The organism is Flavobacterium sp. SLB02 (assembly GCF_009664855.1).
GTDB lineage: Bacteria > Bacteroidota > Bacteroidia > Flavobacteriales > Flavobacteriaceae > Flavobacterium.
The window spans coordinates 5,691,497-5,749,167 of the sequence record NZ_CP045928.1 but is presented as its reverse complement, the minus strand read 5'-3'; the positions used below and the strand labels follow the sequence as shown (position 1 = coordinate 5,749,167).

Annotated in this window: 60 protein-coding genes, 1 tRNA gene and 1 pseudogene (1 of these 62 cut by a window edge); 31 read left to right on the top strand and 31 right to left on the bottom strand. The window is 33.8% G+C overall.

The annotated features are described in order from the left end of the window. The 3 genes from pyrH to GIY83_RS21905 form a co-directional block, all read left to right on the top strand. On the top strand, nucleotides 1-456 hold the 3' portion of the coding sequence (pyrH, locus tag GIY83_RS21915; protein ID WP_194617724.1) for a UMP kinase. Its footprint begins 252 nt before the window's first position; only the last 456 of its 708 coding nucleotides appear in the window; its start codon lies off the left edge, out of view; its stop codon occupies nucleotides 454-456. 153 nt (nucleotides 457-609) lie between these two features. Next, a complete protein-coding gene (frr, locus tag GIY83_RS21910) occupies nucleotides 610-1,173 on the top strand; it encodes a ribosome recycling factor (protein WP_194617723.1) in 564 nt (187 codons plus the stop codon). Nucleotides 1,174-1,290: 117 nt separating this feature from the next. Next, a complete protein-coding gene (locus tag GIY83_RS21905; RefSeq protein ID WP_208683462.1) occupies nucleotides 1,291-3,783 on the top strand; it encodes a DUF5686 family protein in 2,493 nt (830 codons plus the stop codon). A 436-nt stretch (nucleotides 3,784-4,219) separates the two neighbouring features. On the opposite strand, the gene GIY83_RS21900 is transcribed toward GIY83_RS21905, so the two are convergent. The 5 genes from GIY83_RS21900 to GIY83_RS21880 all read right to left on the bottom strand — a co-directional run bounded on the left by GIY83_RS21900 (nucleotide 4,220) and on the right by GIY83_RS21880 (nucleotide 9,011). Continuing rightward, complete coding sequence (locus GIY83_RS21900) at nucleotides 4,220-6,490, bottom strand: cation:proton antiporter (protein WP_194617721.1); 2,271 nt, start codon at nucleotides 6,488-6,490, stop codon at nucleotides 4,220-4,222. Nucleotides 6,491-6,604: 114 nt separating this feature from the next. Next, nucleotides 6,605-7,324, bottom strand: a complete 720-nt coding sequence (locus GIY83_RS21895; RefSeq protein WP_208683460.1) for a LytTR family DNA-binding domain-containing protein — start codon at nucleotides 7,322-7,324, stop codon at nucleotides 6,605-6,607. Continuing rightward, a complete protein-coding gene (locus GIY83_RS21890) occupies nucleotides 7,287-8,048 on the bottom strand; it encodes a sensor histidine kinase (protein ID WP_194617719.1) in 762 nt (253 codons plus the stop codon). The genes GIY83_RS21895 and GIY83_RS21890 overlap by 38 nt, the downstream gene beginning before the upstream one ends. Nucleotides 8,049-8,051: 3 nt before the next feature. Further along, nucleotides 8,052-8,498 (bottom strand): hypothetical protein, encoded by a 447-nt coding sequence (locus GIY83_RS21885; RefSeq protein WP_208683458.1) that lies wholly within the window; start codon nucleotides 8,496-8,498, stop codon nucleotides 8,052-8,054. A 183-nt stretch (nucleotides 8,499-8,681) separates the two neighbouring features. Then, a complete protein-coding gene (locus GIY83_RS21880; protein ID WP_056248709.1) occupies nucleotides 8,682-9,011 on the bottom strand; it encodes a multidrug efflux SMR transporter in 330 nt (109 codons plus the stop codon). 179 nt (nucleotides 9,012-9,190) lie between these two features. On the opposite strand from GIY83_RS21880, the gene GIY83_RS21875 reads away from it, so the two are divergent. The 3 genes from GIY83_RS21875 (at nucleotide 9,191) to rpoN (ending at nucleotide 15,014) form a co-directional block, all read left to right on the top strand. Beyond that, a complete protein-coding gene (locus GIY83_RS21875; protein WP_208683456.1) occupies nucleotides 9,191-11,557 on the top strand; it encodes an RND family transporter in 2,367 nt (788 codons plus the stop codon). 412 nt (nucleotides 11,558-11,969) lie between these two features. Further along, on the top strand, nucleotides 11,970-13,415 hold the full coding sequence (gene asnS / locus GIY83_RS21870) for an asparagine--tRNA ligase (RefSeq protein WP_208683450.1): 1,446 nt from the start codon (nucleotides 11,970-11,972) through the stop codon (nucleotides 13,413-13,415). 138 nt (nucleotides 13,416-13,553) lie between these two features. Further along, a complete protein-coding gene (gene rpoN / locus GIY83_RS21865; RefSeq protein ID WP_194617715.1) occupies nucleotides 13,554-15,014 on the top strand; it encodes an RNA polymerase factor sigma-54 in 1,461 nt (486 codons plus the stop codon). Nucleotides 15,015-15,073: 59 nt separating this feature from the next. On the opposite strand, the gene GIY83_RS21860 is transcribed toward rpoN, so the two are convergent. The 4 genes from GIY83_RS21860 to GIY83_RS21845 all read right to left on the bottom strand — a co-directional run bounded on the left by GIY83_RS21860 (nucleotide 15,074) and on the right by GIY83_RS21845 (nucleotide 16,900). Then, complete coding sequence (locus GIY83_RS21860; protein ID WP_208683448.1) at nucleotides 15,074-15,481, bottom strand: PIN domain-containing protein; 408 nt, start codon at nucleotides 15,479-15,481, stop codon at nucleotides 15,074-15,076. 1 nt (nucleotide 15,482) lies between these two features. Then, complete coding sequence (locus GIY83_RS21855; RefSeq protein WP_208683446.1) at nucleotides 15,483-15,743, bottom strand: DUF6364 family protein; 261 nt, start codon at nucleotides 15,741-15,743, stop codon at nucleotides 15,483-15,485. Between the two features lie 103 nt (nucleotides 15,744-15,846). Next, on the bottom strand, nucleotides 15,847-16,284 hold the full coding sequence (locus GIY83_RS21850; protein ID WP_208683444.1) for a hypothetical protein: 438 nt from the start codon (nucleotides 16,282-16,284) through the stop codon (nucleotides 15,847-15,849). A gap of 25 nt (nucleotides 16,285-16,309) precedes the next feature. Next, on the bottom strand, nucleotides 16,310-16,900 hold the full coding sequence (locus GIY83_RS21845; protein ID WP_029270718.1) for a thymidine kinase: 591 nt from the start codon (nucleotides 16,898-16,900) through the stop codon (nucleotides 16,310-16,312). A gap of 237 nt (nucleotides 16,901-17,137) precedes the next feature. Between GIY83_RS21845 and GIY83_RS21840 the strand changes: the two genes are divergently transcribed. The 10 genes from GIY83_RS21840 (at nucleotide 17,138) to GIY83_RS21795 (ending at nucleotide 26,645) form a co-directional block, all read left to right on the top strand. Beyond that, complete coding sequence (locus GIY83_RS21840; RefSeq protein WP_208683442.1) at nucleotides 17,138-18,247, top strand: hypothetical protein; 1,110 nt, start codon at nucleotides 17,138-17,140, stop codon at nucleotides 18,245-18,247. A 125-nt stretch (nucleotides 18,248-18,372) separates the two neighbouring features. Beyond that, the gene (gene rsmI / locus GIY83_RS21835; protein WP_194617710.1) at nucleotides 18,373-19,104 is read left to right on the top strand and encodes a 16S rRNA (cytidine(1402)-2'-O)-methyltransferase; all 732 of its coding nucleotides are present in this window, start codon (nucleotides 18,373-18,375) and stop codon (nucleotides 19,102-19,104) included. A gap of 105 nt (nucleotides 19,105-19,209) precedes the next feature. Continuing rightward, nucleotides 19,210-19,554: a HopJ type III effector protein gene (locus GIY83_RS21830; RefSeq protein ID WP_194617709.1), complete on the top strand. Its 345-nt coding sequence runs from the start codon at nucleotides 19,210-19,212 to the stop codon at nucleotides 19,552-19,554. 8 nt (nucleotides 19,555-19,562) lie between these two features. Then, complete coding sequence (locus GIY83_RS21825; RefSeq protein ID WP_208683440.1) at nucleotides 19,563-20,057, top strand: hypothetical protein; 495 nt, start codon at nucleotides 19,563-19,565, stop codon at nucleotides 20,055-20,057. A gap of 16 nt (nucleotides 20,058-20,073) precedes the next feature. After that, nucleotides 20,074-21,774 (top strand): single-stranded-DNA-specific exonuclease RecJ, encoded by a 1,701-nt coding sequence (gene recJ / locus GIY83_RS21820; RefSeq protein WP_208683438.1) that lies wholly within the window; start codon nucleotides 20,074-20,076, stop codon nucleotides 21,772-21,774. Beyond that, nucleotides 21,764-23,044 (top strand): MFS transporter, encoded by a 1,281-nt coding sequence (locus tag GIY83_RS21815; RefSeq protein WP_208683436.1) that lies wholly within the window; start codon nucleotides 21,764-21,766, stop codon nucleotides 23,042-23,044. The genes recJ and GIY83_RS21815 overlap by 11 nt, the downstream gene beginning before the upstream one ends. A 3-nt stretch (nucleotides 23,045-23,047) precedes the next feature. Then, nucleotides 23,048-23,971, top strand: coding sequence for an alpha/beta hydrolase (locus tag GIY83_RS21810; RefSeq protein WP_208683434.1), 924 nt, complete (start codon nucleotides 23,048-23,050; stop codon nucleotides 23,969-23,971). 46 nt (nucleotides 23,972-24,017) lie between these two features. Next, on the top strand, nucleotides 24,018-24,881 hold the full coding sequence (locus GIY83_RS21805; protein ID WP_194617704.1) for a carboxypeptidase-like regulatory domain-containing protein: 864 nt from the start codon (nucleotides 24,018-24,020) through the stop codon (nucleotides 24,879-24,881). Between the two features lie 115 nt (nucleotides 24,882-24,996). Continuing rightward, complete coding sequence (locus GIY83_RS21800; protein WP_194617703.1) at nucleotides 24,997-25,353, top strand: hypothetical protein; 357 nt, start codon at nucleotides 24,997-24,999, stop codon at nucleotides 25,351-25,353. A gap of 83 nt (nucleotides 25,354-25,436) precedes the next feature. Beyond that, a complete protein-coding gene (locus GIY83_RS21795) occupies nucleotides 25,437-26,645 on the top strand; it encodes a cytochrome c3 family protein (RefSeq protein WP_208683432.1) in 1,209 nt (402 codons plus the stop codon). On the opposite strand, the gene GIY83_RS21790 is transcribed toward GIY83_RS21795, so the two are convergent. From GIY83_RS21790 to GIY83_RS21780, 3 genes are all read right to left on the bottom strand, one after another. After that, entirely contained in the window at nucleotides 26,646-27,389 is a 744-nt protein-coding gene (locus tag GIY83_RS21790) for a UDP-2,3-diacylglucosamine diphosphatase (protein WP_208683430.1), read from the bottom strand. It lies immediately after the preceding gene. A gap of 79 nt (nucleotides 27,390-27,468) precedes the next feature. Continuing rightward, nucleotides 27,469-27,921 carry a 6-carboxytetrahydropterin synthase gene (locus tag GIY83_RS21785; protein WP_194617700.1) on the bottom strand — a complete coding sequence of 151 codons (453 nt, stop codon included), beginning with the start codon at nucleotides 27,919-27,921 and terminating at the stop codon, nucleotides 27,469-27,471. A 304-nt stretch (nucleotides 27,922-28,225) separates the two neighbouring features. Then, a complete protein-coding gene (locus GIY83_RS21780; protein WP_208683428.1) occupies nucleotides 28,226-28,990 on the bottom strand; it encodes an enoyl-CoA hydratase/isomerase family protein in 765 nt (254 codons plus the stop codon). 106 nt (nucleotides 28,991-29,096) lie between these two features. On the opposite strand from GIY83_RS21780, the gene GIY83_RS21775 reads away from it, so the two are divergent. From GIY83_RS21775 to GIY83_RS21760, 4 genes are all read left to right on the top strand, one after another. Beyond that, nucleotides 29,097-29,170, top strand: a tRNA-Ala gene (locus GIY83_RS21775). A 171-nt stretch (nucleotides 29,171-29,341) separates the two neighbouring features. Beyond that, on the top strand, nucleotides 29,342-29,485 hold the full coding sequence (locus GIY83_RS25025; RefSeq protein WP_229029151.1) for a hypothetical protein: 144 nt from the start codon (nucleotides 29,342-29,344) through the stop codon (nucleotides 29,483-29,485). Between the two features lie 326 nt (nucleotides 29,486-29,811). Further along, nucleotides 29,812-31,182 (top strand): hypothetical protein, encoded by a 1,371-nt coding sequence (locus GIY83_RS21765; protein ID WP_208683426.1) that lies wholly within the window; start codon nucleotides 29,812-29,814, stop codon nucleotides 31,180-31,182. Nucleotides 31,183-31,396: 214 nt separating this feature from the next. Further along, complete coding sequence (locus tag GIY83_RS21760; RefSeq protein WP_194617696.1) at nucleotides 31,397-31,804, top strand: hypothetical protein; 408 nt, start codon at nucleotides 31,397-31,399, stop codon at nucleotides 31,802-31,804. 81 nt (nucleotides 31,805-31,885) lie between these two features. Here the strand turns inward: GIY83_RS21760 and GIY83_RS21755 are convergent, their stop codons facing one another. Further along, the gene (locus tag GIY83_RS21755; RefSeq protein ID WP_208687268.1) at nucleotides 31,886-32,050 is read right to left on the bottom strand and encodes a hypothetical protein; all 165 of its coding nucleotides are present in this window, start codon (nucleotides 32,048-32,050) and stop codon (nucleotides 31,886-31,888) included. A gap of 325 nt (nucleotides 32,051-32,375) precedes the next feature. On the opposite strand from GIY83_RS21755, the gene GIY83_RS21750 reads away from it, so the two are divergent. From GIY83_RS21750 to GIY83_RS21725, 6 genes are all read left to right on the top strand, one after another. Then, a complete protein-coding gene (locus GIY83_RS21750; RefSeq protein WP_229029150.1) occupies nucleotides 32,376-32,804 on the top strand; it encodes a hypothetical protein in 429 nt (142 codons plus the stop codon). Continuing rightward, nucleotides 32,791-33,387 (top strand): hypothetical protein, encoded by a 597-nt coding sequence (locus GIY83_RS21745; protein ID WP_208683422.1) that lies wholly within the window; start codon nucleotides 32,791-32,793, stop codon nucleotides 33,385-33,387. Before GIY83_RS21750 ends, GIY83_RS21745 begins: the two co-directional genes overlap by 14 nt. A gap of 21 nt (nucleotides 33,388-33,408) precedes the next feature. Beyond that, nucleotides 33,409-33,762 carry a hypothetical protein gene (locus GIY83_RS21740; RefSeq protein WP_194617692.1) on the top strand — a complete coding sequence of 118 codons (354 nt, stop codon included), beginning with the start codon at nucleotides 33,409-33,411 and terminating at the stop codon, nucleotides 33,760-33,762. Nucleotides 33,763-33,816: 54 nt separating this feature from the next. Continuing rightward, nucleotides 33,817-34,848, top strand: coding sequence for an oxidoreductase (locus GIY83_RS21735; RefSeq protein ID WP_208683421.1), 1,032 nt, complete (start codon nucleotides 33,817-33,819; stop codon nucleotides 34,846-34,848). Between the two features lie 199 nt (nucleotides 34,849-35,047). Further along, nucleotides 35,048-35,419, top strand: coding sequence for a VOC family protein (locus GIY83_RS21730; RefSeq protein ID WP_208683418.1), 372 nt, complete (start codon nucleotides 35,048-35,050; stop codon nucleotides 35,417-35,419). An 89-nt stretch (nucleotides 35,420-35,508) separates the two neighbouring features. Then, nucleotides 35,509-36,294, top strand: coding sequence for a DUF2185 domain-containing protein (locus GIY83_RS21725; RefSeq protein WP_208683416.1), 786 nt, complete (start codon nucleotides 35,509-35,511; stop codon nucleotides 36,292-36,294). A 53-nt stretch (nucleotides 36,295-36,347) separates the two neighbouring features. On the opposite strand, the gene GIY83_RS21720 is transcribed toward GIY83_RS21725, so the two are convergent. The 4 genes from GIY83_RS21720 to GIY83_RS21705 form a co-directional block, all read right to left on the bottom strand. Then, on the bottom strand, nucleotides 36,348-37,550 hold the full coding sequence (locus GIY83_RS21720; protein WP_208683414.1) for a hypothetical protein: 1,203 nt from the start codon (nucleotides 37,548-37,550) through the stop codon (nucleotides 36,348-36,350). Between the two features lie 103 nt (nucleotides 37,551-37,653). Next, the gene (locus GIY83_RS21715; protein ID WP_208683412.1) at nucleotides 37,654-38,610 is read right to left on the bottom strand and encodes a lipid A deacylase LpxR family protein; all 957 of its coding nucleotides are present in this window, start codon (nucleotides 38,608-38,610) and stop codon (nucleotides 37,654-37,656) included. Further along, nucleotides 38,600-39,382, bottom strand: coding sequence for a monofunctional biosynthetic peptidoglycan transglycosylase (gene mtgA, locus GIY83_RS21710; RefSeq protein WP_208683410.1), 783 nt, complete (start codon nucleotides 39,380-39,382; stop codon nucleotides 38,600-38,602). The genes GIY83_RS21715 and mtgA overlap by 11 nt, the downstream gene beginning before the upstream one ends. Beyond that, nucleotides 39,382-40,494, bottom strand: coding sequence for an FAD-binding oxidoreductase (locus GIY83_RS21705; RefSeq protein WP_208683409.1), 1,113 nt, complete (start codon nucleotides 40,492-40,494; stop codon nucleotides 39,382-39,384). Before GIY83_RS21705 ends, mtgA begins: the two co-directional genes overlap by 1 nt. 303 nt (nucleotides 40,495-40,797) lie before the next feature. On the opposite strand from GIY83_RS21705, the gene GIY83_RS21700 reads away from it, so the two are divergent. Continuing rightward, the gene (locus GIY83_RS21700) at nucleotides 40,798-42,699 is read left to right on the top strand and encodes a S9 family peptidase (protein WP_208683408.1); all 1,902 of its coding nucleotides are present in this window, start codon (nucleotides 40,798-40,800) and stop codon (nucleotides 42,697-42,699) included. 178 nt (nucleotides 42,700-42,877) lie between these two features. Continuing rightward, a complete protein-coding gene (locus GIY83_RS21695) occupies nucleotides 42,878-45,319 on the top strand; it encodes a hybrid sensor histidine kinase/response regulator (protein WP_208683407.1) in 2,442 nt (813 codons plus the stop codon). On the opposite strand, the gene GIY83_RS21690 is transcribed toward GIY83_RS21695, so the two are convergent. From GIY83_RS21690 to pdxA, 12 genes are all read right to left on the bottom strand, one after another. Continuing rightward, nucleotides 45,316-46,665: a sigma-54 dependent transcriptional regulator gene (locus GIY83_RS21690; protein WP_208683406.1), complete on the bottom strand. Its 1,350-nt coding sequence runs from the start codon at nucleotides 46,663-46,665 to the stop codon at nucleotides 45,316-45,318. The two genes, GIY83_RS21695 and GIY83_RS21690, sit on opposite strands and share 4 nt — an antisense overlap. Nucleotides 46,666-46,794: 129 nt before the next feature. Beyond that, nucleotides 46,795-47,091: a hypothetical protein gene (locus GIY83_RS21685; RefSeq protein WP_208683405.1), complete on the bottom strand. Its 297-nt coding sequence runs from the start codon at nucleotides 47,089-47,091 to the stop codon at nucleotides 46,795-46,797. A gap of 14 nt (nucleotides 47,092-47,105) precedes the next feature. Next, a complete protein-coding gene (locus GIY83_RS21680; RefSeq protein ID WP_208683404.1) occupies nucleotides 47,106-47,402 on the bottom strand; it encodes a PepSY-like domain-containing protein in 297 nt (98 codons plus the stop codon). Nucleotides 47,403-47,428: 26 nt separating this feature from the next. Next, on the bottom strand, nucleotides 47,429-47,719 hold the full coding sequence (locus GIY83_RS21675; protein ID WP_208683402.1) for a hypothetical protein: 291 nt from the start codon (nucleotides 47,717-47,719) through the stop codon (nucleotides 47,429-47,431). 27 nt (nucleotides 47,720-47,746) lie between these two features. Further along, nucleotides 47,747-48,043, bottom strand: coding sequence for a hypothetical protein (locus tag GIY83_RS21670; protein WP_065448664.1), 297 nt, complete (start codon nucleotides 48,041-48,043; stop codon nucleotides 47,747-47,749). An 85-nt stretch (nucleotides 48,044-48,128) separates the two neighbouring features. Further along, on the bottom strand, nucleotides 48,129-48,425 hold the full coding sequence (locus GIY83_RS21665) for a hypothetical protein (protein ID WP_065448665.1): 297 nt from the start codon (nucleotides 48,423-48,425) through the stop codon (nucleotides 48,129-48,131). Nucleotides 48,426-48,797: 372 nt separating this feature from the next. Next, complete coding sequence (gene accC / locus GIY83_RS21660) at nucleotides 48,798-50,147, bottom strand: acetyl-CoA carboxylase biotin carboxylase subunit (RefSeq protein ID WP_068842126.1); 1,350 nt, start codon at nucleotides 50,145-50,147, stop codon at nucleotides 48,798-48,800. Nucleotides 50,148-50,257: 110 nt separating this feature from the next. Continuing rightward, nucleotides 50,258-50,743: an acetyl-CoA carboxylase biotin carboxyl carrier protein gene (accB, locus tag GIY83_RS21655; RefSeq protein WP_194617678.1), complete on the bottom strand. Its 486-nt coding sequence runs from the start codon at nucleotides 50,741-50,743 to the stop codon at nucleotides 50,258-50,260. A gap of 23 nt (nucleotides 50,744-50,766) precedes the next feature. Further along, nucleotides 50,767-51,765 carry a beta-ketoacyl-ACP synthase III gene (locus tag GIY83_RS21650; protein WP_194617677.1) on the bottom strand — a complete coding sequence of 333 codons (999 nt, stop codon included), beginning with the start codon at nucleotides 51,763-51,765 and terminating at the stop codon, nucleotides 50,767-50,769. A gap of 173 nt (nucleotides 51,766-51,938) precedes the next feature. Then, nucleotides 51,939-52,133 carry a 50S ribosomal protein L32 gene (rpmF, locus tag GIY83_RS21645; RefSeq protein ID WP_007137315.1) on the bottom strand — a complete coding sequence of 65 codons (195 nt, stop codon included), beginning with the start codon at nucleotides 52,131-52,133 and terminating at the stop codon, nucleotides 51,939-51,941. 9 nt (nucleotides 52,134-52,142) lie between these two features. Beyond that, nucleotides 52,143-52,694 carry a DUF177 domain-containing protein gene (locus GIY83_RS21640; RefSeq protein ID WP_173971000.1) on the bottom strand — a complete coding sequence of 184 codons (552 nt, stop codon included), beginning with the start codon at nucleotides 52,692-52,694 and terminating at the stop codon, nucleotides 52,143-52,145. Nucleotides 52,695-52,800: 106 nt separating this feature from the next. After that, a complete protein-coding gene (pdxA, locus tag GIY83_RS21635) occupies nucleotides 52,801-53,850 on the bottom strand; it encodes a 4-hydroxythreonine-4-phosphate dehydrogenase PdxA (RefSeq protein WP_208683400.1) in 1,050 nt (349 codons plus the stop codon). A 57-nt stretch (nucleotides 53,851-53,907) separates the two neighbouring features. Between pdxA and GIY83_RS21630 the strand changes: the two genes are divergently transcribed. Then, entirely contained in the window at nucleotides 53,908-54,498 is a 591-nt protein-coding gene (locus GIY83_RS21630; RefSeq protein ID WP_194617675.1) for a riboflavin synthase, read from the top strand. Between the two features lie 248 nt (nucleotides 54,499-54,746). On the opposite strand, the pseudogene GIY83_RS21625 reads toward GIY83_RS21630, so the two are convergent. Together GIY83_RS21625 and GIY83_RS21620 are read right to left on the bottom strand one after the other, a co-directional pair. Next, nucleotides 54,747-56,174, bottom strand: a pseudogene (locus tag GIY83_RS21625) (IS1182 family transposase). 137 nt (nucleotides 56,175-56,311) lie between these two features. Further along, nucleotides 56,312-56,548, bottom strand: coding sequence for a hypothetical protein (locus GIY83_RS21620; protein ID WP_194617674.1), 237 nt, complete (start codon nucleotides 56,546-56,548; stop codon nucleotides 56,312-56,314). A 281-nt stretch (nucleotides 56,549-56,829) separates the two neighbouring features. Here GIY83_RS21620 and GIY83_RS21615 point away from each other — a divergent pair, with 281 nt between their 5' ends. Together GIY83_RS21615 and GIY83_RS25020 are read left to right on the top strand one after the other, a co-directional pair. Beyond that, the gene (locus GIY83_RS21615) at nucleotides 56,830-57,177 is read left to right on the top strand and encodes a transposase (protein WP_194620491.1); all 348 of its coding nucleotides are present in this window, start codon (nucleotides 56,830-56,832) and stop codon (nucleotides 57,175-57,177) included. A 22-nt stretch (nucleotides 57,178-57,199) separates the two neighbouring features. Beyond that, the coding region (locus GIY83_RS25020; protein ID WP_229029334.1) for a transposase at nucleotides 57,200-57,671 on the top strand (472 nt) is incomplete at its 3' end.

Here is a 57,671-nt window from a genome sequence, read left to right as displayed (position 1 = left end):
TTACAAGGCGCTCTTGAAGACAAAGGAATGAAAACGCGTTTACAAACTGCTTTAAAAATGGAATCTATTGCAGAACCATATATTAAAAGAAGAGCAGATCGTCACCTTGAAAAAGGAAGAATTGTAATTTTTGGTGCCGGAACCGGAAATCCTTATTTTACAACTGATACCGCAGCGGTTTTAAGAGGTATCGAAATCAATGCTGATGTGATCTTAAAAGGAACCCGTGTTGATGGTGTTTACGATTCTGATCCTGAAAAAAATGCATCAGCTGTGAAATTTGATATGATTTCGTTTGATGATGTCCTTAAAAAAGGATTAAACGTGATGGATACAACAGCTTTTACATTAAGTCAGGAAAACAAATTACCAATCGTTGTTTTTGATATGAACAAAATTGGAAATTTATTAAAAATCTGTGAAGGCGAAAACATAGGAACTGTAGTTAACGTTTAGACTACTTAGATTATTAGATCATTAGATTTCTCTAAATTTCAATAATCGAATAATATTAAAAAAAACAAAAAACTATATTAGTTAGTAAATTAGATTCTGGCATTTTTAAAAATCTAAAAATCCAATCGTCTAAAAATCTAAAAATCTAAAAAAATGACTGAAGAAATAGAATTTATATTAGATAGTACTGAAGAATCAATGAATGGTTCGATTGCGCATTTAGAGAAAGAATTTCTTAACATTCGTGCAGGAAAAGCATCTCCAGCAATGCTAGGAAGTGTTTTTGTAGATTATTACGGATCAGCAACACCACTTTCGCAAGTAGCAAAAATTAGCGTTCCCGATGCGAGAACAATTACTTTGCAACCTTTCGAAAAAAACATGTTGCAAACGATCGAGAAAGCGATCATGGTTGCTAATATTGGTTTTAACCCAATGAACAATGGTGATGTTATCATTATCAGCGTTCCGCCATTGACAGAAGAGCGTCGTAGAGATTTAGCCAAACAAGCAAAATCTGAAGCTGAAGATGCCAAAATTGGTGTGCGTAATGTGCGTAAAGATGCAAATACAGATATTAAAAAATTAGAAAAAGAAGGAACTTCTGAAGACGTTTGTAAATCTGCCGAAGAGCAAGTTCAGAATCTGACCAACACTTATATCAAAAAAATCGATGAATTATTGGCTGCAAAAGAAGCCGAAATCATGAAGGTATAATTGTAATATCATAAAATAAAAATCCGTTTAGTTAAATTCTACTAAACGGATTTTTTTTATTGTTATTTTTGCATACCAAAATCCAATTTTGTCCGTTTTGAAACTATAATATTCTCTATGAAGCTATTTTGTTTATTGACTTTGTTTTTCACGCTTACTATTCAGGCGCAATTTCAACTAAACGGAATTGTAACGGACTCTAACAACAAACCGCTTCCTTTTGCAACCATAACAACTCCGGACAACATCAATACGATTACCGATGTTGATGGAAAGTTTATTTTTACACCTTCTGAAAAAGCAACTAGTTTTTCGGTTTCTTACATTGGTTTTCAAACCAAAATTGTTGCCATTACAGAAAAAAGATATTATTCTGTTTGGCTTTCTCAAAAAACCGATGATTTAAAAGAAGTGATAATTTCGAATGAAAATCCGGCGTTAAGCATAATAAGAAAAGTAATTGCGAATAAGAACAAAAACAATCCACAAAAAAAGCTGAACAGTTTCGAATACAAAAGCTACAATAAACTTATCGTAACGGCCAATCCAGATTCTATCGATGGCAGGATCGATTCTACTGCAGCTTATAAGGATTTCGATAAAAAACGCATCAATGTCGATTCATCAGATTATAAATTCAAAGAAATAATCAGCAAGCAGCATTTGTTTCAAACCGAAAAAGTTTCTCAATATCAGTTTGGAAATAACAAGCTAAAAGAAACCATTCTGGGAACCAAAATGGCGGGATTCAAAAACCCGATCTATGAAGTTATTGCTTTCAATTTGCAATCCATATCGATTTACGATAATAAATACGAGTTATTCGAAACCAAATACGAAAACCCAATTTCGAATACTGCAACTTCAAGTTACAACTACAAATTACTCGATACGGTAAATATAAAAGGTCGCGAGACTTACATGATTTACTTTAAAAACAAACAAAACAGAAAATCATCAGGATTAGAAGGTGTGTTGTATATCGATCAGGAAAATTTTGCCGTTGCCAAAGCTGTAATGCGTATAAAAGGCGTTCTCGATATTAGCGGCATTCACGAATTCGACTATGTACCAAGTGAAAAAGTATGGTTTCAGAGCAATACGACTTTTAAAATCGTAAAAGGAAAAAATGATGACGATATTAAAATTCTTGGCGGAACCATTCAGTTTGACGGAGATGTAGAAGACAATTTCGAACCAAGAAAAAAATCTGCTTCAGACTTTACTTATTTACTTTCTGAAAGTAATAATTTCGATATTCATTACAATACAAAAACACCAATAAAAGATCCTTCACTTTATATCGAAATTAAAGACGATGCTAACAAAAAACCCGAAGCATTCTGGAATGAATACAGAAAAGAAAGTTTAGATCTCAAAGGGCAAAAAACATATCAATTGATAGATAGCCTTTCGATTAAGAAAAGAATCGAAAATCGCTTAGGTTTTGGCCGAAAAATCATAAATGGCTACATCCCTATCGGACCAATTGATCTTGATCTGAAAAAGATCATTAGTTACAACAATTACGAAGGTTTCCGACTTGGTCTTGGCGGCATCACAAATGATCGTTTTTCTAAAAATTTCCGAATCGAAGGATATTCTGCTTATGGAACCAAAGATGGCGAAGTTAAGTACAGTTTAGGAGCCGGAGTTTTACTAGACAAAAGCACGAACACCTGGGTAAACGGATATTATACAGATGATGTTCGCGAAATTGCAAGTACTGTTTTTGCTGTTGATAAGCGTGTTTTTAAAATTTATGATCCTCGCCCCATCAACATTAGTACTTTCTATCAATATACCGCCTGGAAAGCCAACGTTCAGTCTAAAATCATCCCAAAAACCGAAGCTGTTTTCGAATTAGCACGAACTTATGTCGCGCCTCAATTTGATTATATGTTTAATTATGACGGGAAATTATATTCGAGTTACGTTATGACCACAGCTATGGTTTCGATCGTTTGGGCGCCATTTAGCAACTTTATGCAAACACCAACCGGGCGAAATGAATCAGAGAAAAGATTCCCTAGATTTACTTTTCAGTACACACAAACATTACCCGACGTTTTAGGAAACGATTTTACTTTTGGTAAAATAGATTTCAAAACCGAGTATGAAAAAAATTACCTAAACGGCCAAAAAACAAGCTTGCTTTTACAAGGAGGTTACGCAATAGGCGATGTGCCTCTTACACATTTGTACAACACAATGCCAAATAATTTAACCAAAGAAACCGTTATCCAGCGTATTACCTTTGCAGGCCGGAACAGTTTTGAAACTATGTATTTTAATGAGTTTTTCTCGAGCCAATACATCTTTTTCCAAATCAAACATGGTTTTGACCGAATCAGAATCCTTAAAAAAGTACGTCCATCTTTAGTTTTAGTTACCAGAATGGCTTGGGGAAATATGGAAAATCCTCAACAACACGTTGGTCCAACCTACAAAACATTAGACAAAGGTTTCTTCGAATCCGGAATCGAACTAAACAAAATTTACAAAGGTTTTGGTTTAGGCGGTTTTTATCGCTACGGACCAAATCAGTTATTAAAATTTGAGGACAATATTGCCGTTAAGATTTCTTATGTTTTAGACTTAGGGTTGTAAAAAAATTTAAAAATTCCAACCTCTAAGCTTCGAAATAAATTCCAAATTCCAATTCAGAATATCACTTTTCGTTTGTCACTCTGGGCGAAATCGAAGAATCACGAACTACTTCCTGCTATCCGTTTCAATCTTTGGTGCCGAACACCGGCACAAAAGGATTTCCACTTCTATCAGGGCTGGTGCACTTGTTTTCATAAGAAAAAATAATACAACAAAAAAATCCGTAAAAATCTGCGTTTTCGTGCTAGCGAATCCGTGTCATCCGCGTGCCATCCCGCAATGCAAATGACAATGCTTTACCACCAAACAACTTTGACAAAGTTTCCACAAACTAATCGTCACGCCAGCAAAGAAAACCACAACATAAAAAAAATCCCAAACCTCAATCGTAAAAATTGGAATTTGGAATTTTCAAAATTATTGGAATTTAAAACCCTTATGGTTTCAAAATCAAAACCGAAGGCGTATTATTCAACCATGTACTTTGAGATTCTATTAGTTTTTTCCAACTGTCTAAACTAATAATCATAAGGTTCTGATTTTCTAAAAACTCTTTTTTGATCGTTCTGTCGTGCATAATCATGATATGATTTGGTGCAATTTGTTCGATTGACCGAATCGTTTCCTGAATATCCCTGGTATTTTTTACTTCACCGCTGGCATCCAGAACCGTGATTTGAGATCCGTTATTATTGATTAGTTTCTTCGCATATTCAATAAGGAAAGAATCTTCTTTACTAAAAATTGGCATAAAGATCTGATTTACTTCTTCTAGTTCTTTATCGATAAAAATACCAACGGGCATTTTACTTTTTGCAATAATATGACGTGTTCTTTCATCAAAAGGAGAATTTTCGAACAAACCTTCTTTTCCTGTAAACTTATCAATCAAGCGATCCGGATTTACGATTCTGGTGGTAAAACCAAGAATCTTTCCAAGCAAAGTTCCGTCAAAAATAGATTGTCCTAAACCAACTAATAATAAATCATATTCGCCTTGATTAGCCGTATCTATAATATCAGTATCAATATCATTTGTTACTTTAAAAACGCTCACCATATTCTGATTCAAACGTACTGATTCTTCGATTACAGGAACTAACATTTTACGTTCGTGATCTTTTACATCAAACGAATGTATTTCTGTGCTTAATGATAAATGCATCGCCGTTACAATCGAATTATCGCCTTGTTTTTTTACTAAACTATTAGCAAGCTTCAATAGCTTTTTACCTCTTTCAGGAGTTGCAAACGAAAGTAGAATCTTGTACTTGCTTTTATTTCCAATTTCCTGAGGAACGGCGGTGACTTTATCTTTAAAAATAAATCCTATAAAATCCAGTGCCGGACCAGTCATAAAAGTCGTTACCAAAGCCATAATAACCATCATGGTAAAAATCTCTGTAGATAAAACGCCAAGATCATAACCAATATTTAAAACTACAAGCTCCATTAAACCACGAGTATTCATTAATGCTCCAATGGCCAAACTGTCTTTCCAGCTTTGTCCTACGAATTTTGCAGCAAAAGCACTTCCTAAGAATTTACCCGCCACAGCAACTGCAATAATTACAGCTGTAACTTTCCACAAATACGGATCGTTTAATAATCCTATTTGCGTACGTAAACCCGTGAACACAAAGAACAATGGCAATAAAACAATAATGGCAACATCTTCGACTTTTTCGATAAAAATATTTCTGAATTTATTATTTTCAGGCATAATTGCTCCAGCTAAGAAAGCTCCAAATAAAGCGTGAATTCCGATTAATTCAGCAGCATAAGCCGAGAATAAAAGAGTTAAGAAGAAAATAGCAACAACAGGTTTATTCAAACTTTCGCGGGTTGAATTTAAATCTCCAACACGTTTCAAAAACGGACGTACTATCTTGAGCATGATAATTACATACAAAATAGCCAAACCAATTACATATAAAGAGCTTGTAAAAGAACCTGCTTTTACAATTGCAATTACAACAGCCAAGATACACCAGGCCGTAATATCATCTGCCGCAGCACAAGTGATGGCAATAGTGCCGAGTTTTGTTTTTTGCATGCCTCGCTCCTGCACGATTCTGGCCAATACCGGAAACGCTGTGATACTCATGGCAATCCCCATAAACAAACCAAACGATGCAAACTCAACGCCAACCGGAGCAAAAGTATGGTAGATAAAATAAGCTAATGACAAGCCCAGGGCAAACGGGATAACAATACTTGCGTGACTTATTACCACCGCATCATGTGCTTTGTTTTTTAATACTTTCAGATCCAATTCCATCCCGATAACGAACATGAAAAGGATCAAACCAATCTGACTTAAAAATTGTAAATTCCCTAAAGATTCTTTTGGAAACAATGCTGCAGAGAATTCAGGAAAATACATCCCTACTAAAGATGGTCCTAAAACAATACCTGCAATCATTTCGCCAATTACAGATGGCTGCCCTATTTTTCTAAAAACCCATCCAAACAAACGAGCTACTAAGATAATCGTAACGATCTGTGCCAATAAAATAGCCAACGGATGTTTTAAATTATCTATCATTGAATAGAGAAAATCATTCCAATGATTGCTTTCGATTTGTTTGTGTACGATTCCGCGACCTACTTCGAGTGCAGCACCTTTTGAAATTACCCAATATATCAAGGCAGTGAATCCGCCAATTACAGTAACGTAAAACAAGGAGTTTTTTATGTTATTCATAACTCGTTTTTTTGATTTTAATGGTGCAAATATCAGAACTGAGAATTAAGTGATAAAGCAATTTTAAACCTAATTTTCAATGTATGTAACAAGTCGGAAAAACTTTGTAATAAGTTAGATTTTCACCTTTTTTAAGAAGTCAGATTTATAGGTTTCGCTTAAAATCATCGTGCTGTTTTTATCATTTTTTTCTAAATGATGCAGCACAATTTCGTTATGATTAAAAAATTTAATAGCTTTTACCGCCACAATTTCTTTTTTATTTACGCGACAAAAATCAGCATCAGGCAATTCGCGCAGCAGTGTATCAAATTTTACATTTTTTAGATTCAGGAAACTTCCATCAACAAGTAAAACTGTTTTATCGCGGCTATCACTGACGGCCGTTTTTATGTACACAATCTGATTAAAATACAATAACGTTTTTCCTTTGTCTGTATTGAGTTGAATAAACTTTTTAGTCGCGTCCGGTTTATGAAAACGTTCAAAAGCTTTTGAGATCGCTTTTTGCAAACGTTCCAGTTTTACAGGTTTTGTGATATAATCTACTGCATCAATATTAAAAGCATCTGCAGCATAATCTTTATAAGCCGTGCAAAAAATAACTAATTTATTATCAAGCATTTCTGCCAGATGCAAACCGTCGATTCCGGGCATTTCGATATCTGATATTAAAAGATCAAAATCGAGATTCGGAATATCGGCAAGAAGTTTCTCCGGATTATTATACGTTTTTACAATTTCGACTTCGTGAATTTGTTCGCAAAGCATTTTTAAGTACGTTAATCCCGGTAACTCATCGTCCAGCAGCAAGCATTTCAGTTTTGTATTCAAGTAAATCTATTTTAAGATGGGCAATATAAATATCGTTTTCTACAAACTTATCGAGTTTGAAGTTGTTTTTGTAAATAATACGCAATCGGTGTTCTAAAGTTGCATGACCAAAACCACTTCGTTCTTTTTTTAATACTTTTTTATCGGAGATTTTATTCGAAACTGTCATAAAAAAGGCATTATCTCTAAACTCAAAAACTACCGAAATAAAAGCATCGGCACTTTGCAGGTCAGCGTGTTTAAAGGCATTTTCGATTAAATCGATAGAAATTAGTGGCGCCAATAATGGCTGATCGTATAATTTATCTTCTTTATTGATGTTGGTTTTGATCTTCAACTCAAAAAGCGGACTGATCTTGATTTTATTGATTTCGATTAAATTCAATGCAAAATCAATTTCTTCTTTTGCGGTGACAAATTTCTTTTTGCTTTCGTATAGAATATAATCTAAAACATTGGCAAGTTTATCTAAGGCAAAATAGGTTTGGTACGCATGCGACTGAATCGAATTCAAAATATTCTTAAACAAATGCGGATTCAGTTTTGATTCTAAAGTTTCTAACTGCAAATCGTTTACTTTCATTTCGAGTGCATAGAAACTTTTCTCAGCATCATCTTTTGCTTTTTTAAACTGCATCAATTGATACATCAAAAAACAAATGATAACGATAAGCAATAAAAGTATCGCCAGAAATATAAAAGTAATAGTGTTGTTTTCTTGCATATGTTACGCCTGTAAAGTTGTTTTTAGTGACACTTTATAATGAATCAAAATCCCGATTGTCAATATCAGGATACTCGCTAACCAAAGATAATACCCCAATTCAAGAGAAACAATCTTAGCCATCGTACCGCTTTCCGCATCCAATATTTCATTCCAAAATGAAAATGAAATAGCCAAACCAGATGCTATCAAACTCCACAGAACTGCTTTTTCATTATTTTTAATCAAAAGTATTATGGCAAGCAAACTTAACGGATTTGCCAGCCAAATAATCTCTTCTAATAATCCTCCGCCCATAAAAGCTATTGATCCTATAAAAAGATATTCTAATGATGATGCTGTTTTTATTTCATTATTATAATTTACAACCAAAGCATTTTCAGTAAGCGAAATAGCAAAAACTAATAAGCTCAATCCAATAGTTGTAAATTTAATTTCCTTCGATTCCATAATTTATATAAATGTTATTTTTTTTTGCCACAGATTAAAATGATTAAAAAGATTTTTTTCTACTAATTGACAAAAATTTAATCTGTGAAAATCTGTGCAATCTGTCGCATACTTTTTAAACACACCGCTAAAAAAAATCCGCGTAAACCTGTTCAATCCGTAAAACCCGCGGGCCAATATTTCTTAATGACTGGAAACAAACTTCAACCCTATAATCGAAGCAATTAAAGTGGACAGAAAAAATATTCTCCAGAAAGTCGCCGGTTCTTTAAAAACCAAAATCCCAACTAAAACAGTTCCAACGGCGCCAATTCCTGTCCAAACGGCATAGGCGGTTCCTATTGGTAAAACTTGCGTGGCTTTATACAACAATAACATACTGATCGAAAGACAGATAAAAAAGCCAACCATCCAATAAGTAGAGATCATTCCGGTGGTTTCTTTGGCTTTGCCTAAACAAGAAGCAAATCCTACTTCAAAAAGTCCTGCTATAATTAATAAAATCCAATTCATTTTTGTCTCGTTTTTAAATTACGTACAAATATGAGAAAAGCTGATCATTAAAACACAAAAAGAGAGAAATATATCACAAACAACAACTGTTCAATTTGTGTTAACATTAAGTAAAATACAATCGATTATTTATGATTTAGAGCACTTTTCACTACATTTGCATCCATTTTAAAGAATTTATGAAAAACGCTGTACAAGTTGGATTCTGGGAAAAACTAGCCCGAATCATACTTAAGAACCGAATTATAATACTAGTAATCCTATCTGCTTTAACGATTTTCCTTGGTTATCAATGGAAAAACCTTTCTATGACGTATACCGAAGCGAACTTGCTTCCCAAAGATCATATCGTAAATAAACAATACCAACAGTTTCTTGATAAATTTGGTGAAGAAGGAAATTTAGTAGTAATTGGGTTTCAGGATCCGAAATTTTTTACGCCTAAAAATTATGCAGCCTGGAATGAATTAATGACAGGTTTAAAAAATTCTAAAGAAGTAGATTTGGTTGTTTCTTTGAATGATTTAAAGAAACTGGAAAAAGATACAGTAAACGAAAAATTTGTTCTGACTCCGTTTATCGACCAAAAGAAAGCGCTTGATCCTGAATACTTAAAGAAGATTCAATATGATTTGTTTCACAATTTGCCTTTTTACGAAGGATTATTGTTTAACAAACAAAGCGGCAGTATTCGTTCAGCGATTTACATCAATAAAGCACTTGTAAATACACCGGAAAGAAAGACATTTATTCTTGAAAACCTAGTTCCGAAAATCGATAAATTCGAAAAAACAACAGGAGTTGATTTAAAAGTTTCCGGAATGCCGTACATCAGAACGATCAATGCTGATAATATGAAAGGTGAAATTGGGCTTTTTATTGGCGCGGCTTTATTTACGGTTTCGTTGATTTTCTTTTTCTTTTTCCGTTCGTTCAGAGCTACTTTTATTTCTATTTGTATTTTAATCATTGGTGTAATCTGGTCTTTTGGAACACTTGGATTATTTCATTATAAAATCACGATTCTAACGGCTATTATTCCGCCATTAATTATCGTTATCGGAATCACGAATTGTATTTTCCTGATCAATAAATATCAGCAGGAAATAAAACTGCATAACAATCAGGCAAAAGCTTTGCAGCGTATTATATCTAAAATTGGAGTTTCGACTTTAATGACTAATTTAACGACGGCAATAGGTTTTGCAACGTTCATGATTACGGGTAATGATTTGCTTTTTGAATTTGGATTGGTGACTTCAATAAATGTGATTTCGGTTTATTTACTCACGCTTTTAATTGTACCAATTGTATACAGTTTTATGTCGATTCCGGGAGAAAGACACTTATACCATTTGAACAAAACTTACATTTCGACTTTATTGAATTTTGTTGAAAATGTGGTAAAAAACAAGCGAAAAGTGATTTATACGATTTACGGTTTACTTTTGGTTTTTAGTGTAATTGGGGTTTCGCAAATGAAAGTTTCAGGAAGTTTGATTGGTGAAATGCCAAAAAGCGCTTCATTTTATAAAGACATTTTATTTTACGAAAAAGAATTCAACGGCGTTATGCCTCTTGAAATAATGATTAACACCAAACACAAAAAAGGTGTTATGAAATTATCGACGATGAAAAAAATGGATGAATTGCAAAACACGATTGCTGAACTTCCTGAATTATCGAAACCGGTTTCTGTAGTAAATTTGGTTAAATATTCGAAACAGGCTTTCTATAACGGAAACCCGGAATATTATCAATTGCCCACTTCGCAGGAACAGACTTTTATTTTGTCGTATGCAAAGAATGCAACAAAAAACAGTAAAGACAATTTAATGAAATCGTACGTAGATTCGACTGGACAATATGCCCGAATCACGACTTTCATGAAAGATATCGGAACGCAGGAAATGGCAAGAGTAGAGAAAAAATTACGCTCTAAAATTGCTGAAATTTTCCCTGCTGATCGTTACGAAGTGACTTTGACAGGAAAAGCATTGGTGTTCCAGAAAGGAACTTCTTATCTTGTAGACAACTTAATCGAGTCATTGATTTTTGCGATTTTGGTAATTGCAGGATTAATGTTGTACTTGTTCAGATCTTTCAAAATGGTAATGGCATCTGTAATTACAAATATTTTACCGCTTTGCATTACTTCCGGATTAATGGGTTATTTTGGGATTCCGTTAAAACCTTCAACTATTTTGGTATTTAGTATTGCATTTGGTATTTCAGTAGATAATGCGATTCAGTTTATGGCGAAATACAAACATGATTTAATTCAGAGCAACGGAAAGGTTAAAAAATCTGTTTTCAGTGCTTTAAGAGAAACGGGAATCAGTACTTTTTATACTTCGGTAGTTTTGATTTTAGGTTTTGCTACTTTCACGCTTTCAAGCTTTAGCGGAACAATTGCGCTTGGTGGATTAATCTCTTGTACATTGGCGTTTGCGATGTTCGCGAATTTATTGGTTTTACCGGCTTTGGTTTTGACTTTTGAGAAAAAGAAAGCTAAGAAAGAGGATTTGGAGAATTTGGAGGGGTAAATTTTTTTTTTCGCCACGAATTTCACAAATTAGCACGAATTAACAATTTAAAGCTTTGTCAAAGTTTTGAACTTTGACAAAGCTTTATTACACACAAACTTAGTCTTTGCGAGGAACGAAGCAATCTCATTTGATAAATCAAACTTTGCGCCTTATTTTAGTGAGATTGCTTCGTTCCTCGCAATGACAAAAATGCCTTATAAAAACTAAAACCCTAGCCCTGATAGCAGCGGTATCTTTTTTAGGCAAACGCAAATATTTTGTTTACCTTAAACAATCTACCTAAAAAGATATAGCGGATAGCCGGAAACAGCTTCAAAAATTAATTATTATCGTTTATATTTGCAATTCGATATAAAAAACACTGATTTTATTTTAATCTAAAATCAGCAATCTAAAATCTAAAATTAAAATGAAACACACAAAAGTTAAAGACTTATTAAACAGTACGACGACGCTTCAGGAGGTTAATGCAAAAGGATGGGTGAGAACTTTTAGAAATAATCAGTTCATCGCTCTTAATGACGGCTCTACCATTAATAATATACAATGTGTTGTTGATTTTGAAAATACACCGGAAGAAACTTTGAAAAGAGTAACTACAGGAGCTGCGGTTTCTGTAACAGGAACTTTGGTAGAGAGTAAAGGTGCTGGTCAGAAATACGAGATTCAGGTAAACAAATTAGAGATTTTAGGAGATTCTGACGCGGAGAAATTCCCAATGCAGCCTAAAAAACACTCTCTTGAATTTTTGCGTGAAAATGCACATTTACGTGTTCGCACAAATGCTTTTGGAGCAATTATGCGTGTGCGTTCGGTCTTATCGTTTGCGGTTCACAGCTATTTTCAACAAAAAGGTTTTGTGTATGTAAATACGCCAATTATCACCGGAGCCGATGCTGAAGGTGCTGGGGAAATGTTTCAGGTAACTTCGTTGCCATTGGATAATTTACCAAAAACGGAAGAAGGAGAAATTGATTTCAAAAAAGATTTCTTCGGAAAACATACGAACTTAACGGTTTCAGGACAATTAGAAGGGGAGACTTTTGCAATGGCTTTGGGGCAGATTTATACTTTTGGACCAACTTTTAGAGCAGAGAATTCAAACACTTCCCGTCACCTTGCAGAATTCTGGATGATTGAGCCGGAAGTTGCTTTCAACAATCTTGATGACAACATGGATTTGGCTGAAGATTTTATTCAGTATGTAATCAAATATGCTTTAGACAATTGTAAAGATGATTTGAAATTTCTGGAAGGAAGACTTTTGGAAGAAGAAAAATCAAAACCGCAGGCTGAAAGAAGCGAAATGGCTTTGTTAGAGAAATTAAACTTCGTTTTGGAGAACAACTTCAAACGTGTTTCTTATACAGAAGCAATTGACATTTTGAGAGATTCAACTCCAAATAAAAAGAAAAAATTTCAATATATCATCAACGAATGGGGTGCTGATTTACAATCAGAACATGAGCGTTATTTGGTAGAGAAACACTTTAAATGTCCGGTAATCTTGTTTGATTACCCGGCAAATATTAAAGCGTTTTACATGCGTTTGAATGACAACACTGAACCTGGAAGAGAAACGGTTCGTGCAATGGATATCCTTTTCCCTGGAATTGGAGAAATCGTTGGTGGTTCTGAAAGAGAAGAGCGTTACGATGTTCTAATCGAAAAAATGAAAGCTCTGGAAATCGACGAAGAAGAATTATACTGGTATTTAGACACCAGAAGATTTGGATCAGCAACTCACGCAGGTTTCGGTTTAGGATTTGAGCGTTTAGTATTGTTTGTAACCGGAATGACAAACATTAGAGACGTAATTCCTTTCCCTAGAACTCCTGGAAGTGCGGAATTTTAGTAGAAAGTTATAAGTTATTTGTTATGAGTTAACCGTTAAACCTTAACTCATAATCATTTTAAAAATAAAAACGTTATGAATTATAAGTTATAGGTCACGCAACTTATAACTCTTAACTCATAACTCTTAACCCAAAATATGCTAAAGCAATTTTTAAATTTAAAATTATCCCAAAAATTATCTCCACAGCAAATTCAGCTGATGAAGTTAATTCAATTGCCTACGCAAGCTTTTGAGCAACGTTTATTAGAAGAAATGAACGAAAATCCAGCCCTTGAAGCAGGAAAAGAAGATGAATACGAAGCGGATGAATTCGCAAATGAAGAATACGACGATTATGATGATGCAGAATCTGACAGAATCGAAGCAGATGACATCAATATCGACGAATATTTAAGCGACGACGATACTCCGGATTATAAAACTCAGGTGAATAATTATAGTGAAGATGAAGAAAGAGAAACTCCTTTTGCTTCACCAATTAGTTTTCATCAGGATTTGATCAATCAGTTGAATACTTTTATCTTGAATGATGAAGAACGCGAAATAGCGGAATTCCTTGTTGGAAGTATTGACGATATGGGTTATATCCGCAGAAGCGTTCCGGATATAGTTGACGATATGGCTTTTACTCAGGGTATTTATACAGATGAGAAAATGGTCGAGAAAATGCTTCAGGTGATTCACGAACTGGAACCTTCAGGGGTTGGAGCGCGTGATTTGCAGGAATGTTTGTTATTACAATTGAAGCATAAAACCCCGACTGAATATGTTGATTTAGCAATTGATATTATCGAAAATCAGTTTGATGCTTTTACCAAAAAACATTATGACAAACTGCTTCAAAAATATGGTGTTTCGAATGAACAGCTAAAAAAAGCGATTCACGAGATCGAAAGATTAAACCCGAAACCAGGAGGATCTTACACCGGAAACAATAAAGTAACGGAAAATGTAGTCCCTGATTTCGCGATTAGAATTGTTGACGGCGAACTGGAACTGACTTTAAACGGAAGAAATGCTCCTTCCCTGCACGTTTCTAAGGATTATCAGGAAATGATGCAGACATATAAAGATTCTCGTGATAAATCATCAGCTCAAAAAGATGCGGTTCAGTTTATCAAACAAAAACTGGATTCGGCTAAATGGTTTATCGATGCGATCAGGCAACGTCAGGAAACGCTATTTGTGACCATGAATGCGATTATGCATTATCAGGAAGAATATTTCTTAGATGGCGACGAAACCAAGCTAAAACCAATGATCTTAAAAGACATTGCAGATATGGTTGGTTTGGATATTTCGACGATTTCGCGGGTAGCCAACAGTAAATATGTTGAAACGCCATACGGAACAAAATTAATCAAGGAGTTTTTCTCTGAAGCGATGAAAAACGATCAGGGTGAAGATGTTTCGACTTTAGAAATCAAAAAGATTCTTAAAAATACGATTGAAGAAGAAGACAAAAAGAAACCTTTACCAGACGATCAACTGGCAGAAATTCTAAAAGAAAAAGGTTATCCGATTGCCAGAAGAACTATCGCAAAATACCGTGAACAGCTGGATATTCCGGTAGCAAGAATGAGAAAGAAGATTTAAAATCAAAGCTCCATAAAACAACAGACCCGACAGATTTCAAATTTGTCGGGTCTGTTGTTTTATAAAGAAGCAAGAAATTCAGAAGGAGTCATTATTGGAATTTCCGAGTTTTTAAAATCTTTTTTATTCCGGGTTAGTATAATCTCAGATTTATGATGTAAAGCACTAAAATATTGAACTGCACCTTCGAAATCATTAAAGTTTGAAATTAAACTTTTGTCAATTACAATTTCGTCAATGTTAGAAACTTCACATATAATTCTAAACTTTTTTAAAGCGTCTAAAACCAATTTCTCTTCAACATTCCTGGAAACCACATAAACTGCATTCACAAAAGACAAAGAAGAAGCTGATAATTTAAATTCTTTATTCTCAGCCCTTGAAGCAATTATAGCAATATCATTATAAAAAGGTTCTCTTCTATCAATCAAATCGATTAAAACATTTGTATCTAAAAATAAATTCATATTACTTATATTTTTGAGACAAATAATCCTGACGCTCTTTTTTATAGTCAAAATCCACTGGAATCTGCACTTTACCTAATGTTAGACTTTTTACAAAAGAACTTATTTCAATCTCTTTTGCATTTTCTTTTTTTTCAGTTTCAGTAATTGCTTTTAGATAATTTTCAACTAAAAGTGATAAACTATGATTATGTTCAGCCACGTAAATTTTAGCCTTTTCAATTACACTTTTATCTAATTTCAATGTTAATTTCGCATCCATGACTTCATAATTTAATACGTACAAATATAATAATTTTGTCCGTACAAAACAAAACCCAACAAATTCAAAATCTGTTGGGTTTTCTTTATATTCAAACATCAGGTTATTTATACTGATCAGGTAATATTCTTATTTTAAACAAAGCTACTTTCTTTTTGTCGTAGTAATTATAAATCAAAGTATAATCATTGTCTCTAAAAACCTGAAGACCCGGATTTGCTTTAGAGGTACTTATTAAGCTTTTTTCGATCTCTTCCTGTATGATATTGATTTCTGCTTTTTCTTTTTCTACATTCAGCAACGTCAAATTATACTGAACAGTTCTTTCCTCAGGCAAACTCACACTGTCTAAACGAATGCCTTCCTGAATTGTCAGTGGGCAGTTTTTATTATATTTTGCAATAAGTTCTGTCACCTCGATATTAACTTCCTTGACACTTTTAGAAAGATAAAACTGAAAATAAGCAACCAGCACCAATGCGATTCCAATTCCAATTAATAGTAGGATATTTTGCTTCCTTTTACTTTGTTTTTCTTCCATACGTTTACTAAAACTTAATTGAATATTACTTTTCCTGGCTTTTTTTCATTGCATTATAATAAGCGGCGCGGCTTAAAGGCTCATACTCTTCAGTTTCACCAAGCATTACTAACTTATCATTATCTGTTTTTCTGAAACTATAATTCGCCAGATTTCCCGTTCTGGTACAAACGGCATGAACTTTAGTTACATATTCGGCGGTTGCCATAAGTGCCGGCATTGGACCAAAAGGATTTCCTTTAAAATCCATATCAAGTCCTGCAACTATCACACGAATTCCCTGATTGGCAAGATCATTACAAACTGTAACTATCTCATCATCAAAAAACTGCGCTTCATCAATCCCGATAACGTCACAACCTTGTGCTAAAATAGCAATATTGGCAGCAGCCGGAACCGGAGTAGAACGAATTTCGTTAGCATCATGAGACACTACCATTTCGTCATGATAGCGGGTATCAATTGCGGGTTTAAAAATTTCGACTCTTTGTTTGGCAAATTGGGCGCGTTTTAATCTGCGGATTAACTCCTCGGTTTTACCCGAAAACATTGATCCACAAATAACTTCAATCCAACCAAATTGTTCTTTGTGATTTACTGTATTTTCGAGAAACATTTTGTATTTTTCTACCTTTAAAAATGAATAGTTTTTATTACTTTGTACTGGTAATAAATCGACGTGAAAAACAGCTGTTTTTTCACTTTTTCAAAAGTAGAAAATTTTTATCAAATCGGAGATTCGCAAACGCTTATTAACAGAAATAAAAAAATATCTTTTAGATTTCTACCGGGAATAAAGACATTCAAATACAAAATATACTAAAATACCCTATTCACTATAATTTCAACAGTTATGAAAAAAAAATTGGAAGCCGATTTAATCAGCATTGCACATCGAATTTTAAAGCTTAAAAACAAATCCGATATCAATCAATTGTATCTTGAAACGCAGAAATTATATGAGAAATTAGCGGTTTTAAAGTTTGTAGACGAAAATTTCGATACTTTGAAGCCAACAATTGGTCACAGCGAAATTACTTCTGAAATTGAATCTATTTTTGATAAAGAAGAAACAATTCCTGCAGAAGTTAAAATCGAGAAACCAATTGCAGTCGAAGAAACTTCAACTGAAACTATAGCTGAATCGGAGGTTACAGAAGAAATCAAAGCAGAAGAAGCTGCCGAAGAAATCGTTACAGAAGAAATTGCTGTAGAAGAAGTTGTTTCAGAAGAAGTTGTTTCAGAAGAAGCTGCCGTAGAAGAAATTGTTGCAGAAGAAATTGTTGCAGAAATCCCTGAAGAAATAATTCCGGAAACTATTGCAGAGCCAATTGCTGAAGTTATCGAAGAACCTGTTGCTGAAAAAATTGAAGAACCGATTGCTGAAACTAAAACTGAAACAGTTGAGGAACTTTCTTTTACAACCGTTAGCGATTTAAAACCAATACCGGATTTTGTACCTCTTTTTGAATTAGAAAAACCAGAGGAAAAAGAACCTGAAAAAGAAGAACCGAAATCAGAGATTTCAAAACCAAGTCCTATTACCATCTCGTTTGAGGATTTTGGCGTTAATTATGCCGATGCCCAGTTTGTAAAAGTAGATAGTTTTGAAAACGTTGCTTCTACTCCTACTCCGGTGATCAATGAATTTAAAGAGAAAAAAGAAATCATCGAAACTGTTGTTATAGAAAAACCAGCAGAACCAAAAGCCGTTACTTTAAACGAAAAGCTGGCAAAAGGTTTCCATATTGATCTAAATGACCGAATTGCTTTCACCAAAAACCTTTTCGGAAACAGTTCTGAAGATTATAGCCGCGTTCTTAATCAGTTATTGACTTTTGATTCTTACGGTGAAGCGCAGGAGTTTATAGAAAACATGGTAAAACCAGATTACAACAACTGGGACGGAAAAGACGATTATGCAGAACGTTTCCTGGGAATTGTAGAGAAGAAATTCTCATAAAAAGTAAAACACAAATTACACGAATTAGCACGAATTTTTTCTTTGCTAAATTTTTAAAGACACCTGAAATTTGTGTCAATTAGTGCAATTCGTGTTCTAATTAAATTATAGAATAGCGAAAAATTATGTCTAAATTATATATCGTTCCAACGCCTATTGGCAATCTTGAAGACATGACTTTTCGTGCTATCAGGATTCTGAAAGAAGTCGATTTGATCCTGGCGGAAGACACCAGAACGAGTGGAAAATTGTTGAAACATTTTGAAATTGGCACGCACATGCACAGCCATCATATGCACAACGAGCATAAAACTACCGAGAATTTGATTGCACGTTTGAAAGCCGGCGAAACTATTGCCTTGATTTCGGATGCAGGAACTCCGGCAATTTCAGATCCGGGTTTTTTATTGACACGCGCTTGTGTCGAAAATAAAATCGAAGTCGAATGTTTGCCTGGTGCAACTGCTTTTGTTCCTGCATTGGTCAACAGCGGACTACCAAATGACAAGTTTATTTTTGAAGGTTTCCTGCCTGATAAAAAAGGACGTCAGACTCGTTTTTTGGCTTTAGCCGAAGAAACAAGAACGATGATTTTATACGTTTCGCCACATAAACTCGTTAAGACTTTGGCTGAGTTTATCCAATATTTTGGCGAAGACAGACAAGTTTGCGTTTCACGAGAATTATCAAAACTACACGAAGAAAACGTACGCGGAACCGCGAGAGAAGTTTTAACTCATTTTGAAAAAACAGCGCCACGCGGTGAAATTGTCGTAGTCGTTGCCGGAAAAACAATAACAAAAGAACCGAAGAAAAGTAAATTTTCTAAGGATGAAGAAGAAACAGAAAAAGAATAATTTTCGCCACGAATTTCACTAATTTCCCGAATTAGAGCTCGAACTTAAATTAAAATTCGTGTTCAATTCGTGAAATTCGTGGAAAAAAAACTAATATCCAACAACATGAGCATACAAGCCTTTTTAGAAAAAGTAAAACAAACTCCAAACGAAATAACATTCCCGGAAACTATTGCAGTAATCGAGGAAAATTACAATTTTACTCCAACCGCTTTCCAAAACGGGACGCAGCATAATGCAGCCGGAGAAAATTCTGGTTCTTGTAAATTGTTTTCTTTTGCGAAATTGCAAAACTTGACAAAAGAAGAAACGTTAGCCTGTTTTGGCGCTTTTTATTTCGAAGAAGTTTTAGGAGACCCAAACGGAACGAATCACCAAAACATTAGAAATTTCATCAATCTAGGCTGGGACGGAATTAAATTTGAAGGAAATGCTTTGGAACTGAAATAAAGTTATAAATGAAGGAAACATTAAAAGAAATCCCAACTATACTATTTCTGCTTATAATTGGCATTCTTTTACCTGTATTATTTCTTCCTATAATTTTAGTTTATTTAGCCTTTGATTTTTTTCAAAGAAAACGGTTCAAAAAAAGATATCATAATTATTTATTATCCATTGAAGGAAAGAAATTCTTTTGCTACACCAATCGAAAAAATAACCATCACTATATTGAAAAAAATATAATACCAAATCTTTCAGGTGATATTGAACCTGTTTTTTTGGAAGGTAAAATTTTAAGATCTAAATACATTCAAGAATACATTTCTCATATGGCAGCTTCCGTTTCTGACCGAAAAGGCTATCCGTATTTAATTAAAATCAGCAACGGAAAAGCAATAGACAAATCGATGAATAATGAGTTTTATAATTTCAAAAGTCAAAATAAAAACCCTGAGGATTTATTAATTTTAATAAATAGCAGTTTCGATAATCTAAAATCAACACTATAAAATCTACAATAAAAAAATGCGTTGGACATTAAAAACAAAACCTTCTGAAGATAAAGTCAAACATTTGGCGCAAGCCCTGAATGTAGAAGATTTTGTAGCAACCCTTTTGATTCAGCGTGGCATTGAAACTTTCGAAGATGCCAAAAATTTCTTTCGCCCTTCGTTAGAACATCTCCATGATCCGTTCTTGATGAAAGACATGGACAAAGCGGTTGCCCGAATAGAATTGGCCATCGAAAATCAGGAAAACATCTTGGTTTTTGGCGATTATGATGTCGACGGAACAACGGCCGTTTCTTTGGTTTCGGCTTATTTAAAATCGCATTATCCTAATATTGCCACTTATATTCCGGATCGTTATGCCGAGGGTTACGGAATTTCTTTTAAAGGAATTGACTTTGCCGATGATAACGGTTTTTCGCTAATCATTGCTTTAGACTGCGGCATAAAATCAATCGATCATATCGCCTACGCGAAAGAAAAAAACATCGATTTTATTATTTGTGATCACCACAGACCCGGAGAATTTCTTCCGGATGCGGTTGCGATTCTGGATCCAAAAAGAGAAGATTGCTTCTATCCTTATGATGAATTGTGCGGTTGCGGAGTCGGTTTTAAATTGATTCAGGCTTTAGGAACAAACAGAAACGAAACAATAGAAGATTTAGTTCCGTATCTGGATTTAGTTGCCACAGCAATTGCGGCCGATATTGTACCGATTACAGGTGAAAACAGAGTTTTGGCTTATTTTGGATTGCAGGTTATCAACTCAGATCCGAGACCGGGAATTAAAGCTCTGGTACATCAGGTCAAAAAGAAAACATTGGATATTACTGATGTTGTTTTTATTGTTTCACCAAGAATAAATGCTGCCGGAAGAATCAAACACGGAAATCATGCGGTTGAATTATTGACGGAATTTAATTTCGAACAAGCACAACAATTCGCATCCGAAATAGAACAATACAACTCTGACCGAAAAGATCTGGACAAACAAATTACCAAAGAAGCTTTTCAGCAAATTATACAAAATCAGGAAGAAGACCGATATTCGACCGTAGTATTTCAGGAAGACTGGCACAAAGGCGTGATCGGGATTGTAGCTTCGAGGCTAATCGAAACCTATTATCGTCCCACTTTGGTTTTCACAAAAAGCGGCGATAAATATGCCGCTTCTGCAAGATCTGTAAAAGGATTTGATGTTTACAATGCCCTTGATGCCTGTTCACAACATTTAGAACAATTTGGAGGCCATATGTACGCTGCAGGAATGACCCTCAAAGCCGAAAACTATAAAACATTTAAAGACGCTTTCGAAAAACAAGTCGAGGAAACCATTTTACCCGAAATGCGAACTCCGGAAATCGAAGTCGATGCCGAAATTAATTTTAGTGACATTACTCCAAAACTTGTTCGGATTTTAAAACAATTTGAACCTTTTGGCCCTTTGAATATGACGCCTGTTTTTATGACCAAAGATGCAAAAGACACGGGTTATGCCAAAACTTTGGGTTCAGAAGACGAACATTTGAGACTTTTTATAAAACAGAACAATTCAGACGGAATTGCCGCCATAGGTTTTGGACTTGGAAAAAAAATAAACATCGTAAAAAATCAAAATCCTTTTCAATTAGCGTATTCATTGGCTGAAAACGAATGGAACGGCAGCGTTTCTACCCAACTTATGCTTAAAGACATTAGAACAAATGACAACTAAAACAAACAAGCGAGATCCTTATCAGGCATTGCGTTACAGAGAATTTAATGTATTTCTAATATTACGTTTTGCCATGGTTTTTGCCTGGGCTATGCAATTTATCGTGATCGAATGGGAAGTTTACAGTTTAACTAAAAATCCTCTTTCATTAGGAATTATTGGTTTAATGGAAGTTATTCCCGCTGTTGGTATGGCATTATTTGCCGGACATATTGTGGATCAAAAGGAAAAGAAAGGATTATTGGTAAAATGTATTCTGGGATTTTCTGTAATTAGTTTTGGATTGTTTTTATTGACCTGGCCAAAAGTTGTTGGCGACTTATCTCCAACAGTTATTTTATATTCGATTTATACATTAGTTTTTTTAGGCGGATTGGTTAGAGCTTTTCTTGGGCCAACTATCTTCTCTCTTCTATCGTTGATTATTCCTAAAAAAGCATATCCAAATGCGGCTACATGGAGTAGTTCGGTTTGGCAAATCGGAGCTGTTATGGGGCCGGCGCTGGCTGGATTTTCAATTAACTGGATTGGAGTTCACTGGTCAATGTGTCTGGTTTTTGGATTCTCAATTCTTTCTTTAACTGCCTTATCACAAATCAGTAAAAAACCCATCACAAATCCAAAGATTGGAGAATCGATAAAAGATAGTCTTGCAGAAGGCTTAAATTTCGTGTTTAAAAACCAAATTGTTTTAGGTGCATTATCGCTTGATATGATTGCAGTACTTTTTGGTGGTGCTGTTGCGTTATTGCCTGTTTTTGCTCAGGATATTTTAAAAGTTGGTGCTGAAGGTTTTGGTATTTTAAGAGCTGCTCCTGCAGTAGGAGCTTTTATTACCATGCTAGTTTCTGCTTATGTGCCTTTATATAAAAATGCAGGAAAGAAACTTTTAATAGCCATATTTGTTTTCGGATTATCGATAATTTTATTTGGTCTTTCTACGTCATTCTGGCTTTCGGTTTTTGCTTTATTTTTAAGTGGACTTGCTGACGGAATTTCTGTAGTAATTCGTCAAACGATTTTACAGCTTAAAACTCCCGATCATATGCGCGGACGAGTTGGTGCTGTAAACTCAATTTTTGTTGGATCTTCTAATGAATTAGGTGCTTTTGAAAGTGGTGCAACGGCTAAATTAATGGGAACTGTAACTTCTGTTGTTTTTGGAGGAAGTGTTACACTTTTGACTGTTATTGTAACGGCATTAAAATCGCCAACCTTTAGAAAATTAGATCTTAATAAGGATATGGAAGATCATCAAAACATGGAATAGCAAATGAAGAAAATATTTTTATTATCGTTGCTTTCCATATCATTCTTCGTTAGCAGCCAAACACTTTACATCAAAACCTACGGAAACAAAAATGACAAACCTATTATTTTTGTTCACGGCGGTCCAAGTGGCAATGCTACACTTTTTGAAGGTAGTAATACTGCTGAACAACTTTCGAAGAAAGGCTTTTTTGTCATTGCTTACGATCGAAGAGGCGAAGGAAGATCTACAGACCCTAATGCTACATTTACTTATGTAGAAGCTTTCGAGGATTTAAATTCTATTTATAAAACGTACCATCTCAAAAAAGCCACACTTCTTTCTCACAGTTTTGGCGGACTGGTTGCGACTTTATATGCTGAGAAATATCCTCAGAATATCAATGCCCTGATTCTTGCGGGAGCTTTATTTTCGCAGCAGGAAACGTATAATCATATTCTGGATTCGGTTAAAAAAATATATACCAAAAAGAATGATTTGGCCAAACTCGACAAAGTGGCTCTTGTAGAAAATCTTAATAAAAATTCGGCTGAATATCGAAAAGGATGTTTTGAATTGGCGGGTGAAAATAATTTCTTTAAAATGCCACATCCAACTGAAGAATCTAAAAAATTATACGCTGATTATGATGCAAGTGATTTTTTTAAAACCAACAATAGAAATAAAAATGCTCCCCTACTTTTCTATCAAAACGAAAAGAAAAACAATATAGACACCAGATCATCTATAAAAAAAATAAAAGCCGAAGGCATTCCTATTTATGCGATTTACGGCAAACAAGATGGTGTGTTTTCAACAGAACAAATTAATTCTATCAGGAATTTAGCCGGTAAAAATCATTTTGCTTTATTGGAGAATTGCTCACATTATCTCTTTGTAGACCAACAAAAAGAGTTTCTTTCAAATGTTAAAAATTGGATAAAGTAAGTTTGGTTTTTAATGGATTTTCATTTCTTTATAAGAAATTTTCTAAATGAAATTCACGAAACTTTTACCTTTATTTCTGATTGCTTTTAACTCATTCTCACAGGAAAAAACCATTTCCGGCGAAATAAAAGATTCCCAAACTAATTCGACTTTAGAATATGTAAATATTGGCATCAACAATAAAAATGCAGGAACGGTTTCAAGTTCAAAGGGAATTTTCAATTTAAAACTTAACGATAAAGTTGGTGCTAATGACACCATTGTATTCTCGCACGTGGGTTATAATTCTAAAAAAATAATTGTAAATCAATTAAAGCAAGAAAATAATCTGATCCTTTTAGAACCTTCAGATAACATGCTGAAGGAAGTTGTTATAAAGTTCAAACAGCCTAAACCCAAACAATTTGGCAGAAGTGCCAAAGGCCTTTCACTAATGCATTCTAATTTTTACTATGCTCTTGATAAAGATGTTGATGACCGGTTAAGCCGCGAAAAAGGAATGAAATTTAAAATCAAAAAAGACTGTAAGTTGAGTGATTTTAATTTTAATATTACTACAAACGAATTCAAATCAGTCAAATTCAGATTGAATTTTTACAAAATAGAAAACGACCTGCCAACCAACCTCATTGTGAATAAGGATATTATTTTTGAAGTAAAAAATGGGTTTCTGGGTTTATACACTTTAGATTTAAAACCTTTTGATATTTATCTTGATAAGGAAATGGGAGATGTTGCCGTAACAATTCAATGGATTGAAAGTGTAAAAACCAATGAAAAAAGCAAATTCTTTGCTATTTCGACAGCCATGTCAGCTACCGAAACCAGTTTTTACAGAGAAAAGAACATGAGCAATTGGTACAAAAGCGCCCAGAGTCTGACTTTCTACCTCAACGCAATGTGCCAATAGCAGCATTTAATTTATACCCTAATTATCGATTAACAAAAAAAAATCTTTTTTATGATTTTTTTATTTAGAATTAATATAAATAATATTTATATTTGTTAAAATAAAGGAATTTATAATGAGAGAAATAGAACAATTATACCACAACAACTTCGGTATCGCCTTTTATTGGAAAAAGGACAACGAAATTATAACTGATAAAATACAATTGGTTTTTAAGGAAACAGGATTCTATTTTACAGTACAGGAATTAAATTATTTTTGTGATTTAATCGAGGACAGCATGATTGAAAATGCTTGTTGTGAAGCTTGTGAATTAAAAAACTCATGTCACAAATTTCTACTTAAAACTCCGTGTGCAGCGATAGATTTAGCAGTTTCTGTAAAAGAATTAAAATCGATTAAAGATTTGGTCGAAGGTTCTTTATTCAGAATTGAGCTTGACGAATATGTTTATGGAGTTGGCTTAAATTAAGAAACATTCTAAATATTTTAACAGCATTTTTTCATTATTGAAATATATTTTGATTTTCTTCAAAAAAAAGTATATTTACAGCAATGAAAAAAACCAGAATACTTTTTATCCTTATAGTTTTGGCAGTTTTCTTTTCGAACTGCAATAATGAATCCGACGAATATATTGATCCGCGAGGTCCTGATTACGCGGGTTCAGAAAGCTGTATTCAATGCCATAAGACACAATACGATATGGCTTTAAAAAGTGCTCACTTTAAAGCAACTGCACCTGCCATTTCAGGAAATGTTCTGGGCGATTTCGACGAAAAAAATCACACTTTTATTTACGACAAAGACACTAAACTGGTCATGGAAAAACGCAATGACAGTTTATATCAGGTTTTATATAAAAACGGAAAGGAAGTTCAGGCACATCGCTTTGAAATAGTTTTTGGCACTAAGAATGCGCAAACATCGGTTTATTGGCGAGACAACAATACCTACGAATTACCACTTTCTTATTATAACGCTATAAATAGCTGGGCAACAAGTCCGGGATTTCCAGCTGATAAACCTTATTTTGACCGAAAGGTTGTAAAAGATTGCTATGCCTGTCATAGTTCGAACATAAGGAGCAGAAGTGTAAATCAGAACCCTGAAGAGGTAAATTTTCTATCTGCAGAAGTTGAAGATGTAATTGATAAAAAAACAATTGTTTACGGAATTGATTGTGAACGTTGCCACGGACCTGCTAAAAAACATGCTGATTTTCATCTGAAAAATCCAAACATAAAAGTAGCCAACAGCATTGTAAGCTATAAAACATTAAACAGACAACAAAAGTTAGATGCTTGTGCGCTTTGTCATTCCGGAAATGACGGAATGAAAATGAAATCCCGTTTTGATTTTAAGCCCGGAGATAATTTATCTGAATTTTACAGAAGTACCAGAAATCCTAACGACACAACATTTGACGTACATGGAAATCAATTTCGCTTAATGTCACAAAGCAAATGTTTCATCAAAAGCGAAAAAATGGATTGCATTACCTGCCATAATCCACATGAAAATGCTTCTAAAAATTTAGCCTCCTATTCTAAAATTTGCGTGAGCTGTCATCAGGATTTAAAACACAATGCAACAACGCTAAAAACAATGTCAGGAAGTTTACTGGCTAATAATTGTGTAGAATGCCATATGCCTAAGAAGATGTCTAATGCTATTAAATTTCAAATTTCGAACAGCAAAGAAATGTCAAATTATATTTTAAGAACACACAAAATCGGGATTTATTCAGGCAATAAAAAATAGTTATTCCCCGAATTTTTTAAGTTCAAAAGTGTCTCCGTCAAAAACTCCATAAGTAAAATAACCAATCCAGTCGCCCAGATTTACATATTTGGCATCTTGTCCTACTTCTATTATCATAGGTAAATGACGGTGTCCGAAAATAAAATAATTATAATGTTGGGTTTCGAGTTTGCGTTTGGCGTATAAAACCAGCCATTCGTTCTCCTCGCCTAAAAATTTTACATCTTCGGCACCAGAAATCAATTTGTTTTTAACTGATAAATATTGGGCTAAACTTACGCCAACATCGGGATGTAACCAACGGAAAAGCCATTTCGAAAACGGATTTGTAAATACCTTTTTCATCCGCTTATATCCTTTATCGCCGGGACCTTTTCCGTCACCGTGACCAATCAGGAATGTTTTTCCGTTAAAAGTAAATTCCTTATTATCATGATACACCGGAATATTCAATTCAGTTTGAAAGTAATCGTTCATCCATAAATCGTGATTTCCCACGAAAAAATAAATCGGGATTCCGCTATCACGAATTTCAGCCAATTTGCCCAGAACGCGTACAAAACCCTTTGGAACAACTGTTTTATATTCGAACCAAAAATCGAATAAATCACCTAATAAAAAAATAGCTTCCGCATCCTGTTTCACCTCATCCAGCCAGGCCACAAATTTTTGTTCACGCGGCAAACTCAACTCAGGCGTTGGAGCACCAAAATGCTGATCAGAAGCGAAATATACTTTCTTCATTGAAGTTATGAGTTAGGAATTACGAGTTATGAGTTAGGTTTCTTAACTTGGAATTTGGAATTTAAAAAAATTGGAATTTCTAAACATTATCACTTGCATACCATTCTGCAAACGATGATTCTGTTTCCTGAAGTTTAAGAGAGAAAAGAGAGATTTCTTTTGGCAAACGCGCAATGATTCTATCTGCAAAATCAACCACCATGTTTTCGCTTGTTGGCTGATAATCTACTAAAATTACGTGATGACCACGATTTTTCAATTCATTAGCCAATTCGATATGCGGCGTAGTTTCGTTAAAAACCGTTGCATGATCAAACTGATCGACGATTTCTTCTTTTACAATTTTCTTTAAGTCCGAAAAATCAATTACCATTCCGAATTTTACATTCGATCGATCCGTGATTGGCGAACCAATAACCGTTACCGATAATTTATAACTGTGCCCGTGAACGTTTTTGCATTTTCCATCGTAACCGTACAAAGCATGCCCGGTTTCGAAACTAAATTGCTTTGTAATTCTGATATTACTCATCGATTTGAATTTTAGGTTGCAAATTTACAAATTAATAACCGTTTTCATCTCTTTTTTTAGCTCTGTTATACATCCAATACGCAATTCCTATTAAAACGACGAAAGGAATAAACGATCCGATGATAACTCCTATCTGATAACTGCCATCAGGAGCGGTTTTTATTTTCTATGCAACATCTACGTGCTGAAATAATGAAATGATATACATATTGATAATTTTAAGCTAAAAAATTCCAATATTTAAATCCCAAATTCCAATAGCGAACTCAATACTATTGGAATTTGGAATTTCCTATTTGGAATTCTATTTTTTAAATTGCGTTAAAGCCTTTCTCGAAAAATCAGATAAAACCAATTTCCCGGTAATCGAGGCACGTTCGATCAATAAAGATTCCCAATGCTCCGTTCCTTCCCAAATAATTCTTTTCATTTCTTGTAAAGCTTCAGGATTGTAAGAACTCAATTTTTGAGCAAAGTCTGCAACAGCAGTATCCAGATTTTCTGCATTATGAATCTCAGAAAATAATTTATTAGTTAATGCCCACTCTGCCGATTTCCATTCATGCGCTGCCAAAGTCATTTCGGCCATTGCAGCTTTTCCTATTTTGCGTGAAACGGCAGGCTCAATCACAAACGGACCAATACCAATCGCTAATTCTGATAATTTTACAGCGCTTTCAGGAGTTGCCAAAACATAATCGCAAGCCGATATAATGCCGACACCACCGCCAACAGCTTTTCCCTGAACACGGCCAATAATGAGTTTAGAACAATTGCGCATGGCATTTAGCAAATGTGCAAAACCAGAGAAAAATTCTGTTCCCTGCTCCTCATTTTCTACTTGTAGAAGCTCATCAAAAGAAGCACCGGAACAAAACACTCTGGATCCCTCGCTTTGTAAAATAATAACAGAAACAGTTTCGTTAAGGCTTAAAGAATTGATTTCGGCTGTTAATCGATCCAACAATTCTCTTGGAAAAGAATTACTCGCCGGATGACCAAATTGTACTGTTGCAACTACATTATTGGAAATAGTTTGTAAAGAACCGTTTTGATTTTCTGAACTCATAAAAATAGATTTGATCGTAAAGTTACGGTTTTGAAAAATAATTTTGCCTGAACGCGATTTGAAATTTGTTTTTTGAAAATTAATTGACTTTATTTGCTATCGCTTTGGGGGATTAGCTCATTTGGCTAGAGCGCTTGCCTGGCAGGCAAGAGGTGATCGGTTCGAATCCGATATTCTCCACAAATATTTCACAAAAAAAAATACCCAAACATATCTTTATGCTTGGGTATTTTCATTTATAGAAACTATGTTTTACGCTTATATCTTATTCTCAGCTACACTTAATAAATATTATATTGGATCTGTCAAAATACTGAACAACGCCTGCAAGATCATTTAAACAGCAGAAGTATGTTTACCAAAATCGCTAAAGACTGGGAATTAAAACATTTTGAAACTTTCCCGACTCGAAGCGAAGCCTGCAAAAGAGAATTACAAATTAAAAAAAATGAAAAGCAGGAAATACATCTAAACCTTAATACAACAAAAGGCTAGAGTATCCCGATGCATCGGGAAGGTGACCGGTTCTCCCGATGAATCGGGACGATATTCTCCACAAAAATTATCAAGTCTATAAATCTTAGTATTTATAGACTTTTTTATTTCTATTAAATCCTCTCCAAAATAAAACTCAGGCCTGTTTTATAAAAGATAAAATTTAACTTCTTACGTTTCATCAAATTATCTTAATTTAACCTCTGTAACAATTCTTTAAACAATTCGTCTATATTTTACAGTAAGCAGCATAAAATTTAGCATAAGAAAACATTTTGCTTCATTTACAAAACACACAACCAAAAACATAAACCAAAACAAACCGAATGAAAAATAAATTTTTACTCTCACTTTTATTTTTAACGACATTAGCATTTGCACAAAAAGCAACTTTTAAAATTAAATATTCTGAACAGTTAGCTGTTTTTGTTTTTCTACAAAATCTTTCTGAAAATTATCCTGAAAATGTTTTCAAAACTGAATTCCAAAAGTCAAAATACAACATAGAGAAATATAAAACGATCATTTCAAACTTTGACAAATTAAATATTTATTACAGTTATCGGTTTGACGAATATCCTTTTGGCTCAAAAAAGACCATGCAAACAGAAGATCTCGTACAAAAAAACCTCATTGAAACCAATAATCTAACAGATTTTAAAGTTCGTTCCATCGGGTTTATTCCTAGTAAAACATTGAGTGAATTTGCCGAAGCCATTTTAGAATTTACGCCAATTTACAACGAACTAATCTACAACCCAAATAAAGAAAAATTCGAAAAGCAAGTCGGGGAAATAATAAAATATTCGAACGATCATACTATCGAAAATTATTTTCAAATGGGCTTATTATTTTATAATTCAGGTTGGGACAATTCAATTCCTTTCGAAATAGCTTTTTATCCGCTGCCAAATTCTCAAGGATTTACAGCACAGGCATTTTGCAACAATTTTATAAGCGCCGTACAAACAGACTTAAAATCGCATAAAGATTTATTTAGTGTCATGCTTCACGAAACCTATCATATCATTTACGACGAACAATCGCTTGAAGTAAAAACAGAAATTGATCGCTATTTTAAAGAAAGCAAATCAAAATGCAGTAATTATGCCTATCAACTCATGAATGAAGCTTTGGCAACAGCATTAGGAAATGGCTATGTTTACGGAAAATTAGATGGACAAATTGATTCTGGGGATTGGTATAATAAAAAATATATTAACCTGATGGCAAAACAAATTTACCCATTGGTTACAGAATATATTGATCAAAAGAAACCAATGGATAAAAATTTCATTGACCACTACATCAATCTTTATGAAACCAACTTCCCAAACTGGATAAATGAACTTGATAATATAATGAGTTATCGTTATGTCCTTACTGAAAATATCGAAGACATAAATGCCATAAGAAAATTGTACCGTTATCGTTCCAGAACCGAAGGAGAATATGAAATTACAGAAAATAGTATTGAAAAAATGAAAAAAACATCGCTCTCAAAAGTGGTTATCATTTCAAAAAATAGTACCGAAAAGATAAAATTGTTAAAACGTGAATTTCCAGAATTAAAAAACTGGAAAGTTAACGCCAACAAGGAATTTGCAAACATGATTTTATTAAATGATAAAAGTCAATTGATTGTCCTCAACCAAAAAACATCGACAATTGAAACGCTTTTTAAATCCATAAAATAAAGATTAATAAGCCCAACCGTTATACAAAATTCTAAAATCAAGAAATCAAGAACCAGCTATCAATTGGTTCTTGAAACATTTTAGAAAATCAATACTTTTTTGTTCCCTTATCTCTTTACTATTTTTGTAAATTGTCGTAAACTATTACAATCAAAACCTTTACATTCTCTTTTATAGATTTCATCTTCATTTATTTGTTTAAAATAAATAAGACATGAAAAAACTAATTTTATTATTTGCTTTAATCTTTATTACTTCTTGTTCTAAAGATGACACAATTCATGAAGAAGACCAGTTCAACGATATTACTTACATATATTTCGATCCTCCAACTTGGTTATTGGGAACATGGACTAACATTCAGGGTGACAAAATAACATTCACATCAAATAATGTAATTTTTAACGAATACGGAAATCCTATTTATTCTGCCAACGAAGAGATCGCTTATTACGAAGAGCATTTTGGAAATCCAAATATTCAGGAAACTGCCTACGCTAATTACTACAGTTTAAAATACAATTACAATATCGATTACCGAATGAAATTTACTATTATTCAAATATCTCAAAGACAAATCGATGTTTCAGGTTTCTTTACGGGAACATTTACAAAACTTTAATTATTTCAATAATTAAAACTTAAAAACCCTTGTAGGGCACATTCTACAAGGTTTTTTAGATTTTATTCAGATCACTATTTGTTACTTTTCATTTGCCGCATCATCAAAATTCGGTTCATCTTCTTCAGGTTTCTTAAAATCATTATTCAACAAGTCTGTTAGTTTCTTTTTCTCTTTCTGGTTCTTTTTTGTAGTAAACACAATTAAAACAATTACAACTGCAACTACAATTCCTATTATACCCAATTGATTTCCATGACTTTATTTTTTTATTAAAGTTAAGATTTTAAACTTATAGAATATTACCAAAAGGTTAAGTCTTAGCGTTATAAAAATCAGGAGCAAAAGTTTTGTTTTCAAAACACCAATTGTCCCGCTGCACACTATATCTTTTTATCCGCAAAAAAGCGAATAAAAAGGATGCCGTTTCCATCGGGGCTCTAGATTAGAAGTTTTGTTTTTTTGTCAGAAATCTTTTTTATATTTAAATTTTATAAAAGGATCTTTGTCCTGAGCCTTTTCAAATTTCCAATCAAAAAATAAAACACCAAACATGCTCCAAATAAACAAAATGCTTAAAAATCTAAAAAAAACTTTATCAATTGGACTAATATTCTTCATAAGTACCTTTTTAGAGATTTACTGGGCTGTTGGCGAATTTTCCGGACGAATGTCAAGTGGCAATCCCGACGCTTCATTTTTTGATGATGCTTATCTGATGTCGCTGTTTACAACGATCTTCCTGACAATTTTATTTCTTTTTCTTTCCCTGATTAAAAACATATATTTTAAAGTCACAATTCAATTCATATTCTTAATTCCAGTTTGGTTTTTCTGGAATTATACCGTTTTTGTCGATCGCGAATCGTCTTGGAGTACTTATCGTTTCAACGAAGAACTTCATTACATCCTTTCGGTTTCAATTTTGCCTGTTTTGGTTTTATCAATTCCCACAATATTTGGTTTAAATTATATCTTAAAAAGTCATGAACCAAAATAAAAAATCTACGATAGTTTTAAGAGTTTATCTCATTCTTACTTTGCTTCTGGCAACAGATTGCCTGTTGTATTATTATAAACTTATTAGCTTACGAGGCTATTACAGCGATGTGGTTCTGTATTGGCTGTGGTTTTTGACCAACTTTGTGGTGATTGTGATATTTTGGAAAAAAATTATGGCAAAATTACTTTTGGGCGGAATTATATTAGCCATCATACTCAGTATTTTACCGCTAATGATGCCTTTTTACGCATGGATCCTTTCGACCACATCATTAGGATTAAGGATAGATAAAAATCTAAATGAAAATTACAGGGCACAAATTGTAAGTTATAGTGCAATGGCGCCACCATGGCTTGAAGTAATAGAAAAACACGGTCTTTTTGAAAAAAGAATATTAAAAAGCACAGATTATCAACTTATGAACGATGATCTAAATATAAAAATCAGAACAGCAAAAGATATCATCTTTAATCACGAAACCGACAGCACACTTACCCTTACCTTATTTTATGGAGGACCAAACAAAACCATTACCTTCAATAAAAATACAGGCGAAGTCTCATCAATAAAAAACAATTGAATTGAACAAAAACAAAACAATATGACACTATTACTCCGTTGGTTATTACTGCCCATACTAGCACTAATTGCATTACTATTCTGGAAAGGCAGTCCACTGCTTATAAAATCGTCATTATTAATTATTCCGTTGGTTCTCATTGTTAGCTGGTTTGCGCATGAAGGAGCCTTTAGCGGAAGCGGCGGATTAGCAAAAATGTATGGTCTATTGACCTTAATAGCCTTTTTATTATGCTATGAAATTGGGTTATTATTACATCGTTTTTATCTTGCAAAAAAAAGCATCGATACCATACAAGACGATGTATTGCTAATTATCGGACTGGTTCTCTTAATACTCTCATTCGTATTTTTTCTAATTGTAATTTCAAAATAGAAGATTTGCACTTTTTCTATCCTATAAAATCAACTTTAAACCCAATCACATTTTATGAATCTTAAAATACCTGCAATTCTAAGTGCTTCATTTCTTTTCCTCTTGTCCTGCAACGATAAGAAAGAAACTAAAAACAACAAGCCACAATCAGACAAAACCGCAGCAGCCCAAAATGATACTGTAGAAACTGAACAAGCACCAAGAAAAGAAAGCATCAATTTATTTACCCTTACTTACAGAGACAGCACCGATGTAGCTTTTGTTTCCCTTTCAGATATTTATCCTCTCGACGATACCGCTTCAGACACTCTTGCCTTGCCCAATATTGAAAAAATGGAAAAAAAGGCCGCAAAGTATTTCACCCTAGATAAAAAATACAGAAATCGTTTTTTATCTAAAACCAATATTTCCGAAACCGATTCTTTGTTTGTCTATGATTATGCCAAAAACAAATTGGCTTCATTTGCCATAAAAAATCTTAAAGCCGCTGCATGGCTAAACGGTTATTCATCCGAAGAGGACTGGCCTTATCCCAAATATTATTATATGATTGGGTTTGAAATCAGTAAACAAAGTTTAAAAGGTTTTAGCGATTATTATTCTGATGTGATCGTTTATGCAGGCAAAGAAAATCCGTTTGCAAACGAACCATTAAAACCAATTGTCTGGAAAAAAATCCCTGGTAAAGAATATCCATCTAAACCTATGAAAAAAGAAGATCGTGAGATCTTAAAAAGCACCGTTGCTGGCAATACGTATTTATATAAGACAGATACTTATCAATATTTTTTACAAGACTACCTCGATAGTGATAAAATAATTTATGCCAGACGCCTTTTAGTAACCTATTCGAAAACCAAAGAAATCATAATCGAAAAGCTCTACAGCCAAAGCGAAGGCACCTCTCCCGCTCCACTCAACGGCGAAAACGGAGACGACTCATATGATCAATATACAGGTAAACTCTTTAAGAACAAAGCGCCAGTTGTATTTGGCTTTCAATATGAATCTTTCGGATGTCCTGCCATTTCGCTTATCGACAAATCAAACGAAGACATTTATATTCAATGCGATAACCGCCATTAAATTGATAATTTAAAAAATCAGGAGCAGAAGATACGTTTTAAAAAAGACCAATTGTCCCGCTCTCGGATATATCTTTTTATCGGCAAAAAAGCGGATAAAAAGGATACTGCCTCCATCGGGGCTCAGATTAGGAGTTTTAGTTTTTATCAGAACTTTTCTTTAGTTTTATTACCCAATAATTTTATTTAAAAACATTTCTATGAAAATTTCTTTCTGGCTTTATTGTTCAAACCCAGAAGTCTCATTTGATTTTTATCAAAAAGTTTTTAATCTCAACAACAAAACCTTTACCAACAAAGCAAAAACTTTCTTTGTACCAATCGATGATCATTCCGAATTAAAAATAAGCACTTTGCAAAAACCTGCCAACGAAGGAAATATCGAAATAAACGAAGCAGATATAAATGACATTTATAATCGCCTTATAAAAAACCAGCTACCGCAAAGCGATGAATCAGACGTCGAAAAATTACCGCGCGGTACATTTTCAGGCCCTTGGGATTATCCTGGCGGAAAAGCGCTCTTTCTAAAAGATCCCGACAATCATTTTATTGTTTTTATGGAGTGGTGATTTAATAATCCCGATAGAGGAGATTTGTAACCCGATCGAGTAAAGCAAATTGAAAATTCTAGTAAATTTATCAATATAAAAAAATCAGAATGAAATTTTTCAAAAAGAAAAAAATAAAAGAAGAAGAAGAAGAAAATAATTTTAATGATTTTCCGCCAATTGGAGGACTTATGGTATCAAAAATGGTTGTCGATGAAAACATTAAACCTGGATTTTTATATCGTGAAAAAAGGACACGACCCGAAGATAGCGGCTGGAGGATTTTAACAGGATTTGAATCCCCGGAATACAATGATGATCCTGAAAACATTGGCATCTACAAACCTTCAACCATTCTAAAAATAGATCCTTCACTTAAGGATATTTTATTAAAAGGAGTTGGTTCTGTTTACGAAAGAGAAAAAGATGATTCTGAATGGTACAAAGTTACTGATTTTGAGCTGGAAGATGATTATATGACCACTCATAGACTTACTGAAGATTGGACAATTGAGATTAATAATCTCTTTGAAAGAACAATTGAAGAAGATGGGACCTTATATTATACTACAGAAGACAAATCTATTAGATTAATCATATGGAATTCAGAGAAAAACAAAGAAGATCTTTATGAAGAACAGAAACAAAATCTTGAAAATCGAGATCAGACAAAATCTAAAACATTAGACAAATTTGAGTTTTCTGATAATAAAGTTTCAAGAATAGGTTATCTAATAGAAGAAAATAATGAACGAAAAATATATTTTGTCCTTTTTGGCTTCTCTATAATTGACAAAGAAGTAATTCAAGCAGCATTCTACTTTGATGATAAAACAGATTTTGACTGGGCATTAAATACTTGGAAAACATTAAGCTGCAAGAATGATACTATGTAATACCGAAAAATCCGATAGCGCTAATTTTCAATCTGTACCCGCAAAGAGAATAACTAACGAGCCAAAACCGTAGGCTTTTTAGACTTAACATAAATTAAATCCGGTTCATTATCCCAGGAAATTACCAGACTGTCTTTTGTTGCTTTTTTAATAATTCCTATATATAATCTATCAGGAGAATAAACAAAAATGGTGTCATTGTTATAACTACAATCAGAAACTTCGCCATTACTATCATTTATAAAATAATCAGAATTGATTTCTATTTTATTAAAATCACCCTTCTGGCGAGATTCCCACTTGCCATAACAATCGGAATTATTTAAAGGTTCTCTTTTCTTTCCAAAAGTCAAAGTAAACACTTCTCCTCTGGAGAATTCGTTTAATTCTTTATTCTCTATTTTACTAAAAAATGCCTTTTTATCGTAGATTTTTAGTGCTTTCGAATTACTATCTAAAATTGAAATTTTAAAATCTTTAGGAAAACCTATTAATGTATCGGCAATATTCAAAGGCAATGTCAAATATCGTTCAGCTCCTTTATTCAACACAATCGAGCGTCTCACACTATGCTTTTGTCTTAACAGCCATTCATCATTTACTTCCTTTACAATACTTATAGAATCAGATGCTTTAAAAACTAATCTATGCTCTTTTTCATCCTGACTAATAAACCTTTTGTTATTATCTATAAGAATTTTAATCTGTTGATTTTTATACGTCGCAATTTCATTTTCAGAAAATTTAAAATTTATTAAAACCGTTATCTTTTGATCAGATCGATTGTTCAAATACAGATGTGAAAAACCATCGTCAAAGGTTTCGGGCTCCTGTGGCTTAGAAGTTGCTACAAAAGAGAAACAAGAAAGAAGAAAAATCAATTTTAGAAAAACGGGCTGAACTTTATATAGGACAGATTCTTGCTTTAATAACCAAAACGAAACCAGAATACTTATCAGGGCAATATTATCTGAAAAATCTACAACGCGATATAAACCAAAAAAGTCAATAAAAGCTTCTGAAAAAGGGCTTTTCCAAAAAACAAAAAATAAAGCAACAGCAATATGAATTTCTTTGATTCTTTTTGGAAAAAGCACACTCCAAAAAAACGGAAAAGCAAGAAGTCCCGCAAAATCAGATAATTTTCCCGTGAGATAATTATGAAAGACGGTTTTTAATATGAAGTCATTTAAAAGAAGAATCAATAACGAAACAAGAAAACCAGGATGCGCTAATCTATTTATTTTTTTTATCATATTTGATTTGACATTATTGATTAACTCCAAGTAACTTATATCCCTTATTCGAAAAGATTTAAGTTCAAAAAACCTTTGCGTCTTAGTACCTTGGTGGCAAATACTAATTCAACAAATACCCAAATCGTATCGATCCATAAAAATAACCTGAATTGGTATTTGTTTCCGGATCTCTTAATTCTCGTCCTCTATAAATAAATGAATACGACATATTGAAGTTATTGTGACGGTATTTTAAACCAAACTCTGCATTAAAACGCAGTGGTTCGAGCTCAAAAGTTAAAGGGCTTGTAGTACTAAACATGCTTCCTTCGATCGTAGCGTCATAAAACTGATAGTTGACACTAGGCATCACGTAAAAGTAAAATTCTCTGATATTGTATTGCGGCTGCAAACTTACCGAAGCATCATGCAAATTCGAATCGTAAATTGGGAGTAGCTTTTTGAAACCAATTCGGGTTAAAAATCCTGTAGAAACTCCTGTAAAAATAGTTCCCAGATTAGCTTCTGACTGAAAATGAAGATCTATAAAATCATTGTGTTTTGATGGAAACATTTTTTTCGAATACATCACATGCACCTGAACAGCAAAAGCATTATTCAACTGATTTTCCCAGCCAAAAACTTCTTTATATCCAATAATATGATGAAAACTTTCCTGAGTTTCTTTCCCTAAAGCATTCGGCCCCATAAAACCCAACTGGAAATCGGTTTTCAAGACTGATTCGCTTTGGTAAAAAAAGCTTCGGCCCGCTTCTGCAAAAAGATATCCTGTAAACGGACGATCATTTATGGTAACCGCTTCGGCGTTGATAAATCTCGGATTATAGATATATTGCCCAATACGAAATTCGGTAATTTTCTTGTTGATTTTAGAGTTTTCATTTTTCGATAAAAAGCGATAAAAAAGCTCTAAACCATTGGTATAATACATATCATTTTTAGACGACGTATATAAATCGTTGTCGGTAATAAAACCAATCTCTGTTGTTTTTGCCTGACCAAAAGCCAAAGCCGATGTCAATACTAAGAGCGCAATAAATGATTTTTTATTGCGCATGATAATTTATTTTTCCAACGGCGCGCATTTCACGAACAATTCTCTCTTTCCTTCTGTTAATATAACTAGAAGATCCTGTTGCCTTAAACTTTCTTGGGTTGGGCAATATGGCAGCAATTCCCGCTGCCTGCATTGGCGTTAAGCTAGATGCATCCCGACGATACCAATGTTCTGTAGCAGCATACGCTCCGTACACTCCATCGCCCATTTCGATACTATTCAGATATACCTCCATAATACGTTCTTTACCCCAAATTACTTCGATTAAAACTGTGAAATAGGCTTCTAATCCTTTACGGAAATAACTTTTACCCTGCCATAAAAAGACATTCTTGGCAGTTTGTTGCGAGATCGTACTTCCACCACGGATTCGGCGTCCGCGTTCGTTGCTTTTATACGCTTTTTGAAGCGCTTTAAAATCGAAACCATTGTGCTTCAAGAAAGTTCCGTCTTCGCTTGCGATCACGGCTTTTTGCAAATTCATCGAGATTTTCTCTATTGGTTCCCAATCGTGATCAAAATAAACTTCTTTACCATCTAATTTATTTTCGACGGCACGAATGAGCATCAAAGGTGTAAATGGTACCGGAATATATTTAAAGAATATGACTGATGCGATCGAGATCCCGAAGAACCATAGACATAGTTTAATAAAAAACCATTTTACTTTTTCACCAAAAGAGCGATTGCCTTTTTTTGATGCTGTTTTAGGTTTTGGTTTCGGTTTGTTTGCGGTTGTTGTTTTTGGTATTGGTTTTTTGGTTACTCCCATTATATTAAATCTGCTAATTCTGTTCCTATTAAACTCCCAATTGCTACTCCCATTCCGCCTAAACGTACTCCACAAAACACGTTTTCAGACAATTGGGTCACAACAGGATTTTTACTGTTTCCCATTCCCATAATCCCACTCCAACGATGGGCAATCTGGAAATCCTGATTTGGTAAAATTACATTTTTAAGTAAATCCTCCAATTTATTTTGCACAATTTTCGTCTGCCCAAATTCGGTTGTATTTTCAGCATCAAAATCTAAGTTCCTACCTCCTCCAAGTAAAATCCTGTCGCCTATATTTCTGAAATAATAATAACCGAGATCTAGGTGAAAAGTGCCTTTTATATCTAAATTCTGAATAGGTTCTGTAATTAAAACCTGCGCTCTTGCCGGCTGAACAGCGCCTTTTGTTATTGCATTTGCAAAACCGTTTGTTGCAAAAAGTATTTTTTGAGATTTAAAACTAAAATCATTCAGAACAATTTCGACCTGATTTCCTAAATCGGCGTATGCCGTTACGGTTTGTTGGTTCAGTATTAAAATATTTTCAGAAACGGCTTGTCTCATCAATTCCTGCATCATATTTCCAGTATCGATCTGAGCTTCAAACGGATTAAAAATTAAATATTCCTGAATATTATCAAACCCAAATCGATCCACTTCTTTCGAAAAAACATCGGCTTTAAAAAGTGGTTTTAAAATTTCGTTGATAAAAGGCAATCTCGAAATGCATTCACTAAATACGTTTTCGTCTTCTTTCAGAAACAATTCATATCCGCCGTGAGGTTTAAAATCAATTGCAGCATCTCCTAACCTTTTTCGAAGCAATTGCAAACCTTTCCAACGTTTCTCTATCAAATTTATTACCTCTTCTTCTGAATGTGTTTTGAGATCTTCCAAAATTTCAGAAAGACTTCCGAAACAGGCAAAACCAGCATTTTTGGTACTCGCGCCTTGAGGCAGCATTCCTTTTTCTAACACCAGAATTTTCGCCGCAGGGAATCTTTCGCGCAAGCGTAATGCAGCATGTAATCCTACAATACCACTGCCTACAATAGTATAATCAACATTTGTGAACCAATTTTTAAGTTCCCAATAACTTAATTCCATTTTGCCTTAAATTAAATTCCAATCTTTTAAATTCCAAATTCCAATTTAAGAAATAAATTTAAAACTTTATTTTCAATCGCCAGGAATTCACGAATTTTCATTTTCAAAGATTATCAAAAAGAAATCATGAATCCGTGGAGGAAAAATTTTTCGATTTTTAATTTTTTTTTGGGATTTGGAATTTAACTATTTGGATTTATCATTGTACTGATTGGAATTTGGAAATTATTTTTTTGGTATTTATTTTAACTAATTGGTATTTAAATGTTGTATTTTTAGCCTCACGAATATTAGAATTTTATTATGAAAAAAGTATTATTTACAACCTTAATAATGATGAGTTTAAACGCTATCGGGCAGAATGTGATGTCTCCGGAATTGTTATGGAAATTAGGAAGAGTAAGTGCTCTTGGACTTTCGAAAGATGCGAAGAATGTTGTTTTTAAGGTTTCGACTCCTTCGATCGAGGAAAACAAATCGTCTTCTAAGTTTTACATTATCCCTGTAAATGGCGGAAATGCAACTGAAATTAAAGACACAAAAGAAATCCTGCCGGACAAAAATGTTTCGCCTGACGGAAAGTTTTTAGTGTACAATGAAGAAGTAAAAATTGACAAGGTTTTAGGTAAAGATTTTTATCCAAAACTGGACAAATCTGATGCTCAAATTTACGATGGTTTAGATTATCGTCACTGGGACACCTGGAATGAGGGTAAATTCAACCACGTTTTTTATAAAGAAAACAAAGACGGCGCAAAAGGAATTGACATTTTGAAAGGAGAAAATTTTGATTCTCCGCAAAAACCTTTTGGTGGCGACGAAGATTATATCTGGTCTCCTGACGGAAAAAGCATTTTGTATGTATGCAAGAAAAAAGCAGGAACACAATATGCGATTTCTACCAATACAGATATTTATGAGTACCATTTAGAAACTCAAAAAACGACAAACAGAACCGAAGAAAACTTAGGTTACGATACGGCACCTCAATTTTCTCCAACAGGAAATTTAACCTGGCTGCAAATGAAACGTGACGGTTATGAAGCGGATAAAAACGATATTATTGTTGATTTTAAAGGAATCAAAACCAACTTAACAGCAAACTGGGACGGAACTGTAGATAATTTTATCTGGAGTAAAGATGGTAAAAACGTATTTTTTGTAGCTGCTGTTGATGGTACAAAACAATTATTTACAGTAAACTTTCCGGGATTAACCAGAATTGCGATTCAGGTTCGCCAATTAACCAAAGGAGATTTTGACGTAAATGATTTGGTAGGTTTTGCCGGCGATGACATTATCGTAACAAGAAATGACATGAATCACGCTCCGGAAATTTATTCTTTTAACTTAAAGAAAAATAGCTGGAAACAATTGACGAATGTAAATACTGAAACTTACAAAACATTAGCATTAAGCAAAACAGAGAAACGTTACGTTACAACTACTGATGGTAAAAAAATGTTGGTTTGGGTAATTTTACCTCCAAATTTTGATGCCACTAAAAAATATCCAACTTTATTATTCTGTCAGGGTGGGCCACAAAGTCCGTTGACACAATCGTATTCTTTCCGTTGGAATTTCCAGTTAATGGCTGCTAAAGGTTATGTAGTGGTAGCACCAAACCGTCGTGGAATGCCAGGACATGGTGTTGAATGGAACGAACAAATTAGTAAAGACTGGGGCGGACAAGTTATGGACGATTACCTTTCCGCAATTGATGATGTATCTAAAGAAAACTACGTAGACAAATCTCGTTTGGGTTGTGTGGGTGCAAGTTATGGTGGATATTCAGTATTTTATTTGGCTGGAATTCATAAAAACCGTTTCAAAACGTTTATCGCTCATGATGGCGTTTTCAATACAGTAAGTATGTTAGGAACCACCGAAGAGGTTTTCTTTAACAACTGGGATTTTGGTGGCCCTTACTGGGAAAAAGACAATGCTGTAGCTCAAAAAGCATATACTACTTTTAACCCTGCAACTTTGGTACAAAACTGGAATAAACCTATTTTAATTTTCCAGGGAGGAAAAGATTATCGTGTACCAATTGGGCAAGGACAAGAAGCTTTTCAGGCTGCTCAGTTAAGAGGAATTAAATCTAGATTTGTGTATTTCCCTGATGAAAATCACTGGGTTTTACATCCTCAAAACGCTCAGGTTTGGCAAGGTGAATTCTTTAAATGGTTAGACGAGACACTTTAGTCAAATAATTTAAACATAAAAATAGCCGTAGATTTTATAAAATCTACGGCTATTTTCTTTTTTAGACCTTTTAATTATGTAAAAGATTAGCATTAATTTGTATTTCTAAAACAGAAATTTTGAATAAATTGCAGCAATTTCCCGTTATAAATCTTCCCAATCCCCACAATAGCAATCTATGGAGAGCAAAAAAAGTTATACAGCACTCAAAGTTTTATTCAGTTATGTTGCATTACTGGCTTTGGTTGTTACTGTTGGATGGTTTTTATATTCTGAAAATGTAGTATATAACAAACTTGAAAGTAAAATTGCTTTCGAAAAAACCAAGATTCTTAGGGTCAGTAAATTGTTTTCGAATGTGTATAAAACAGAAAGTTTAGCCAGGAAAACAATTCAAAATAACTCTGAAGAAGATTTTAAAAATTACATTATTGAAACCGATTCTTTAAAATCCAGAATCGATACTTTAAAACAAATCGTTACTACACAATATCAAAAAACATTATTGGATAGCGTTACTTATTTGTTGTCTGAAAAAACAAAAAATATCCAGCAATTAAAAACGATAAAAAACAAAGCCGAAGATGAAGTGTCGGTTAATACGGCTATTGACGAAATTACCAAAATGGAGTTCAAACTTCGAAAGCTGGAACTTCAGGATTTCAATAAAAACCCAAATCAGTTGGGCAGTTATCAGCGAAATGTACTTCAAAAATATGTTGATTATCTCAATCAGAATATTCCGGATGACAGCACCAATACGCTAAGCAAACAAGCATCGGATTCTATTTTGGCCAATTCGAAAAAATTGTTGAGCAATGTAAAAATCAAGGCCGAAAAGAAAAAAGAATCGCTGAATTTTGAAGAGAATAAATTACTAAAAAACGAAATCGCCATTTCGGACCAGCTTCGTAAAGTACTTCGAATTATCGAAAGAGAAATTATCATCAACTCGATAAAAAATAATTCGCTAAAAGAAAAGTCCCTTAAAAAAGTCAACGAAATTGTCACCGTATCCGCTATTGTTGGTTTGGTCCTAACGTTGTTTTTCTCGATCCTGATTGTCAGTGATTATTCGAAATCGCAGGTTTATAAAAAACAACTCGAAATTGCGAATTTCAAAACCAAAAATTTGCTTAAAAGCCGCGAACAATTAATTTCTACGGTAAGCCATGATCTTAAAACACCTTTGAGTACCATTGTGGGGTATTCTGAACTTTTGGGCAATTCGGATGTCAATACAAAGCAGTCGTATTTCATTAAAAACATCAAAAATTCATCAGAATATATTACGCAATTGGTTCAGGATTTACTGGACTTTTCTAAGATTGAAGCCGGAAAAATTACGATCGAAAAAGTTCCGTTTTTATTACCTGATATTATTGACGAAGTTGCCAAAAGTATTCAGACCGTTTACAAACACAAAAACATTGATCTTATTATTAATGTAGATGAGAAACTGAATACGAGAATTGTTGGAGATCCGTTTCGATTGAAACAAATTCTGAGTAACATTATCGGGAATGCGTATAAATTTACCGAAGAAGGATTTATAAAAATTAGTGGCTATATATCGGAGAATGATAAGTTTTTTACCATTAGAATTGAAGATACCGGAATAGGAATCGAAAAAGGAAATCAAAAATTAGTTTTTGAAGAATTTGCTCAGGCGAATGAAAATATTGAAAAAGAATATGGCGGAACCGGTTTGGGATTGTCTATTTGCCAAAAAATAATTTCGATTTTAGGCGGCGATTTAAAACTGGAAAGTACATTTGGCAAAGGAAGTACTTTTGTAGTTGAACTTCCCTTGCAGTTTGATAATAGTGTGAATTCAGTTCCTGAAGTCAAAAAAACTGTCGTTCGAAATACTAAGAAACAAACTTTTATTGTTCTGGACGACGATATCAATCTTTTGAATTTGACAAGCGGGGTTTTAAGGCAGGAACAACATCAGGTGCTGTCTTTTAATAGCGCTTTGAAAGCTTTAGAAGCGATTCAGAACACCAATTTCGATTTTATAATTACAGACATACAAATGCCGGAAATGGATGGTTTTGCGTTTTTGAAAAAATTAAAAAGCTCAGGATATTCCACTTATAAAAACCAGCCCGTAATTGCACTTACAGGAAGAACTGATCTTGATGCGGCTGTTTATAACGAAGCTGGTTTTACAACTGTAATACAAAAACCTTATTCGCCTAAAATATTACTGGAGACCATAATTCTTATTTTAGAAAATGATACTTTGCCCAATGTTGACATTAATGAGCAAGAAGAAAAAACCAGTACTAAATTGTATTCTCTGGAAACACTTAAAGAGTTTTTAGGCAATGATGCTGCAGCATTAAAAGAAGTTTTAAAATCGTTTATCGAAAGCAGCTCTGAAAACCTGAATTTATTAGAGAATGCAATGATCGACAAAAATACAGCCGAAATTAATTCAATCGCACACAGAATTGCGCCAATGTTCAAGCAAATTCAGGCGCGAGAAATTGGAGAAATTTTAAAAATCTTAGAAAACAGGGATCTTGAAACTTCTGATTTAAACGATATTTTTAAAGTTTTGAAAGCAAAAACAGACATACTTTTTAAAGCTTTACATACAGAAATAGCTTAATCTATATTGTAATGCTTTAATTTATTATAAAGTGTTTTTCTGGTAATCTTAAGCAATTTTGCCGCTTCGGATTTATTATTCTGTGCTTTTGATAAAGCGTGAATAATAGCTTCTTTTTCGTTTTCTGACAAAGAGAAATCACCATTATTCGTTTGTTGTTTTTGAATCTGAAAAAATTCAACCGGCAACACATCGCTTTTTATAAAATCGCCCTGGGTTAAAAGCGTAGCACGTTTGACACAATTTTGAAGTTCACGCAAATTTCCCGGCCAGTTATAATTTTGAAAAATAGTAACTACTTCCGGCGAAAATCCGATGATGTCTTTATTCAATTGTTGATTGGCTTTTTCTAAGAAATAATCAGCGAAAACCATTAAATCTTCGTCTCTGTCTTTTAATGATGGAGACTGAATCGAGAATTCATTGATTCTATGGTATAAATCTTCTCTAAAATCACCATTCTTTACCGCTTCCCGTAAATCTTCGTTCGTAGCCGTAATAATTCTAATATCAACATTAATTTCTTTATTACTCCCAACAGGTTTGATTTTTCGTTCCTGAAGCGCTCTTAACAGCTGTATTTGATTTTCGTATGAAAGGTTCCCTATTTCATCTAAAAAAAGAGTTCCACCATTAGCAGCCTCAAAATAGCCCATTTTGTCGCTAATAGCTCCGGTAAACGATCCTTTTAAATGTCCGAAGAATTCACTTGCAGCTAATTCTTTTGGAATAGCACCGCAATCAACCGCGATGAAATTATTGTTTTTTCTTAAACTTTGCTGATGAATACTTTTAGCAATGATTTCTTTTCCGGTTCCGCTTTCTCCAATTATCAAAACTGACATATCTGTTGGACTAACCAAATGAATGTGATCTAATAATTTTTTGGATGCAACCGAAATTCCTTTTACAAACTCGTTTTCAGTATTTGGAGTTGGCTTTTTAGTCGATTTTTTTTCCTTTACAGGAATTTCTTCTTCTGTTGCTGAAGATTTCAAAGCATTGGTAATAACCAATAAAACCTCATCAGGATTAAAAGGTTTCGAAATGTAATCTGCAGCACCATTTTTTATGGCTTTTACCGCAGTATTTACATCTGAGTATCCTGTCATAAGAATTACAGGTATTTCAGGATGCGCCGTTTTAAACTCAGACATCAGTCCGATACCGTCAGAATCAGGCAAGCGAAGATCTGTCAAAATTAAATCGAATGATTCTTTTTTGATTGCTAATCTTGCTTCCGCTGCAGAGAAAGCAATGGTTACTTCGTATGCTTTTTTTACCAGAAACTTTTCTAATAATTTGCAAAACGAAATATCATCTTCTATGAGTAATATCTTTGGCATTTGTTTTTAGGGACTTTTTTGCTAAAATAAGACTATTAAAATTGTCTTTTCACAAAATTATGCAAAAAAAAAGAGATTGCTTATCGCAATCTCTTTTTCACCAAAAACATAAATCTAAATTCACCTAATTTATATCTTTAACCAGTTGCCATTGACATCTGAAAAAACAGTAGCCTTTTGGTCACCAACCGATATTTCGAGTTTATACTCTTTTTTTTCATTTACAAATGCCTTGTCCAGTTTTGCTCCCGGATAGGCAGTTTGCAGTGCCGTTTTTACAGCAGCAGGTACAGCATCTGCACTTACTTCTGTGTATTCTGCCTGAGCAGAAACAACCGACTTAGTTTGTAGCGGAGTTGTCTCATTACTTGCGTAAATAGACAAACTTCCTAAAACTATTACTGCTGATAAGATTAACTTTTTCATGTTGCTCTCTTTAATTATTTTTTAATGATGTTTCCTAAAGCATCTGTAAATACAGTATACTTTTTGTCACCACTTGAAATTTCCAACTTGTACTCGTTCTTTTCGTTTTTATACGCTTTTTCAAGTTTTGTATTCGGAAAAGATTTTTCTACAGTTGATTTTACAGCTGCCGGAACAGCATCTGCACCAATTTCAGTAAATTCATCCTGAACTGTCACTGACTGAGTCATTGAAGTTTTTACTACAGGATTAGCTGCCTGAATTGACAAACTTCCTAAAATGATTGCTGCTGATAAGATTAACTTTTTCATAATAATAGTTTTTATGGGTTACTTAATTATTTTTTAAGAATTTTACCAGTAGCATCTGTATAAACAGTAGACTTTTCACCCCTTACAGTGATTTCTATTTTATACTCTTTTTTGTCGTTTACATAAGCTTTATCTAGTTTTACACCTGGATATGCTTCGTCTAACGCCGTTTTAATAGCTGCCGGTACGGCATCAACTTCTTTATATTCGTCCTGAATGTTTACTGATTGAACCATTGAACTTGTCACGGCTACATTCCTTGCTTGCATTGACAACCCTCCTAACAGGATAGCTGCCGATAATATTAACTTTTTCATAGTGATAGTTTTATAGTTCGTTTCTAATTATTTTTTAATCCAAGATCCATCTGCATTAGCAAAAAGTGAACCTACTTTGTCACCTACTGTAACGTCTAGTTTATACTCTGATTTAGCATTTTTGTATGCTTTAGAAAGTACTGCATCCGGATACGCTTTTTTAAGAGCATCTGTAATTGCAACTGGCACTTCTTCTAATTTAATTTCAGTGTATTCGTCTTGAATTGAAATTGTTTTTACGATTGTATTTGTTATTGGAGAAGTTGATGCAAATGATGTTAAACCTCCCAAAACGATTGCGGCTGATAAAAATAGATTTTTCATAATAGTTATATTTTAATATTGTTAATTTTATTTTAGTATTGCTAATTTGAATCTGCATGACATGAGCATCTAAAATTTAATTTGATTATTTTTTAATCCAGGTTCCATCTGCATTAGCAAAAAGGTTCCCTACTTTGTCACCAACGGTAACATCTAATTTATATTCTGATTTTTCGTTTTTATATGCTTTAGTAATTACAGCATCAGGATAAGCTTTTTTCAAAGACTCAGCAATTGGAGCTGGTAATTCTTCTAATTTGATTTCTGTATATTCGTCTTCAATAGAAATCGTTTTTACGATAGTATTTGTAATAGGAGTAGTTGAAGCGAATGAAGTTAAACTTCCTAAAACAATTGCGGCTGATAAAAATAGATTTTTCATAATGTGTATATTTTATAATTATTTAATAGTTGTTTACGCTTTAGATAATGAAATTATTATGCCGTAACGCAAACGCCAGCCCAACAACCGCGTAAAACCCTGTAATTTAAGCATTTAATTCTATTGTGCCAAAAAATAGGATTAAAAATAAGTGTGTAATTTTATGAAATACTGTGTAAAAAGTATACACAAATAGTGTTTACTCAAAGAATTTAAGCATTAAAACCGGTAAACTTTAAAATTATCAGATTCAAATGCTGCAAAAATAAAATTCTCTCAATTATTATAATACAAAACCCGATAGCTTAAAGAATCAATCGGGTTTAAAAAGTTATAAAATAAAAAAGGCTGCCAAAATTGACAGCCTTTATATTATTCTTCTATAGGTTTCATTTTAAATGTATCCATAAAAGCAGTTGTATAATCTCCTGCTATATATCTTGGATCATCCATTAATTGTCTATGGAAAGGAATTGTAGTTTTTACACCTTCTATAACGAATTCATCCAAAGCTCTTCGCATTTTGCTAATTGCTTCTTCACGAGATTGCGCAGTCGTAATTAACTTAGCAATCATCGAATCGTAATTTGGTGGAATTGTATAACCAGAATAAACGTGAGTATCTAAACGAACTCCGTGACCTCCCGGCATATGAAGTGTAGTAATTTTTCCTGGTGAAGGACGAAAATCATTATAAGGATCTTCAGCATTAATACGACATTCTATAGCGTGTAATTCCGGTAAGTAGTTTTTTCCTGAAATTGGAATTCCAGCCGCAACCATAATTTGCTCACGAATCAAATCGTAATCAATTACTTGTTCCGTAATTGGATGCTCTACCTGAATACGTGTATTCATTTCCATGAAATAGAAATTTCTGTGTTTGTCCACTAAAAATTCTACAGTTCCCGCTCCTTCGTATTTAATAAATTCAGCTGCTTTTACAGCAGCTTCTCCCATTGCAGTACGTAATTCGTCTGTCATGAAAGGCGAAGGCGTTTCTTCAGTCAACTTTTGGTGACGACGTTGTACAGAACAATCTCTTTCAGAAAGGTGACATGCTTTTCCGTAAGAATCTCCAACAACCTGAATTTCGATATGACGAGGTTCTTCGATAAGTTTCTCCATGTACATTCCGTCATTTCCAAATGCTGCAGCAGCTTCCTGACGTGCACTTTCCCATGCTTTCAATAACTCATCTTCTTTCCAGACAGCACGCATTCCTTTTCCACCACCACCTGCAGTTGCTTTAAGCATTACAGGGTAACCAAATTCTTTAGCTAATTTTTGTGTTTGTTCGAAAGACTCTAACAATCCGTCTGAACCTGGCACACATGGAACTCCTGCAGCTTTCATTGTAGCTTTTGCAGAAGCTTTATCTCCCATTCTATCAATCATTTCAGGAGCAGCACCAATAAATTTGATTCCGTGTTCCTGACAAATTTTTGAGAATTTAGCATTCTCAGAAAGAAATCCATAACCTGGATGAATTGCATCTGCATTAGTAATTTCTGCAGCGGCAATAATATTTGACATTTTCAAATACGATAAGTTACTTGGAGGAGGACCAATACAAACCGCTTCGTCAGCAAACTTAACATGTAGACTTTCTGCATCGGCTGTAGAGTAAACTGCTACAGTTTTGATTCCCATTTCTTTACATGTACGAATTACACGAAGTGCAATTTCTCCTCTATTCGCAATTAATATTTTTTTAAACATCTTACTTTAATTAGATAATTAGACAATTTGATAATTAGATAATTTTAGATGACTAACAAAACTTGTATTGTGAATCCTTCTAAAATCTAAAATCTAAAATCTAAATTTATTTATGATGGATCAACTAAGAATAAAGGTTGGTCAAATTCTACAGGAGACATATCATCTACAAGAATTTTTACAATTTTACCTGAAACTTCTGATTCGATTTCGTTAAATAATTTCATTGCTTCAATTACACAAAGAACATCACCTTTAGAAATAGTACTTCCAACTTCAGTAAATACTGGTTTATCCGGAGATGGTTTTCTATAGAAAGTTCCAATAATTGGAGATTTAATAGTAATGAATTTAGAATCTTCTGCCGGAACAGATGCTTCGCTAGTTACGCTTACAACCGCTGGAGCTTGTTGAGGAGCTACTGCTTGTGGCAATGCAGCCTGAGCAGGCAATTGTTGTACATAAGTAGTTTCTGTTACATTTCCTTCTAAAGTTGTTCTGATCGTGATTTTCACATCATCCATTTCTAACTTTACCTCTGCAACTCCCGAATTTGCTACAAATTTGATTAGGTTTTGAATTTCTTTTAAATCCATAATGATTCTTTTTTAGTTTTAATTTATTTCTTATCGTAAGCCCATTTTAGGTAAATAGATCCCCAAGTGAATCCACCACCAAAAGCGGCAAAAATAATATTATCTCCTTTTTTGAACTGGTGCTCAAAATCGCTTAATACTAATGGCAAAGTAGCTGAAGTTGTATTACCATATCTTTCGATATTCATTAATACTTTTGATTCTTCAAGATTCATTCTGCTTGCAGTAGCATCTATGATACGCTTGTTTGCCTGATGCGGCACTAACCAATTAACATCTTCGTTAGTCAAATTGTTTCTTTTCAAAATCAACTCACTTGCATCAGCCATATTCGTTACAGCATATTTAAAAACAGTTTTTCCGTCCTGAATAATATTGTGTTGTCTATTTTTAACGGTCTCTTCTGTAGTTGGTATTAGAGAACCACCGGCAGGAATTTTAAGAAAATCGCGTCCTACGCCATCGCTTCGTAAGTATTCATCTTGCAAGCCTAACCCTTCATAATTTGGTTCGAACAAAACGGCACCCGCTCCATCTCCAAAAATAATACAAGTTGCTCTGTCTGTATAATCTACAATTGATGACATTTTATCAGCACCAATTAACAGTACTTTTTTGTATCGCCCTGACTGCACATAAGCTGCAGCAGTTGACATTCCGTATAAGAAACTTGAGCAGGCCGCTTGCAAATCGTATGCAAATGCATTTGTAGCTCCAATTTCTGTAGCAACATAAACTCCTGTAGAGGCTACCGGCATATCTGCTGTAGCTGTTGCCATTATAATCATATCAATCTCTAAAGGATCAATATTTGCTTTCGCAAGTAAATCTTGTGCTGCTTTTATGGCAAGAAACGACGTTCCTTTATCAGCATCTTTAAGAATCCTTCTTTCTTTAATTCCAGTACGAGTAGTAATCCATTCGTCATTGGTATCGACCATTGTTTCTAATACTTTGTTCGAAAGAACGAAGTCAGGAACATAAGCTCCAACAGCGGTAATTGCGGCTGTGATTGTATTCATTATATTCTATTATTTCGTTTCAAATACTACGTATCTGAAAAATTTTTAAAAGACTTGAAAATTACAAAAAAAAACGAAATGAATTTGTATGCATTTTCTTAAAAAAAGAAAATTATAACCAACAAAAAAAACTCTCACTATGTGAGAGTTCTAGTATCATTTACAAAAACGTATTAAGCAACCGCTACAGATTTATCGATAACAACTTGCCCTCTGTAATACATTTTACCTTCATGCCAGTAAGCTCTGTGGTATAAATGTGCTTCTCCAGTAATAGGACATGTAGCGATTTGAGCTACAGTAGCTTTATAATGTGTTCTTCTCTTATCTCTTCTTGTTTTCGAGATTTTTCTCTTAGGATGTGCCATTTTACTATATTATTTATCCGTTAATAGTTTCTTTAATTTGTCCCAACGCGGGTCAATATCTTCTTCTTGTTTACTCTCTTCTTTTTCTTCTTTGACTTTGTTTATTGTCAGCTCATTTAGTTTTTTCAAGGCTTCAGTTTGCAAACTTCCGTCTTTTACTCCTGGATGAACTCGTTTTAGCGGCACCGAAAGTGCAATCATTTCATAAATGTATTGTGCCACATCTATTTCATGCTCTCCATGCGGCAAGATCAACAGCTCTTCGTTATCATTGTTAAATTCATCTCCAAAACGAACAATCAATTTCATTTTTCCTTTTAAAGGCAAATCAAAATCTTCGCTTGTTAGATCACAAGGCACGTTTACCGTTCCTTTGTGTTTGAATTCCAACTCTAACATGTTGCTTTTCTTATCTAAAACTAAACCTACTTTGATATCCGAACTTTGAAATTCGTCGTAATCAAAGTTCTCAAAGAACACGTTACTTATTTGATACTCAAAATGGTGTTTTCCTAGCTTTAACCCTATGAAAGGAATTAAAAATTCTTTTGTTTTGCTCATTTCAACATCAATTTCACCAACTCGTATCTAAAAATCAGATACCTGAATTGGGGTGCAAAGATATAAAATTATTATAAAACTAATAATCTTATTCACCTTTTTTTATTTATAACTGTTTTTCTTTTACTTTAAGAGGTTTTTGAGTAATCTCTTCGTACTGATTTCGCGAGTGAAAAATATCTATCGCAAGATAAACTGCCTCTTTAAATGAATTAAAATCTGCCATGTCTTTTCCGGCAATATCGTAAGCCGTACCGTGGTCTGGCGAAATTCTCACCTTATTTAAACCTGCAGTATAATTTACCCCTTTTCCAAAAGATAAGGTCTTAAAAGGAATTAATCCCTGATCGTGATAAGTCGCAACAATCGCATCATATTTTTCATATTGACCACTTCCAAAAAAGCCATCTGCCGAAAATGGACCAAAAACCATCGTTCCGCTATCAAATATTTTCTTTAAAGCTGGTTTCAAAATCAAATCTTCTTCTTTACCAATCACACCACCATCTCCACTATGCGGATTTAATCCTAAAACAGCAATCTTTGGTCTTACAATACTAAAATCCTGAATTAAAGATTTTCTAATGGTTTCAATTTTTCTTGTAATTAATTCTTCTGTCAAATGCGAAGAAACCTCACTTAAAGGCACATGATCCGTTAGCAAACCAACTCTTAAATTATCCTGCACCATCATCATCAATGCATTTCCTTCTAATTCCTGATCTAAATAATCTGTATGTCCCGGAAATTTAAAATCTTCTGACTGAATGTTGTATTTATTAATTGGAGCTGTTACCAAAACATCAACCAAACCATCTTTTAAAGCTTTTGTTGCTGCAACAAATGATTTTATAGCGTACTCTCCTATTTTCTCATCGTTTGTTCCTAAGTTAATATCCACACCTTCTTTCCAAAGATTAAAAACATTTACTTTCCCAGGAACAACCTGATCTAATTTATCTACTCCATGAAACTGAACTGTAGAAGTAAAACTTTTTTTAACAAACGAAAGTATTTTAGCATTGGCAAAAATAACAGGTGTACACATTTCTAACATGCGAGAATCTTCGAATGTTTTTAGTATAACTTCGCTTCCAATACCGTTTAGATCTCCAATTGAAATTCCAACAATTATATTTTCTGCATTTTTATTCATGTGCTCAGGTTATTTATTACTAATTTTGATGTGCAAATTTAGTAAAATAAAACAACAATGTTTACAGGAATTATAGAAACCCTTGGAAGGATTCACGAAATAAAAAAAGACCAAAGCAATCTTCACGTAACAGTAGAAGCCTCTATTACCAACGAATTAAAAATAGACCAGAGCGTCTCGCACAACGGAATATGCCTGACAATTGTCGCCATAAAAGATTCCTTTTATACCGTTACTGCTATCGAAGAAACCATTTCGAAAACAAATATTGGCGACTGGAAAGTTGATGATATTGTAAATTTAGAAAGAGGAATGAAACTTGGCGATCGTCTTGACGGACACATCGTGCAAGGTCACGTAGACCAGACAGGAACCTGCATTAAGATTGAAGAAGCAAACGGAAGCTGGAACTATACTTTTGAATACGATAGAAACCTCAGCAATATTACCATCGAGAAAGGCTCAATAACTGTAAACGGAGTTAGTCTTACTGTTGTAAACTCTAAAACAAATGAATTTAGCGTTTCCATTATTCCGTATACTTACGAAAACACTAATTTTAAAAATTTCGAGGTTGGAACTAAAATTAATTTAGAATTTGATGTTGTTGGAAAATATATATCCAGACTTTATTCGATAAACAAATAAGACTCAAATTTAATTTCATAAAAAAAAGTTTCAATTTAAATGAGGGCACTGAAAAACATCCCTTATTTTGATCAGGTTTATTTTTTAGACAAAAAAAAAAAAAAAAAAAAAAAAAAACGCTTATAATAGGATTTAAAAGTATCCGTTGTAAGCGTTTTTTGTTTTATAACTGTTTTTTATTTGAGGCTATATGTGTTGATATTTGATTTATAGAGGCATTTTATAGAAGTATACTTACTTTAAGTTTCTTACATTAATTTCAGTATTCTTTTTAAGTTGACTGTAAAAATAGCCATCGCTCCTTGCATTTGCATATTGGTGATACCATATGATAGTGCTCTATCGTATCCATGTACATTTTTTAATTCACTGTTTTTAGCTTCTATTTTGTATCGATGTTTGGCCTTTTCCTTATAGTAGTCGGTTTCTTGGAAAGCAATTTGTTCTTGGTGTAATTCTGATTTTATTGATACCGAATATGTTTTTGTCTTTGATCCTTCTTTGTAATACCCTTCTTTTAAAGGACAAGACTTGCATTTTTGGACATCAAAATAATAGGTCTCTACTTGATTTGTTCCGACATTTTTTTTACCCTGTTTTGATTTTTTTATAGCCATATGGCCTGCAGGACAAACAAACCTGTTGGCATCTTTATTATAATCGAATTTATCTTCGTCTTTTCTGGCACCTTGTGCTATTATAGAATTCAGTTTAGCTACCACTTTAATCTCTAACTCGCTTGCTCGCTTGAGATTTCATGTTCCTATATAAGCTCCATCGCCGATAATAGTATCAACATCGATTCCGTTTTCTTGGCTAATTTCCAAAAGTTTAGGCAATTCTGGTCAATCTGCTTTCTCTGCTGAGGTTACTACAGCCGCTGTGATGATGCGCTCTTCGGTCATCGCTAGATGAGTCTTGTATCCAAAGAAAGTGCTATCAGCGGATTTATGACCTGTTTTAGCATCTGTATCTTTTGACAAAGTATAATTTTCCTGAGTATCTTCTATAGTTTCTTTAAGCAGGTTTAGCTTTTCTTTTACAGCAGGTATAGAACTTAAAGATTCTTCTTTTTCTATATGCTGCTCGAGTTCTTTACAATAAGCGAATTCTTTTTCTAATTCATTGGTAGTGTTCTTCTCAGGCATATGCTCTTTGAATTGATCCTCAAATAGATATGCCGTTTCTCGAAGTAGTTTAGAACGCTCTCTTAATACATCAATTGCTGCAAACGGATTGGATCTCGATAAAGTATGTGTAGCATCAACTAATAGACCTAGATTTAATGATTCCCTTTTCAACAGCTATAGCCACTGTTTTACCAATGAGTAGATTTAATAAGTCTGTATCTTTAAGACGAAGCTTAAGAAATTTCGTCAATGAACTTGGATTAATGACACCTTCCTCGGGAGGTCATTTCTAAGAAATACTTAAAAGACATATCAAAACGTGAACGCTCTACTACATCAACATCCGAGACATCATAAATTGTTTTTAGAAGCAAAAACTTAAACATGCGCACTGGGCTTTCTGCGGTGCGACCATTATTGGTGCAGTATTTATTTAGCAACTCATCGTAGAGGAATGAAAAATCTATTAGTTCATTAATTTTTCTCAGTAAATTATCCTGGGGAACAATTAAATCATAATAAAGAAGAATTGGGACTAAACTGAATTTGTTGCTATTGAATTAACATTTAAAAAGTCTTATGATTACACCCAAAAAATACAAAAAAAGGAGCAGAAAACTTTTAGCTTCTACTCCTTTTAATTTAAAAATCATTCCTTAAAAAGACTTTTTCAGTGCCCTCCATTATTGCAGAGCTTTTTTTATTTTATACCTGTATATCATTATACCTCCTAAAACAATCGCCAATATCAACAGAATAAAAATATGTTCATCTATTGGCACCCTACCTCCCGGAGGTTGATCCGGCGGACCCCCCGGCTCCGGCGGCAAATCACCACCACCATCGTCCTGTGCGAAAGCAGTTAATACATTCATCAAAGTCAAACAAATCGTAAAAAAAATAGCCTTTATTACCTTCATAATTTTAACATGTTGCTATACAACAAGGTAGGTTGTTAAATTTATTTATTTTAAATATAATTCGCACAAAAACAGGGGCTTATATGCAAATACCCAACAAATGTATACGTTTTTTGCAAAAACACAATGTTTAAAGCAAAAAAAACAGAACAAAAACGATTTTAATTCCTTGATGTAAGAAATAGACCAAATAATTAAATTTTGATATTTGAGGATGAAGCGCAAAGCTTGGGGATGAAATGTCAAAATAAAATAAGAACTTTGTAATCTAAGAATTTTATATGACCCCTATAGAGCTTTTGAAGTTTATGCTTCCTGATTTTTTAGTAGAACATTTTGAAGTAGTTTCATCTACTAATACCCAAGAAATATTACACCTCTATTTTGAAGAGAATTCTAAACCTCCCAAAGAGTTTAATGATCTTCAATTAGTCTCAAAGGGTTTTCAAGATGAGATTACCATTCAGGACTTTCCTCTGAGAGGCAAGTTCGTGTATTTACATATCAAAAGACGTCGCTGGACTAATAAAGATACAGGCGAGATCGTTAAAAGAGATTGGAATTTAGTTGCTAAAGGAACCCGCATGACTCAAGAGTTTGCGGCTTTTTTAAAAGAAATTAATAGATAAGGCCGCTATCGATTGTCGAACCATTGGAGGTTTCTTCGGAGTCAATGGGAAAAAACTACAAAGACAATACAAAAAACATCTAAGCTCCTTTAGTACTTGGGCTCCAAGAGAACATGCGCATGAGTGGATTATTTATCCTGAAAATATAGGTACTCACTTGTCAATTGATGAAGTAGCCTTGTCTCAGGGTGAGCTTTTTACTATTGTAACCAATAAGGAAGCTAGAGGTAAAAAAGGTTGCTTAGTGGCTATTATTGCAGGGACAAAGGCAGATCAGGTCATTGAACATATCTGTAAAATTGATTACAAAAAAAGATGTTATATCCAAGAAACAACACTTGATATGGCTAATTCCATGAAGTTGATCTCCAAAAGATGTTTTCCAAGAGCGGTACAGGTTACCGACAGATTTCATGTTCAAAAATTAGCTCTAGAAGCATTACAGGAGATTAGAATAAAATATCGTTGGGAAGCGATGGATACTGAGAATCGAT

Coding starts and splice junctions, on each gene's coding strand:
- frr (WP_194617723.1), top strand. CDS start 610: ATGACTGAAGAAATAGAATTTATATTAGATAGTACTGAAGAATCAATG.
- GIY83_RS21905 (WP_208683462.1), top strand. CDS start 1,291: ATGAAGCTATTTTGTTTATTGACTTTGTTTTTCACGCTTACTATTCAG.
- GIY83_RS21900 (WP_194617721.1), bottom strand. CDS start 6,490: ATGAATAACATAAAAAACTCCTTGTTTTACGTTACTGTAATTGGCGGA.
- GIY83_RS21890 (WP_194617719.1), bottom strand. CDS start 8,048: ATGCAAGAAAACAACACTATTACTTTTATATTTCTGGCGATACTTTTA.
- GIY83_RS21885 (WP_208683458.1), bottom strand. CDS start 8,498: ATGGAATCGAAGGAAATTAAATTTACAACTATTGGATTGAGCTTATTA.
- GIY83_RS21880 (WP_056248709.1), bottom strand. CDS start 9,011: ATGAATTGGATTTTATTAATTATAGCAGGACTTTTTGAAGTAGGATTT.
- GIY83_RS21875 (WP_208683456.1), top strand. CDS start 9,191: ATGAAAAACGCTGTACAAGTTGGATTCTGGGAAAAACTAGCCCGAATC.
- asnS (WP_208683450.1), top strand. CDS start 11,970: ATGAAACACACAAAAGTTAAAGACTTATTAAACAGTACGACGACGCTT.
- rpoN (WP_194617715.1), top strand. CDS start 13,554: ATGCTAAAGCAATTTTTAAATTTAAAATTATCCCAAAAATTATCTCCA.
- GIY83_RS21860 (WP_208683448.1), bottom strand. CDS start 15,481: ATGAATTTATTTTTAGATACAAATGTTTTAATCGATTTGATTGATAGA.
- GIY83_RS21855 (WP_208683446.1), bottom strand. CDS start 15,743: ATGGATGCGAAATTAACATTGAAATTAGATAAAAGTGTAATTGAAAAG.
- GIY83_RS21850 (WP_208683444.1), bottom strand. CDS start 16,284: ATGGAAGAAAAACAAAGTAAAAGGAAGCAAAATATCCTACTATTAATT.
- GIY83_RS21845 (WP_029270718.1), bottom strand. CDS start 16,900: ATGTTTCTCGAAAATACAGTAAATCACAAAGAACAATTTGGTTGGATT.
- GIY83_RS21840 (WP_208683442.1), top strand. CDS start 17,138: ATGAAAAAAAAATTGGAAGCCGATTTAATCAGCATTGCACATCGAATT.
- rsmI (WP_194617710.1), top strand. CDS start 18,373: ATGTCTAAATTATATATCGTTCCAACGCCTATTGGCAATCTTGAAGAC.
- GIY83_RS21830 (WP_194617709.1), top strand. CDS start 19,210: ATGAGCATACAAGCCTTTTTAGAAAAAGTAAAACAAACTCCAAACGAA.
- GIY83_RS21825 (WP_208683440.1), top strand. CDS start 19,563: ATGAAGGAAACATTAAAAGAAATCCCAACTATACTATTTCTGCTTATA.
- recJ (WP_208683438.1), top strand. CDS start 20,074: ATGCGTTGGACATTAAAAACAAAACCTTCTGAAGATAAAGTCAAACAT.
- GIY83_RS21815 (WP_208683436.1), top strand. CDS start 21,764: ATGACAACTAAAACAAACAAGCGAGATCCTTATCAGGCATTGCGTTAC.
- GIY83_RS21810 (WP_208683434.1), top strand. CDS start 23,048: ATGAAGAAAATATTTTTATTATCGTTGCTTTCCATATCATTCTTCGTT.
- GIY83_RS21805 (WP_194617704.1), top strand. CDS start 24,018: ATGAAATTCACGAAACTTTTACCTTTATTTCTGATTGCTTTTAACTCA.
- GIY83_RS21800 (WP_194617703.1), top strand. CDS start 24,997: ATGAGAGAAATAGAACAATTATACCACAACAACTTCGGTATCGCCTTT.
- GIY83_RS21795 (WP_208683432.1), top strand. CDS start 25,437: ATGAAAAAAACCAGAATACTTTTTATCCTTATAGTTTTGGCAGTTTTC.
- GIY83_RS21790 (WP_208683430.1), bottom strand. CDS start 27,389: ATGAAGAAAGTATATTTCGCTTCTGATCAGCATTTTGGTGCTCCAACG.
- GIY83_RS21785 (WP_194617700.1), bottom strand. CDS start 27,921: ATGAGTAATATCAGAATTACAAAGCAATTTAGTTTCGAAACCGGGCAT.
- GIY83_RS21780 (WP_208683428.1), bottom strand. CDS start 28,990: ATGAGTTCAGAAAATCAAAACGGTTCTTTACAAACTATTTCCAATAAT.
- GIY83_RS25025 (WP_229029151.1), top strand. CDS start 29,342: ATGTTTACCAAAATCGCTAAAGACTGGGAATTAAAACATTTTGAAACT.
- GIY83_RS21765 (WP_208683426.1), top strand. CDS start 29,812: ATGAAAAATAAATTTTTACTCTCACTTTTATTTTTAACGACATTAGCA.
- GIY83_RS21760 (WP_194617696.1), top strand. CDS start 31,397: ATGAAAAAACTAATTTTATTATTTGCTTTAATCTTTATTACTTCTTGT.
- GIY83_RS21750 (WP_229029150.1), top strand. CDS start 32,376: ATGCTTAAAAATCTAAAAAAAACTTTATCAATTGGACTAATATTCTTC.
- GIY83_RS21745 (WP_208683422.1), top strand. CDS start 32,791: ATGAACCAAAATAAAAAATCTACGATAGTTTTAAGAGTTTATCTCATT.
- GIY83_RS21740 (WP_194617692.1), top strand. CDS start 33,409: ATGACACTATTACTCCGTTGGTTATTACTGCCCATACTAGCACTAATT.
- GIY83_RS21735 (WP_208683421.1), top strand. CDS start 33,817: ATGAATCTTAAAATACCTGCAATTCTAAGTGCTTCATTTCTTTTCCTC.
- GIY83_RS21730 (WP_208683418.1), top strand. CDS start 35,048: ATGAAAATTTCTTTCTGGCTTTATTGTTCAAACCCAGAAGTCTCATTT.
- GIY83_RS21725 (WP_208683416.1), top strand. CDS start 35,509: ATGAAATTTTTCAAAAAGAAAAAAATAAAAGAAGAAGAAGAAGAAAAT.
- GIY83_RS21720 (WP_208683414.1), bottom strand. CDS start 37,550: ATGATAAAAAAAATAAATAGATTAGCGCATCCTGGTTTTCTTGTTTCG.
- GIY83_RS21715 (WP_208683412.1), bottom strand. CDS start 38,610: ATGCGCAATAAAAAATCATTTATTGCGCTCTTAGTATTGACATCGGCT.
- mtgA (WP_208683410.1), bottom strand. CDS start 39,382: ATGGGAGTAACCAAAAAACCAATACCAAAAACAACAACCGCAAACAAA.
- GIY83_RS21705 (WP_208683409.1), bottom strand. CDS start 40,494: ATGGAATTAAGTTATTGGGAACTTAAAAATTGGTTCACAAATGTTGAT.
- GIY83_RS21700 (WP_208683408.1), top strand. CDS start 40,798: ATGAAAAAAGTATTATTTACAACCTTAATAATGATGAGTTTAAACGCT.
- GIY83_RS21695 (WP_208683407.1), top strand. CDS start 42,878: ATGGAGAGCAAAAAAAGTTATACAGCACTCAAAGTTTTATTCAGTTAT.
- GIY83_RS21690 (WP_208683406.1), bottom strand. CDS start 46,665: ATGCCAAAGATATTACTCATAGAAGATGATATTTCGTTTTGCAAATTA.
- GIY83_RS21685 (WP_208683405.1), bottom strand. CDS start 47,091: ATGAAAAAGTTAATCTTATCAGCAGTAATAGTTTTAGGAAGTTTGTCT.
- GIY83_RS21680 (WP_208683404.1), bottom strand. CDS start 47,402: ATGAAAAAGTTAATCTTATCAGCAGCAATCATTTTAGGAAGTTTGTCA.
- GIY83_RS21675 (WP_208683402.1), bottom strand. CDS start 47,719: ATGAAAAAGTTAATATTATCGGCAGCTATCCTGTTAGGAGGGTTGTCA.
- GIY83_RS21670 (WP_065448664.1), bottom strand. CDS start 48,043: ATGAAAAATCTATTTTTATCAGCCGCAATCGTTTTGGGAGGTTTAACA.
- GIY83_RS21665 (WP_065448665.1), bottom strand. CDS start 48,425: ATGAAAAATCTATTTTTATCAGCCGCAATTGTTTTAGGAAGTTTAACT.
- accC (WP_068842126.1), bottom strand. CDS start 50,147: ATGTTTAAAAAAATATTAATTGCGAATAGAGGAGAAATTGCACTTCGT.
- accB (WP_194617678.1), bottom strand. CDS start 50,743: ATGGATTTAAAAGAAATTCAAAACCTAATCAAATTTGTAGCAAATTCG.
- GIY83_RS21650 (WP_194617677.1), bottom strand. CDS start 51,765: ATGAATACAATCACAGCCGCAATTACCGCTGTTGGAGCTTATGTTCCT.
- rpmF (WP_007137315.1), bottom strand. CDS start 52,133: ATGGCACATCCTAAGAGAAAAATCTCGAAAACAAGAAGAGATAAGAGA.
- GIY83_RS21640 (WP_173971000.1), bottom strand. CDS start 52,694: ATGAGCAAAACAAAAGAATTTTTAATTCCTTTCATAGGGTTAAAGCTA.
- pdxA (WP_208683400.1), bottom strand. CDS start 53,850: ATGAATAAAAATGCAGAAAATATAATTGTTGGAATTTCAATTGGAGAT.
- GIY83_RS21630 (WP_194617675.1), top strand. CDS start 53,908: ATGTTTACAGGAATTATAGAAACCCTTGGAAGGATTCACGAAATAAAA.
- GIY83_RS21620 (WP_194617674.1), bottom strand. CDS start 56,548: ATGAAGGTAATAAAGGCTATTTTTTTTACGATTTGTTTGACTTTGATG.
- GIY83_RS21615 (WP_194620491.1), top strand. CDS start 56,830: ATGACCCCTATAGAGCTTTTGAAGTTTATGCTTCCTGATTTTTTAGTA.